Here is a 57,671-nt window from a genome sequence, read left to right on the forward strand (position 1 = left end):
TGAATGCTATGATCGGCATAACTCAGTCCGGTTGGTGATTTGTTTTGATTTGGCGATTGATCAGATCGCTCAAACCGGATTGAGTTCCCTTCAGTGATCTACTATTAGGCGCAGTTATTTAGGCCGCCAACGTATGTTGCGCCATGTTGTTCAATAGCGATCCGATAAATTCAATACGCTGCGGACGGGCGCTGAGGTCTTTAATAAACTTCAGGCGCGTTGGGCCATCCAACCGATAGGTTCCTGGATCGCGTTGCAACAAGCTGATCAGATGGGTCGGGTCCACGCGATTCTTTTCGCTGAACTCGATAAAACCGCCTTTTTCGTTGCCTTCAATGCGTTTGATGCCCAGTGATTGGGCCTGCTGACGCAGCGCCGCAACCAGCAATAGTTGGCGTGCGGCATCCGGCAGCATGCCGAAACGATCGATAAGCTCGACTTTGAGTTCGTCCAGTTCCGCCGCCGTTTTTGCACTGGCAATGCGCTTGTAAAAGGACAACCGGGTGTTGACGTCGGGAATGAAATCCTCAGGCAACAGGGCCGGTAAACGCAGTTCAACATCGGTCTGGCTGCTGATCAGATCTTCCAGCGAGGGTTCGCGTCCGGCTTTCAGTGCATCAACGGCGCTTTCCAGCAACTCCATATATAACGAGAAGCCGACACTGGTCATTTGTCCACTCTGATCTTCACCCAGCAACTCCCCGGCGCCGCGAATTTCCAGATCGTGCGTCGCGAGCGCAAAGCCGGCGCCCAGGTCTTCCAGCGAGGCGATCGCTTCCAGGCGTTTATGCGCATCGGTGCTCATGGCCTTGGGGTTGGGCGTCAACAGGTATGCGTAAGCCTGATGATGTGAACGTCCGACGCGGCCACGCAACTGATGCAACTGCGCCAGCCCGAAGTGATCGGCGCGTTCGATGATAATGGTATTGGCGCTGGGAATATCAATCCCGGTTTCGATGATGGTGGTACACACCAGCACGTTGAAACGCTGGTGGTGGAAGTCATTCATTACCCGTTCCAGATCGCGTTCGCGCATCTGACCGTGGCCGATTGCGATGCGTGCTTCCGGCACCAGTTCCGCCAGCTGCTGGGCGGCCTTGTCGATATTTTCTACATCGTTATAGAGATAATAGACCTGACCGCCGCGCAGCACTTCACGCAGGATGGCTTCACGAACCACCAGATTATCGTATTCGCGCACAAAGGTTTTCACCGCCAGACGGCGCGCCGGCGGCGTGGCGATAATAGACAGATCGCGCATACCGCTCATGGCCATGTTCAGCGTCCGCGGGATCGGGGTGGCGGTGAGCGTCAGAATATCCACGTTGGCCCGCATCGCTTTGATGCGTTCTTTATGGCGCACGCCGAAACGGTGCTCCTCATCCACAATCAGCAGGCCGAGATCGCGCCAGTTGACGTCGCTCTGCAATAACTTATGCGTGCCTATCAGGATATCAACTTTACCCTGCCGCGTTTCTTCCAGAATCTGCGTTTGCTCGCGTGCGCTGCGGAAGCGGGAAATCATTTCGATCTTTACCGGCCAGTTGGCAAAGCGATCGCGGAAGTTATCGTAATGTTGTTGCGCCAACAGGGTGGTGGGCACCAGAACAGCCACCTGTTTATGATTTTCCACCGCCAGAAAAGCGGCGCGCATCGCCACTTCGGTTTTGCCAAAGCCTACATCGCCGCACACCAGACGATCCATCGCCAGCGGTTGACACATATCGCTTAACACGGCGTTGATGGCCTGCGCCTGATCCGGCGTGGTTTCGAAGGGGAAGCTTTCGCAGAAAAGCTGATATTGCGTTTTATCATGTCTGAAGGCAAAACCGCTTTTGGCGGCGCGTTGCGCATAAATATTCAGCAGTTCGGCGGCGACATCCCGCACTTTTTCCGCCGCTTTCTGCCGTGCGCGCGACCAGGCGTCGCCGCCGAGTTTATGCAGCGGGGCGCTCTCGTCAGCCCCGCCTGCGTAGCGACTGATGAGGTGTAACGAGGATACCGGAACATACAGCTTATCTTCCCCGGCGTAGGTCAGAATCAGGTATTCGGCTTTAATGCCGCCAGCTTCCAGCGTCGTCATTCCGGCATAGCGACCAACCCCGTGTTCAAGGTGCACGACCGGTTGACCGGGGCGAAGCTCCGCCAGGTTGCGAATTAAGGTATCGGTATTGATGGTTCGCCGGTTATCCTGACGCCGGCGGCTTACCCGTTCGCCCAGCAGATCGCTTTCGCAGATCAATGCTCGCTGGCGCGGGGTATCGATAAAGCCATGTTCACTGGCGCCAATGATCAGACTGGTGGCGTGGCGCGGCGCCTGACTGAGGCTGGCAATCGGCGTGGGGCTGAGCTTGATGCGCGCCAGCAAATCCTGCAGGGTTTCCCGTCGGCCTTCACTCTCAACGGAAAAAATCACTTGTCCGTCATGTTGCTCATGAAAAAATTGTTCGATAAAACGACGCAACGTATCCAGCGGGGCTTTTTGCTGGTGCTGAATCGCCAGATCCGGCAACGGCAGGTAGCCAAGGTTTACGTGGGCCGCTTTTTCCGGCAGGGTATCGGTTCGCAGTTGGATGCGCGGCCAGTTTTTTAACTCGGAAAACAGTTTATCAACCTGCAACCACAGCGTCTCAGGCGCAAGCAGCGGCCGCATCGGATCAACTTGTCGGCTTTCAAAGCGCTGGCCGATATCCTGCCAGAAGCGTTCCGCGCTCTGCTGAATATCTCCGTTGTTGACGAGCAGCGCATTTTCCGGGAAGTAACTGAACAATGCCGGTAATGGTTGACTGAAAAACAAGGGTTGCCAGTATTCAATACCGGCAGGCCAGATGTTTTTGCTGACCTGTTGGTAAATATGTTCGGCGTCACGGCGTACTTCAAACTGTTCGCGCCACTGACTGCGGAAGCATTCAATCGCGGCTTTATCGGTGGGAAACTCGTGAGCAGGCAATAGCTTGATTTGCGGCACTTCATTTAACGTGCGCTGCGTATCCACATCGAACAGACGCAGACTGTCGATTTCATCGTCAAAAAAATCAATGCGATAGGGTTCTTCACTTCCCATCGGAAAGAGATCCAGCAGTGCGCCACGGGTGGCGTATTCGCCGTGCTCCATCACCTGATCGACGCTGCGGTAACCCGCCTGTTCCAACTGGGTACGCAGTTTATCGCGTGATAAACGCTGGCCTTTGTTCAGCATCAGCGCATGCCCGTGCAGAAACGCATGAGGACACACGCGCTGCATCAGCGTATTGACCGGCAGAACCAGGATGCCGCGCGTCATGTGCGGAAGCTGGTACAAGGTCGAGAGTCGGTTGGAAATGATTTCCTGATGGGGGGAGAAACTATCGTAAGGCAGCGTTTCCCAATCGGCTAAGGTTGTTACGCTTTGCTGAGTGAATTGTTGTATTTCATCGCGTAAGCGCAGCGCATTTTGCATATCCGGGGTGATAAGAACCACCAGTCCGTTATGGCGGTCAATGATCTCGGCGCATTCGACGGCACAAGCCGCGCCAGTTAGCTGACCGAGCAGGCGTTGCTCACCCGCTTTGATCGGCAACGTATAACGATATTTTTCAGGCATAATCTGATTATCAGGTCTCGACCCCGACATCCGCTAAGAAAAAGCCGGAGAGTGGGGGTGTTAGGGTTCCATAAAGCGGTACTACCCTTTATTATCCTTGAACACTTTGCTTTGGCAACCTTATCCAGACGGATTTCATGTATCAACCTGTCGCATTATTTATTGGCCTGCGCTACATGCGTGGGCGAGCATCAGACCGCTTCGGGCGGTTTGTCTCCTGGTTATCGGCAATTGGCATCACCCTTGGCGTGATGGCGCTGGTTACCGTTCTTTCCGTCATGAATGGGTTTGAGCGCGAATTGGAGAACAATATTCTGGGGCTGATGCCGCAGGCGTTGATCACTACCCCACCGGGATCGCTCAATCCTCAATCCATACCTTCTTCAGCATTAAGCTCGCTTGAGGGCGTGCGCAGAATTGCGCCGTTAACCACCGGCGAGGTGGTGCTGCAAAGCGCCCGCAGCGTATCCGTCGGCGTCATGCTGGGCATAAATCCAGGGGAGCGGGAGCCATTGGTCCGCTATCTGGTCAACGTGAAGCAGCAAGTGCTGCAACCAGGGGAATATCAGGCGATTCTCGGTGAACAACTGGCTGCGCAACTGGGCGTCAAGCGCGGCGATCAACTGCGTCTGATGGTGCCGAGCGCCAGCCAGTTGACGCCGATGGGCCGCATTCCAAGCCAGCGGATTTTCACGGTGGCGGGGACATTTGCCGCCAACAGCGAAGTGGACGGCTACCAGTTGCTGGTTAATCAGCAGGATGCTTCACGCCTGATGCGTTATCCGGCGGGCAACATTACGGGTTGGCGTCTGTGGCTGGATAAGCCGCTGGCGGTGGATGTGTTGAGTACGCAGACGCTGCCGACAGGCGCCGTCTGGAAAGACTGGCGGGAACGGAAAGGCGAACTTTTTCAGGCCGTCCGTATGGAAAAGAATATGATGGGCTTGTTGTTGAGTCTGATAATTGCGGTGGCGGCGTTCAATATTATTACCTCACTGGGTTTGCTGGTGATGGAAAAGCAAGGAGAGGTCGCCATTCTGCAAACGCAAGGGCTGACCCAACGTCAGATAATGACGGTGTTTATGGTGCAGGGCGGGAGCGCCGGCATTGTCGGGGCATTGCTGGGCGCGATATTGGGCGCATTATTGGCCAGTCAACTTAACACGCCGATGCCCATGTTGGGATTATTGCTTGACGGCGCGGCGTTGCCCGTGGCGCTAGATCCGATGCAGGTCGTCACGATTGCGTTGAGCGCCATGCTGATCGCCCTGTTGTCTACGCTGTACCCGTCCTGGCGCGCCGCCGCCGTTCACCCCGCTGAGGCATTACGTTATGAGTGATTTACTGTTATTGCAGTGCAATAACCTGTGCAAACGCTATCAGGAAGGCAAATTATCAACGGATGTGCTGCGCAATGTCTCTTTTGAGATGCGCGGCGGCGAAATGATGGCGATTGTCGGCAGTTCCGGTTCCGGTAAAAGTACGCTATTGCACCTGTTGGGCGGGTTGGACTCGCCAACGTCCGGCGAGGTGATTTTCAAAGGCCAATCGCTGAGCAAAATGTCGGCAGCCGCCAAATCCGAATTGCGTAACCGCGAACTGGGTTTCATTTATCAGTTTCATCACCTGTTGCCGGATTTTACCGCGCTGGAAAATGTGGCGATGCCATTGCTGATTGGTCATGTTCCGACGGCGCAGGCGCAGGACAAAGCGCGGGAAATGCTGGCGGCGGTGGGGTTGGACGCGCGCAGCCATCATCGTTCTTCCGAATTGTCCGGCGGGGAACGTCAGCGCGTCGCCATCGCCAGAGCGTTGGTTAACAGCCCGTCGCTGGTGCTGGCGGATGAGCCGACCGGAAACCTTGACCAACGTACCGCCGATACTATCTTTGAACTGCTGGGCGAGTTGAATGTTCGTCAGGGGACGGCGTTTCTGGTGGTGACGCATGATTTGCAACTGGCGGGACGTCTGAGCCGTCAGCTTGAAATGCGGGATGGTCAGTTGCAACAGGCGTTGACGCTGATGGGAGCCAGGCAATGACATTACCTCCGCTTTCCCTGCTGATTGGTCTGCGTTTTAGTCGTGGTCGTCGGCGCGGGGGCATGGTTTCATTGATTTCGGTGATTTCGACCGTGGGGATCGCGCTGGGCGTGGCGGTGTTGATCGTCGGGCTGAGCGCCATGAACGGTTTTGAACGCGAGTTGAATAACCGCATTCTGGCGGTGGTGCCGCATGGTGAAATCGAACCGGTCAATCAGCCCTTCGACGGCTGGCAGGCATTGTTGCCCAAAATTGAACACGTGCCGGGGGTCGCGGCGGCGGCGCCTTATATCCATTTTACCGGCTTGCTGGAAAACGGCGCCAATCTGCGTGCGATTCAGGTGAAAGGGGTTGATCCGCAGCAAGAGAACCGCCTGAGCGCATTGCCGTCGTTTGTGCTGAATGGCGCCTGGCAACGTTTTCAGGCCGGCGAGCAGCAGGTGATCATCGGTCAAGGGGTGGCGCAAGCGTTGAATGTGCGGGAAGGCGATTGGGTTACGGTGATGATCCCCAATAGCGATCCGGCGATGAAGCTGATGCAGCCCAGGCGCATCCGTCTGCATGTCAGCGGTATTTTGCAATTGAGCGGTCAGCTTGATCACAGTCTGGCGTTGATTCCGCTGGCGGATGCGCAGCATTATCTGGATATGGGTGACAGCGTCACGGGGATCGCCATCAAGTCCAAAGATGCGTTCTCCGCCAACAAACTGGTGCGCGAGGTGGGCGAAGTGACGAATGCCTATGTCTCCATTCGTAGTTGGATCGGCACTTACGGCTATATGTATCGTGATATCCAGATGATCCGAACCATCATGTATCTGGCGATGGTGCTGGTGATTGGCGTGGCCTGTTTTAACATTGTTTCTACGCTGGTGATGGCGGTGAAGGATAAAAGCGGCGATATCGCGGTGCTGCGCACGCTGGGCGCTACGGATGGGCTGATCCGCGCTATATTTGTCTGGTATGGCTTGCTGGCCGGTTTGCTGGGAAGTGTCAGCGGCGTAGCGGTGGGCGTGGTGGCGACATTGCAGCTTACCAATATCATCAGCGCGATTGAGTCGCTGATCGGTCATCGATTCTTGTCTGGCGATATCTATTTCATTGATTTTTTGCCATCGGAATTGCATACGATGGACGTGGTAAGCGTACTGGTGACGGCGCTGTTGCTGAGTCTGGTTGCCAGTTGGTATCCGGCGCGGCGCGCCAGCCGGATCGATCCGGCCAGGGTGTTGAGCGGGCAGTAACGATTTATGACGGGCTAAGCCGTCCGTCACGCTTGTCGCCGCCTGAAAATGGCGCCCGGAAATTCTTAGGCAGACCGAATTGCTGAGCAGGTATTCCATCATCCATTTAAGGGGCAGTCATGTATTACGGTCTTGACATGGGCGGCACAAAAACCGAATTGGGTGTGTTTGATGCCGAGCTCAACAAAGTATGGCAAAAGCGCGTGACTACGCCGCGCAACAATTATGATGATTTGCTGAATACGCTGGAGTCGCTGGTCAGAGAAGCCGATGCGCAAACCGGGATGGCGGGTCATGTCGGGATCGGCGTGCCGGGCATGCAAACGGGCGGCAACGGCGAGTTGTTTACCGCCAATTTGCCGGCCACGATGGGGCGTCCGCTGGGTGCGGACCTGAGCGCGCGCTTGCAGCGCGACATTCGCATCAACAACGATGCCAATTGTTTTGTGTTGTCGGAAGCCTGGAATGCCGAATTCCGTTCCTACCCGGTGGTGTTGGGGATGATCCTCGGCACCGGCGTAGGTGGTGGACTGGTGGTCGACGGGCGTCCGATTGACGGGCGCAACGGCATCACCGGCGAGTTCGGGCATTTACGGCTGCCGGTGGATGCGCTGGATGTCATTGGCGTCAATATTCCACGTGTGAAGTGCGGCTGCGGTCAGTCCGGTTGTATGGAAAACTATATTTCCGGTCGTGGCTTTGAATGGCTGTATACGCATTTCTATCAGGCGTCGTTGCCGGCCGTCACCATCATCAGGCACTATCGCGCGGGCGACGAGAACGCTCTGGCGTTTGTCGATCGCTTCATGGATTTACTGGCGGTCTGTTTGGGCAATTTATTGACTATCTTCGATCCGAACCTGCTGGTGCTGGGGGGCGGGTTATCAAATTTCGACGAAATTTATCAGATATTACCCGCCCGCCTGCCAGCCCGACTGTTGCCGATCGCCAAACTGCCACGAATAGAAAAAGCGCGACATGGCGATGCCGGCGGCGTTCGCGGCGCGGCGTTGTTACACTTAATGGACAATTAGCAGGAGCTTTTATGCACACGCATCAACGATTAGGACGTTTTCACAAAGGGAAGCGGATGCGTCAGCAGCGCCTGCGCGCACGTATTTTTCACCGGGATTATCTGGCGGCGAGCGAAGTGAAAAAACCACGCGTTGTGGTGTTGACCGGGGCGGGTATTTCCGCCGAATCAGGCATCCATACTTTTCGTGCGCCCGATGGCCTATGGGAAGAACATCGGGTCGAAGACGTCGCCACACCCGAAGGATTCAAGCGCGATCCGCAACGGGTGCAGGCATTTTACAATGCGCGTCGGCGCCAGCTACAACAACCGGAAATTGTGCCGAATGCGGCGCATCTGGCGTTGGCTAATCTGGAAGCTCTGTTGGGCGATAACTTTCTGCTGATCACGCAAAATATCGATAACCTGCATGAACGCGCCGGGAGTCAGCGCGTGATCCATATGCACGGTGAATTACTGAAAGTGCGCTGTTGCCAGAGCGGGCAGGTGGTTGACTGGAGCGGCGATCTTACGGCGGAGGAGCGCTGCCACTGCTGTCAGTTTCCCGCGCCTTTGCGTCCGCATATCGTTTGGTTTGGCGAAATGCCGCTGGACATGGACAAAATTTATCAGGCGCTGTCGCAGGCGGATTACTTTATCGCCATCGGCACATCCGGCCATGTTTATCCCGCTGCGGGCTTTGTGCATGAGGCCCATGCGCACGGCGCCTATACGCTGGAACTGAACCTTGAACCGAGCCAGGTGGAAAGTCAGTTTGACGAAAAAATCTACGGCCCGGCCAGTACGGTGGTGCCGGAGTTCGTCGGGGCCTGGCTGACACGGCGCAACAGCATCAAGTTTTAGTCGTCCGGGTAGTCTGGCCGAGCGATTTTTCGTCGTGTCGTAAATGGTCGTCATGGCACTCATTAACCTGATTGAAGGGCAGGGTGGCGGAGTGATTAAAGAAACAGAATTCACTCTCGCGGCAGTAGCCATGCCTTTCTGCCTGCGTCGGGGGTTGCGATGGTGAATGCGCGGCCCATGTCATGAATTGTCGAAAAATGGTCAGCATAGCGTTACCCTCGCGCAACGTGGAAAACAGGTATTATTCGCACTTTTTAAGCATAGCCGATATCTGATGGTTCGCCGAAAGATCAATAGCAGACCATGATTCATAACAGATTATGTTTCTTAACAGATCATTTACTGATAATCCTTGCCATACCGAGCTCTGTCTCGTTATTCGGCGCGGTTGTTTTATTGCTGGTGGATGATGCGGCCATTAAATCCGGGGTATAGCCAATTAACGCGACAACAGCGCCTTCAGGATCGCCGGCGGCTGGTTATACTGTTGTTTATGACCATCGGGATCATGATAGTCAGTCTGTGTGCCGGGGATCGCTGGATCTGGCCGATTTCCTGGCTGGATGATGAGCAGCGGATTTTTATCTGGCAATTGCGTTTGCCCAGAACGCTGGCGGTGATGCTGGTTGGCGCGAGCCTGGCGATGGCGGGCGCGGTGATGCAGGCGATATTCGATAATCCGCTGGCGGAGCCTGGCTTATTGGGCGTCGCCAATGGCGCGGGGGTTGCGCTGGTGCTGACGGTATTGTTTGGGCAGGGACAGTTGCCGGTCTGGGTGCTAAGCCTGAGCGCCATTGTCGGTGCATTACTGATCACCTTTCTGTTGCTGCGCTTTGCGCGTCTGCATATTTCTAATGCCCGTTTGTTATTGATTGGCATAGCGCTGGGCATTATCTGTAGCGCCATCATGACCTGGGCGGTTTATTTCAGCACCAGCCTGGATTTACGCCAACTGATGTACTGGATGATGGGCGGCTTCAGCGGCATCGACTGGCGTCATGGCTGGCTGATTGCGGCGCTTTTCCCTTTTCTGGCGTGGCTGAGCCGACAAGGGGCGGTGCTCAACTGGCTGGCATTAGGCGAAATTCAGGCGCGCCAGTTAGGGGTTTCCGTCTATCGTTTGCGCAATATTCTGGTGTTGATGATTGGCGCGTTGGTGGGGTTGAGCGTCGCGCTGGCGGGCGTTATCGGCTTTGTCGGCCTGATTATTCCGCATATGCTGCGTCTGCGTGGTCTGACTGATCATCGTTACCTGCTGACCGGCTGCGCGCTGGCGGGCGGGGCGATATTGATGCTGGCGGATACGCTGGCGCGTATCGCGCTGGTTTCCGCCGAGTTGCCGATTGGGGTGGTTACCGCTACGTTGGGGTCGCCGTGGTTTATTTGGTTGCTGTTACGCAACAGACTTTAGCCCATTGTACCGAACAGCCTGACGGCTGGGCGGCGTTGATGTATCACAGGATAAAAGGGTCAAGATGATGAGTAACGAAATCTATGCTATTGCGCTTAAAACGATCACCGGGGAAGAAACCACGCTTGAAGTCTATCAGGGCAAGGTCGCGTTAATCGTCAATGTTGCTTCTCAATGTGGTTTGACCAAGCAATATGACGCACTGGAAAAAATTTACGAAACCTACCGCGACCAGGGGTTTGTGGTGCTGGGGTTCCCCTCGAATGAATTTGCCGGGCAAGAGCCGGGCAGCGACGAAGAGATTCAGGCGTTTTGCCGCGGTACGTTTGGCGTACAATTCCCTATGTTCAGTAAAATCGAAGTCAACGGCGCCAACCGCCATTCGTTGTATCAGCTATTAATCCGTGAACAGCCCAAAGCAACCGGTTCGATGCTGAGAGGCTTTTATGCCCGTCTGGTTAATAAAGGCCGCAAACCTGCTCATCCAGAAGATATTTTATGGAATTTTGAAAAATTCCTGATTAATCGTCAGGGGCAGGTTATTCAGCGTTTCTCACCTGACCTGACGCCTGATGATGCAACCATCATCAAAGCCATAGAAGAAGCGTTGGCAAAGTAATTGGCACGGGAAGACGCGCCATTATTACGCTTGAGACAGGTTGGCGCGCAGCCGCGCCTGTCTGCGGTTGATGCCGAATGCGCCGCGGGCGAATTGCTGCATATTATCGGGCCGAATGGCGCCGGCAAAAGTACGCTACTGGCGCGAGTGGCCGGATTGCTGGCGGGCGAAGGGGAGATTGACCTGTCCGGTTTGCCGCTTTCGCGGTTGTCCGCTCAGGATTTGGCGCTTCAGCGCGCTTATCTGGCGCAACAACAACCGCCAATGGCCCTGATGCCGGTATTTCAGTATTTGCGCCTGCACCAACCGCCAACCGCCAGCGCAGCGCGTGTCGAGGAAGCGGTGCATTTTCTTGTGGAACGGCTGGCGCTGATTGATAAACTCGCCCGCCCGTTAACCCGGCTTTCCGGCGGCGAATGGCAGCGGGTTCGGCTGACCGCGGCGCTGTTGCAGATTTGGCCGACGCTGAATCCGCATGCCCGCTTGCTATTGCTGGATGAACCGGCCAATAGTCTGGACGTTGCCCAGCAGGTGGCGCTGGACGAACTGTTGCAACAACTTTGCCAGGCCGGTATCACGGTTATTCTTTGCGCCCACGATCTGAATCATAGTCTTCACCATGCCGATCGCGTCTGGTTGCTCGCCGCCGGACGGCTTATTGCGCAGGGAACGGCTGAGGAAGTGATGGCGCCCGCATTGTTATCGCCGGTATTTGGCGTGGGTTTTCAGCGCTACATTGTCGATGGTCGTCACTGGATTATCCCGCACGGCGCATGATCTGCCGCATGCTCAAAATCGGAACAATCGTCTTTACTTGCCAGTTATCCCCGTTCAACGCTAAATTAAGCATGTATATCATTCTGATAGCTAACACGTGCCGGATATGATCGGCAGCGGCGTTTTTTTCAGGTAACGAGCATGATACGGTTAAGACATCTGTTGATATTGGCAAGCCTGATCGTGGTGGGGTGCAGCAGTCATAAAGGCCCACCGCCAAACGCACGTCTGAGTGATCCGATTATGGTGATCGCGCAGTTAAACGATCAACTCAGTGAGTGGTATCGAACGCCGTATCGTTATGGCGGTTTGGATCGCAATGGTGTGGATTGTTCTGGTTTTGTTTACCGGACGTTCCGCGATCGGTTTGGCCTGCAATTACCACGCACCACAGAAGCGCAGACCGAACTGGGTGAGCGGGTCGATCGTGACAGCCTGTTGCCAGGCGATCTGGTTTTTTTCAAAACCGGTAGCCGCGGCAGCGGATTGCATGTGGGTATTTACGATAAAGACGATCAATTTATCCATGCATCCACCAGTCAGGGCGTTATTCGTTCATCGCTGGATAATGTTTATTGGAAACGGGCGTACTGGCAGGCTCGCCGTATCTGATTTTATGCTTGCCTGATTTTGCTCAGGTTATTTTTTCCGGGGCTGATAATAAAGTTAATCATTAATCAGAAAGTGGAGAAGACGCTTTTTTTACTCTATAACGTAATAGCGATATGTTTAATCGTTGAGCTATTCATTGGTTCTTCTTTTTTAAATCACGGGAACGTGATTATCGCCATTCACTGTTTCTATTGTTGGCTGATTTTGATAAGTCATGATAGATATCAATAAATTACCGGCACATCACGATCATCTTACGTGACAATATTCTATGATTATTCATCTGGAAGTCGATTATGTCAGTGACTATGTTTTCTGGCCGGTATATAGCCTGGACGGTCGGCTTATTGCTGTTGAAATGGTAAGTAGATTTAATGATTCTTCAGGTGATTTGAGTATGCCATCAGATATTCTTTTTACTTTGATAAATAAAGAACAAGGATATGATTTAATTCATGAATATATTTTATTTATTGAAGATAAAGCCGGTTGGTTTAGTGATAATCGTATTCTTTTAGTGCTGCGAACTGATTATGAAATAGTAGATTTATTTATGCAATCCGCAGGATTTTGTGATTTACTGAGACGCTTTGACTTCGTCCGCTTGGCGATCAACGAGGATTTCCCCGGTTTATCACAAGGAAAAGAGAACGCGGTGTTAGTCAGGATGAGTCAGACATATAATCTCTGGTTGGATAACTTCGGCGGCGGAAAAAGTAATCTGAAGTCGTTGCATGATGGATTGCTGAGCGGTGTAAAAATGGATCCACATTTTGTGGAGCATTTATTATCACGTTCCCCTAATACGCTTATCATGGAAGCCTTATTGCGCAATATTAAGTCCTATTATCAAGGCGTAATGATTATTGTCAAAGGCATCAACACCGCCTGCTATTTTCATAATATTAAACGTTTAAATATTGATGCCGTACAAGGTGAGTTATGGCCCGCGGTTCACTTTGATGAATTGAAAAAACAGATCAAACTGCCCTGATTCGTCTCCGCTGGCTATACGTAAGACGCGAATGGCGAATACCCTTAATTTTTCTCCGTGTTAATTCTCCTGCCTGCACTCTACACTTTCAATGACAGGAGAAAAAATATGTCGCAAATGCCACAGTTCGCTAATCATTACTTTCAGCAGTTGCCAGGATTTTACACCGCGCTAAAACCCACACCGCTTCAGGGGGCCCGTTTGCTTTATCACAGCACCGGGCTGGCCAATGAACTGGGGCTCTCTCCGGCCTGGTTTACGCCGCAGAAGCAGGCTATCTGGAGCGGAGAAACGCTGCTGTCGGGGATGGCGCCGCTGGCTCAGGTTTATAGCGGACATCAGTTCGGCATGTGGGCCGGACAGTTAGGCGATGGGCGCGGCATTCTGCTTGGTGAGCAACAACTGGCGGATGGCCGCACGCTGGACTGGCATCTCAAGGGCGCCGGAGTGACGCCTTATTCGCGTATGGGCGATGGCCGCGCGGTATTACGCTCCGTTATCCGCGAATTTCTGGCGTCTGAAGCCATGCACCATTTGGGCATCCCGACGACGCGCGCGCTGACCGTTGTCACCAGTGAACAACTCGTGCGGCGTGAGCGGGAAGAACCGGGCGCGATGTTGTTGCGCGTGGCGGAAAGTCATGTGCGTTTTGGCCATTTCGAACATTTTTACTACCGCCGGGAACCGGAAAAGGTGCGCCAGTTGGCGGATTACGTCATCGCCCGTCATTGGCCTGCGTGGAAGGATGATGAGCAGCGTTACGCCCTGTGGTTCGGCGATGTCGTCGAACGAACCGCTCGCCTGATAGCGCATTGGCAAACGATCGGTTTTGCGCACGGCGTCATGAATACGGACAACATGTCGATCCTGGGTTTGACGATAGACTACGGCCCCTATGGTTTTCTGGATGACTATCAGCCGGATTATATCTGCAACCATTCTGATCATCAGGGACGTTATGCTTTCGACAATCAGCCCGCCGTCGGGCTGTGGAACCTTCAGCGTCTGGCTCAGGCGCTGTCTGGGTTGATGAGCGTCGATACGCTGGAGAAGGCATTGGCGCGCTATGAACCCGCGCTGATGCGACAGTATGGTTCGCTGATGCGCGCTAAGCTGGGATTGTTTACCGCCGACAGTCAGGATAACGACATTCTGGTCGGGTTGTTGCGTTTGATGCAACAGGAGCGGCGCGACTATACCCGCACCTTCCGCTTATTGGCGGAAAGTGAGAAGCATGCGGCGCTTTCGCCTTTGCGTGATGAGTTTATCGATCGTCAGACGTTCGACCACTGGTTCAGCCGCTATCGCACACGGTTGATGCGGGAAGAACAGGATGACGCCGAGCGACGACAGCGCATGAAGGCGGCCAATCCGCAATATATTCTGCGCAACTATCTGGCGCAGAACGCCATCGACCGGGCGGAAAAGGACGATATCAGCGCACTGGCGCGTTTGCATCAGGCGTTGTGCCAACCGTATGACGATCTGCCTGAGATGGACGATCTGGCGGCGTTGCCGCCAGCGTGGGGTAAGCATCTGATCGTCTCTTGCTCCAGTTGAAACTGACCGCTTACCGACGCAGGTAAACCTGCGGAATGGGATATTCCGGGTGCGGGCTGACGTTAAGATCGGCCTGATACCAGTGGGTGAGCACGTCGGCTTGCAGTACCTGTTCCGGCGTTCCTTGCGCAACCAGCTTACCTTCATGCAACAGCAGAATTCTGTCGGCGTACAGCGCAGCCAGATTAAGATCGTGCAGGACACAGCACACGGCCAGCGGTTGCTGACGCGTCAGTTGTTTCAACAGACGCAACAGATGCTGCTGATGATACAAATCCAGCGCCGACGTAGGTTCATCCAGAAATAACCAGCCGGGCGTCGGCTGCGGGTGCCAGAGTTGCGCCAGCACGCGGGCCAACTGAACGCGTTGTTGTTCGCCGCCGGACAGATGCCGGTAATCCCTGTCGGCCAACGCCAGACAGCCGGTTTGTTCCATCACCTGCAGGGCCACGGCCTCGTGGCGCTGAGTGCGACCATGCGGCGAGCGTCCCATTAACACGACGTCCTGTACGCTGAAGGCAAATTCCATCCCGCTGTGCTGCCGCATCACCGCACGGGTTTTCGCCAGCGTATTAGGTTGCCATTGAGCAAAGGATTTGCCCGCCAACAGGCACTCGCCCTGTTGCGGCGTCAAATAACCGGTCAACAGCCGCAACAGTGTCGATTTTCCCGCCCCGTTGGGGCCGATAATCGCCACGATCTCACCGCAGTCAACCTCAAGCGAGACATCCCTGATCAGATAACGAACACCTGCTTGAAAACTGAGACGGCGAGCAATCAGCGACGTTTCGAGAGCGGGGGAGTCAGGCATTTCCACGTCCTTTATGCTGAACAATCAACCATAAGAAGTAGGGGCCGCCGATCAGACTGCTCAACAAGCCAACGGGCAATTCCGCCGGTGACAGTATCGTGCGGGCCAACGTATCGGCCACCAGCAACAGACAGGATCCGCCTAAGGCGGAACCCGGTATCAGCCAGCGGTGATCGGCGCCCAAATGCATGCGGATCAGATGCGGGATAATTAATCCGATAAAACTGATGACGCCGCTGACGGCAACGGCGACGCCGACCAGCAGAGAGCTTAGCAGCAGCAAACTGTGTTTGGTGCGCTTCACGTTGACGCCGAGATAATGTGCTTCCTCATCGCCCAACTGTAACAGATTCAACAGTCGCGCCTGATACAGCGTAATGATAATGGCCGGGATCACCAGCGTGCCGGCGATGAGTAGCATCGGCCATTGCGCCTGCCCCAGACTGCCCATGCCCCACAGCGAGAACTGACGCAACTGTTGATCGGTGCTGATGTAAGTCAGGATACCGATGGAGGCGATGCATAACGCGTTCAGCGCGATACCCGCCAGTAATAGCCGCGTGACGCCGCCCTGTTCGGAACGATTAAGCATGAAAATGATCGCAGTGATCACCAGACTGCCGGCAAAAGCGGCCAGCATCGGGCTGTAAAGCGCCAGTAGCGGAGGCAAACTCAGCGGCAGCACGATGGTCAGCGCCACACATAACGCCGCGCCGCTGCTGATCCCCAGCAGGCCCGGATCGGCCAGCGGGTTGCGAAACAATCCCTGCATAATGGCCCCGGAACAGGCTAGCGCCGCGCCGACCAGTACGGCCAGCAAGACGCGGGGAAGGCGGATATTCAGCCAGATATGCCAGAGCGGATCGTCATATGGCGTTTGCCACAGCGTTTTAAAAGACAGCGTCAGCGCGCCCAGATTCGACGCCCCGACCATCAGTATCAACAGCAATAGCAGTAACGCGGCCAGCCAATAGCGGGGATGAAACCGGCGAATCATTTAATTTTTTCTGCGGTCTGACGCAATGTCGCCATTAATGTCGGCGTGTCCAGCGTAAAGCCCAGCATCGCCATATCATCGACCACCAGCAGACGATGGTTTTTACCCGCAGGCGTCAGCGCCAGTCCGGGTAGTTTCCAGACTTGCGCTTCGCCGCCCAGACTTTTCAGCCCCTGGCTGGAGATCAAAATCAGGTCCGGCGCGCTGGCGATCACCCCTTCCTGCGATAGCGGTTGATAACGTTCGACATTTTGCATGGCGTTTTTCAGGCCGACGCTGCGAATAATGGTATCCGCGGGCGTGTTCTTTCCGGCGGCCATCGCCGTCATACCGCCGTGGCTGAGAACAAACAGGACATTAACCGGCAACGGCGTCTTTGCGACGGCGTCCAGTTGTTGCTGGTAGGTTTCCGTCAGCTTTTTGCCCTCGGCATCCTTATGCAACGCCTGTGAAATGATGCTGATTTTTTGCGGCACGGTTTCCAGCGCGGGGGTGGCCGGCACCTGGATAACTTGCGTGCCGCTATCTGCAACCTGCTGTAAAACCAGTGACGGTTGAGACAGTTCGCTGGCAAGCACCAGCGACGGCTTCATGGCCAAAATCCCTTCAGTATTGAGTTGGCGCAGGTAACCGACATCCGGCAAGGCGGTGGCGGCTGCGGGGTGCAGACTGGTGCTGTCGCGCGCCACCAGATTTTTCTCCGCGCCTAGCGCATAAATAATCTCGATGACATCCCCGCCGATGGACACCAGCCGTTCGGCGGCGGACGTACTCAGCGGCAGCGCGATTAATAACGGGAATAACCAGTTTTTCATGCTGCAAGCTCCTTGAGTGGTTTCAGCGCATTAATCTGCTCACGCCATTGTTGCTGTTCCGCGCTGCCTTCGGTGCGTTGTCCGAATAGTTGCGCAATCTGCGTGCCGTCAGCGGCGTACAGTTCCAGGCTGGTGACGATCCCGTCCGCAGTCGGTTTGCGGGTCACCCAGCTTTCGGCAATGGCGTCTTCAATCAGATGCAGGGTGAAATCCTGATTAAAGACGTTAATCCACTCCGCGTGTTGCGCCATGCGTTCTACACGTTCGATCTCGCCGGTGAAAATCTGCACGCAACCGCGGTTGCCGACAAAGACCATGATTTCATTCTTCGCTTCCTGGGCGGCAAGCAGGATCTGTGATAGGGCATCGTTACTCACACGGTAGGCCAACTCATCGCTGACGGCGCGGAAAGCCTGCTGACGGGTGAGATTGTAGCGTTTCAGCAGCATGAAGAATTGATGCACATCGGTCATGGCGCGCCAGTCTGCCTCCAATTGCGGATGGGCTGTTGCGGCGGCGATCGCCGTCGGCTGGCCCGCCGCCGGGCGGATTGTCAGCGGCGGGTTGTCTGTACCGACAAACGTTTCGATAAACTGCCGCCAGGCTGACATCTGGGTGGTTTCGGTAGCGTAGACTTTCAGGATGGCATCGCCCTGATGATCAAAGAACTGAATGCTTTGGCGTTCACCGCGTGGCGTCGTCTCACGTAAGGCGAAAGCGGAGGCCCATTGGTGCAGGAACAAACGCAAACCCAATCCGCGCGGATTCAGGATCAGCCCCGCATGACCATCCAACGACTGATTCTGGTAATAACCAACGTGTTCGTGCACCGCATAATCATTACGCGTAATCGACTTGGTGTTACCAACCTGTTCCAGTGCGTTCAGCCAGCTTTTGGCATCGCCTTGAAAGCGTTGGGCATCCTGTCCGACGCGCGCTTGCGTCAGTTCCGCTTCGCTGATGCCGAGCAGCGTCGCCAGATCGCGGGCATACTTGCGAGGGTGGGCAATTTTAGCCTGGAGATATAGTTGGTAAATTGAAGTCTGCATTCTCGCTTTCCTATCTTTGGTCTTGGTATCTTCGGAAATGAATGAGAATCATTTTCATGTAACAAAAAAGTCAATCAAGTGAATTTTTCTTAATACGTTCTTAATGCGTCTGTGTGGCGGGACGTGCTGCTGCGGCTCACCTAACCAAATCGCGCACATTTCAGCCACACCGCGAAAACCCACTATGACTAGTACATTCTCCGGCTCATGCCCAGGATATCGATGATTTTAGCGGAAATTTCCTCAACGGAGTAATTGGTGGTATTGAGGTATTTTATCTGGTGTTTGCGAAACAGCGCCTCAACCTCACTGAGCTCCATCCGGCATTGACGCAGAGACGCATAGCGACTGTTGCCCCGGCGCTCTTCACGGATCGCCGCCAGCCGTTCGGCATCGATAGTCAGACCGAAAAGTTTATGTTGATGGGGTTTCAGGGCGTCGGGTAAACGCAGGTTGTCCATATCATCGGCGATAAAGGGATAATTGGCGGCACGAATACCGAATTGCATCGCCAGATACAAGCTGGTGGGGGTTTTGCCGCAGCGCGATACGCCCAGCAGGATAACCTGCGCCTGATCGAGATTGCGCAGCGAAATACCGTCATCATGGGCCAGCGTATAGTCGATGGCGGCGATACGCGCATCATACTTGCTCAGATTATTGGCCGTCAGCCCGTGGGTGCGATTGGCGATGGGGGTAGGGGGAACATTCAGTTCTTCCTGCAACGGAGCAACCAGCGCCTGCACGATGTCCTGACAAAATCCTTCGCTGCTGGTGATAATGTCACGTACCGTGGGGGTCACAATCGAGTAGAAAACCAGGGGCCGTAAACCGCTCTGTTGGTAGGACACATTGATCTGTTCACAAACCGCTTTGGCGCGTGTTTCACTTTCCACAAAGGGTAAAGTGTAACTCACCGTATTCACCGGAAACTGTGAAAGGACCGCATGACCCAATACCTCGGCTGTAATGGCGGTACCGTCGGAGACATAAAATACGCTTCTTTCCACATAAACCTCTTGGGGGCTGGTCTTTGAGTAACACAGGCATTCAGTGACAATAGGAAAAGTCGGGAAAAATAGTGTTTTTCACAACATTTCTTTTAAAACGCTATTTCATTATCTACATGATAAAAGTAGCAATCTTTTACGTTATTGGATTTTTGCCTCGTTAAGCAATAGCTGACGATGAAATCAGTTTTTTTTCCTAGGTTGATCGATTCACCTTTCCATACTTTGTAAAGCGCTATGCTACCCTCAGTAGGGTGAGACGTGTTCTCACCGAACTCTTTCATACCCTATATTGTATGCAGAAAGGATGATTTCCGATGTCCAATAACGGCCCTGATTTGCGTAATGTCCTCTGGTATAACCAGCTTGGTATGCACGACGTTGAACGGGTGGGAGGCAAAAACGCCTCTCTGGGTGAGATGATCACCAACCTTTCAGAACTTGGCGTTGCAGTCCCGAATGGCTTTGCGACAACAGCACAGGCGTTTAATGATTTTCTTAATCAAAGCGGTATCAATCAGCGTATTTATGAATTGCTGGATCAAACGGATATTGACGATGTGAATCAACTGGCGAAAGCCGGGACGCAAATTCGTCAGTGGATTATTGATACGCCATTCCAGCCCGCGCTTGAGGCGGCGATTAGCGAGGCGTATCAGCAACTGGCTGACGGCGAGAAGGAGGCCTCTTTTGCCGTGCGTTCTTCCGCGACCGCGGAGGATATGCCGGATGCGTCGTTTGCCGGACAACAAGAAACCTTCCTGAATGTTCAGGGTATTGATGCGGTGATGGTGGCGGTGAAGCATGTGTTTGCCTCGCTGTTCAATGATCGCGCGATTTCTTACCGCGTGCATCAGGGATATGACCATCGCGGCGTGGCGTTGTCGGCGGGCGTGCAGCGTATGGTGCGTTCCGATCTGGCGGCGGCGGGCGTCATGTTCACCATTGATACCGAGTCCGGCTTCGATCAGGTGGTATTCATTACCTCTGCGTATGGCCTGGGTGAAATGGTGGTGCAAGGCGCGGTCAACCCGGATGAGTTTTACGTGCACAAACCCACGCTGCTCAATGACAAGCCGGCAATCGTTCGTCGCAATATGGGGTCGAAAAAAATTCGCATGGTATACGCGGCCAGCCAGGAACACGGCAAGCAGGTGCGCATCGAAGATGTTCCCGAACAGCAGCGCGTACGCTTTAGTCTGACGGATGACGAAGTGCAGGCGCTGGCGCATCAGGCGCTATTGATCGAGAAACATTATGGCCGCCCGATGGATATCGAATGGGCGAAAGATGGACACACGGGCAAACTGTATATTGTGCAGGCGCGCCCGGAAACGGTGCGTTCCAACGGTCAGGTGATGGAACGTTATCATCTGCCGAACAGCGGCAAGGTGCTGGCGGAAGGACGCGCTATCGGCCACCGTATTGGCGCCGGTGAAGTCAAAGTGATTCAGGACATCAGCGAAATGCATCTTATCAATGCAGGCGATGTGCTGGTGACGGATATGACCGACCCGGATTGGGAGCCGATCATGAAGAAAGCCGCCGCGATTGTCACCAATCGCGGCGGACGAACCTGTCACGCGGCGATTATTGCGCGTGAACTGGGGATCCCGGCGGTGGTGGGTTGCGGCGATGCCACCGAGCGTCTGCGCAACGGTCAGAAAGTCACCGTCTCCTGTGCGGAGGGCGATACCGGCTATGTTTATCAGGATCTGCTGGATTTCTCCGTGAAGAGTTCGCAGATTGATGAAATGCCCAATCTGCCGCTGAAAATCATGATGAATGTCGGCAACCCCGATCGGGCGTTTGATTTCGCCTGTCTGCCAAACGATGGCGTCGGTCTGGCGCGTCTGGAATTCATCATCAACCGCATGATTGGCGTGCATCCGCGCGCATTGTTGGAATTCGATCAGCAAACGCCGGAACTGCAACGTGAGATCACCGCGCTGATGAATGGCTATGACGATCCGGTGGAGTTCTATGTTGGCCGGTTGACGGAAGGGATTGCAACGCTGGCCGCTGCGTTCTGGCCTAAACGGGTGATCGTGCGTTTATCCGATTTTAAATCGAATGAGTATGCCAACCTGTTGGGCGGCGAGCGTTATGAACCGGAAGAAGAAAACCCGATGCTAGGCTTCCGTGGCGCAGGTCGCTATGTTTCCCCGGACTTCAAAGCCTGCTTTGCGTTGGAATGCGCGGCGGTAAAACGCGTGCGTAATGATATGGGTTTGAAAAACGTGGAGATCATGATCCCGTTTGTTCGTACCGTCGCTCAGGCGCAAGCGGTTATCGAAGAACTGGCTCGTCAAGACTTACGCCGTGGTGAAGATGGCCTGAAAATCATCATGATGTGCGAGATCCCTTCCAATGCGTTGCTGGCGGAAGAGTTCCTGCAACATTTCGACGGCTTCTCCATTGGTTCGAACGATATGACGCAGTTGGCGTTGGGGTTGGATCGGGATTCCGGCGTGGTTTCCGAACTGTTTGATGAGCGCAATGATGCGGTCAAGGCTCTGCTGTCAATGGCGATCAAAGCCGCCAAAAAACAGGGTAAATATGTCGGTATCTGCGGTCAGGGGCCTTCGGATCATGAGGACTTCGCCATCTGGCTGATGGATCAGGGAATTGACAGTCTGTCCCTGAACCCGGATACCGTGGTGCAAACCTGGCTGAATCTGGCGGAACATCAGTAATCGTTTGATAAACTGAACCGGCGCCCGCGAGTGATAAACTCACTAGCGGGCGTTTTTTATCGTCGTTACCGTTATGGATAAAATCGTTTTTATTGGCTAATCAGGAATGATTTGAACTGTGGCGTCATCACAGCGCTGAAGCCGTCGCCTTTCCTGGTGATTAAATAAACCGCCAGTCCTTGTTGTTCCGCCAGTTTTAAGGCTTTCTCCGTACCCAGCACCATCAAACCGGTATCCCAGCCATCGGCCTCCAGCGCCGTCGGCGCGATAACCGTGGCGGAAACCAGTTGATGCGTAATCGGTCGCCCAGTGGCGGGGTCGATAACATGGGAGTAACGTTTTCCCTCCAGTTCAAAATAATTACGGTAACTGCCGGAGGTGCTGATGGCGTAGCCCTGTAAATTCACGGCGGCCTGCATCGCGTTTTCCTGAACGGTCGGTTTCTGGATGGCCACCCTCCACGGTTTGCCTTCCGCATTGATCCCGCGGCTGGAGATCGCGCCGCCCACTGAAACCAGATAGTTGGTTATCCCTTTACGCGCCATCAGTTGCGCCAGCACATCGGCCCCGTAGCCTTCACCCAGCGTGGAGAGATCCACATATAAATCAGGCAGGTCTTTTTGCAGCCATTCGCCGCGTGAGTCACTGAGTAACGTCAGGTGGTTCAATCCCACCTTTTGCTTCGCCAGATCAATCTGTTGCTGGGAAGGGATGGTGATTGGCTGTTTCTGCGGCCCGAATCCCCACAGATTGACCAGCGGGCCAACGGTAATATCCATCGCTTCATCCGTTGCTCTGCCGATACGTTGCGCCGCCAGAATAATATCCGCCATACCGTTGCTGATAGGCTGAGGGTCGGTGCCTTGATATTGATTGAATCGTGATAACGTTGAGTGTTGACGGTAGGTGGAGATTTCATCATTGGCCTGTTCCAGCAAGCGTTCAATTTCCTGCTGTAATTGCGCTTTACTCTCAGTCAGTTCTCCGCTGATTTTTACACTGTAAAACGTCCCCATCGTCTTACCCTCAATCGTCAGCAAGGGACGCGGCGACGCATTATCACAGGCGGTAAGCAGGCTCAACAGGCAGCCCAGTATTAATCCCTTAACGGCGAGATTGGTCATGAAAACTCCCGGAAATAAAGCAGCATACGGTAACCAATAAAGTAAAGCGGATGAAATGCCAATAACAGATTAACAAAAATAGGATTAACCGCAATTTCCGGTGCGAAATGTCCGATCGCATTGGGTATCGAAAGTCGGTTTTGCGCCGGACAGAAAACGAAACAGAACAGATGAGATTGATAAGCGGGATAAAAAAAAGCCCATCTCAGGGGATGGGCAAAGACTACACACAGCAATTCGTTACTAACTCTGACGAGGAGGAAACCTTATTGACAAACAGTAGGTTGAAAACCAATGCATGTATTCAGGTTAGGGATTCTGCTGTGCTTAGTCATTAAGAATCATCCTAATGGTTAATTGTTTTTTAACAGTGCGGGTATGGAAGGCTAGCTACAGTGAGAGAAATTAGCGTGGTAATCGAAAAAACGTCACCTCATTAGGAATAATCCCTGATTTATGAGGTGACACATTAAGGTTTCTTACTGTTAAGGATTGATAATTACGTGGGTGGTTCGACCACCCACATCGACGATGAGCATCAATCCTTGTCGGGATTGTCTGATGGGACAACGACAATGATATTTTCCGGTTCGGGGACTTCTCTCATCCAGGCGAACAGTAGTCGGTAAGAAACCGCCAGTACGACCGGACCAATAAATAAACCGATCATGCCAAAGGCCAGTAAACCGCCGATGACGCCGGAAAGGATCAACAGCATGGGCAGGTCTGCCCCCATACGGATTAATATCGGACGCAGCACGTTGTCAATCGTGCCGACGATACAACTCCAGACCAGCAGAACCGTACCCCAGGTGGTGTCGCCGCTCCAGTAAAGCCAGATAATGGCCGGGATCAGCACCGGCAGCGGCCCCAACTGGGCAAGGCAGAACAGAAACATCAGGACGGTCAGTAAGATGGTATAGGGAATGCCGGATATCCCCAGCCCAATGCCCCCCAACACTGATTGTACAATGGCGGTGACGACCACGCCCAGCGCCACGGCGCGGATTGACTGAGCCGCCAGGATCACCGCGGTATCGCCGCGCTCTTGCCCCAGGCGGATGGCAAAATGGCGCACGGATTTGGCGACGGCTTCGCCTTTGTAATACAGCAGAGCGCTGAATATCAGCATCAGCCCACAGTGCATCAGGAAGCGGCCCACATGCGCGGCTTGCGCCACCAGCCAGGTAGCGGTTTTGCCAAAGTAAGGCTGAACCTTGGTGAAGATACCGCTGCCGCCGCTCTGCAACAGCAACTGCCAGCTATTAAAAAGCTTATCGCCAACCAGTGGAATAGCCGTCAGCCAGTCCATCGACGGCGGCCCGATTTTCTCCTGATTGGCCCCCCAGTTCATCAAGGCGGAACTGTTGTCCACTACGCTGTTGACCAGGATAGCTATCGGCATGACGAACAGCAGGATCAGCAATAAGGTCATTACCAGAACCGCCAGTGAACGGCGGCCCCACAGGAGAGCCTGAAGTTTAATTAACAGTGGCCAGGTGGCGATCACGACCATACATGCCCAGGAAAACCCCAAAATAAAAGGCTGCACCACCCAAAAACAGGCAATAATCATGAAGGTGACAAATAGCAGGCTGAATAATATTCTGGCTAAGTCGAAACGCTGTGCTTGAGAGTTCTTTATCAATTAATGTACCTCATTAAACAGACTCGAAAACCATGTCTCTGAAAACCATGTCTCGGAAAACTGTGCCTTCAAAAACTATGCTTTCAAAAACCACGCCGCTTTTCCAGGGCGACGTAAGCGGCGACAATTTATCATGGGATATTTCCGGGCTTTTTGACAGCCTGTTGAACGTTTTGTTGGTGAAACAGATGAAACCCGGCATGCTGTAGGTTTTTGCCGATCAAGCTGCGCATCCTTTGCTGAAATGTGATATATCCTTCATCCTTCACGTTGCCGGGAGGCGTATTGGCTGGCTTGAACACCATTAGGCGTTGCGTTGTCTCCGTTTTCCCGCACCTTGAAATCAATAATGACATCATTGGCAAACATTACTTTGTACAGACAGGGTCAAACGATAATGATCCCACAGATCTCTCAGTCACCCGGCCTCGTTCAGCCGGTGCTTAATTTTTTGGAAGCCTTGAAGCAAAATGGATTTACTGGCGATACGGCGACAGACTACGCCGATCGGCTGACAATGGCGACAGATAACAGTATCTATCAACTCTTGCCGGATGCGGTGGTTTTTCCCCGCTCCACCGCGGATGTGGCTATTCTGGCGCGTCTGGCAGGCGAAGCGCGTTTTCTTGGTCTTACATTCACCCCGCGCGGCGGGGGAACCGGAACCAATGGTCAGGCGTTGAATCGCGGCATTGTGGTGGATATGTCCCGCTACATGAACCGTATTCTGGAAATTAATCCTGAGCAAGGTTGGGTGCGGGTGGAAGCGGGCGTGATTAAAGACCAGCTTAACCAATATCTCAAACCCTTTGGCTATTTCTTTGCGCCGGAACTGTCCACCAGCAACCGCGCCACGCTGGGCGGAATGATCAATACCGATGCATCGGGGCAGGGTTCGCTGGTTTACGGCAAAACCTCCGATCACGTGCTGGGACTGCGTGCGTTGTTGCTGGGAGGCGAGATGCTGGATACACAGGCAATGCCGGTGGAACTGGCCGAGCAGTTGGCGCAGGAAGCGTCCGCCGTCGGACGTATTTACCACACGGTGTTGCATCGTTGCCGTGAACAACGGCAACTGATCCTCGATAAATTCCCGCAATTAAATCGCTTCCTCACCGGCTACGATTTACGCCATGTTTTCAGTGATGATTCAAAAACGTTTGACCTGACCCGCATTCTGACCGGTTCGGAGGGGACGCTGGCGTTTATTACCGAAGCGAAACTCGATATCACGCCGTTGCCGAAAGTACGGCGTTTGGTGAATATCAAATATGACTCCTTCAACTCGGCGTTGCGCAATGCGCCGTTCATGGTGCAAGCGCAGGCGCTGTCAGTGGAAACCGTCGATTCAAAAGTGCTGAATCTGGCGCGTGAAGATATTGTCTGGCACTCCGTCAGCAAACTGATTACCGATGTTCCGAATCAGGAGATGCTGGGGCTGAATATCGTTGAGTTTGCCGGGGATGATGAAACCCTGATCGACGGCCAAGTCAAAACCCTGTGCGCACGCCTTGATGAATTACTGGCCGCGGGTGAAGCCGGGGTGATCGGTTATCAGACCTGTAACGATCTGGCGGGCATTGAGCGTATTTACGGCATGCGCAAGAAAGCGGTCGGTTTGCTGGGGAACAGTAAAGGGCAGGCGAAGCCGATCCCGTTTGCTGAAGATACTTGCGTGCCGCCGCAGCATCTGGCGGATTATATCGAAGAGTTTCGCGAGCTTCTGGACAATCATAATCTGACCTACGGTATGTTTGGTCATGTGGATGCCGGGGTTTTGCATGTTCGTCCGGCGCTGGATATGTGCGATCCGCAGCAGGAAATGCTGATGAAGCAGATCTCCGATCAAGTCGTCGCGCTGACGGCGAAATACGGCGGTCTGCTGTGGGGCGAACACGGCAAGGGCTTCCGCGCCGAATACAGCCCGGCGTTCTTTGGCACCGAACTGTATGCGGAATTGCGCCGCATCAAGGCGGCATTCGATCCTGATAATCGGCTCAACCCTGGGAAAATCTGCGCGCCGTTGGACGTCGATGCGCCGATGATGAAAGTTGATGCGGTCAAGCGCGGAACTTACGATCGCACCATCCCGCTGACGGTGCGCACCGCCTTCCGCGGCGCGATGGATTGTAATGGCAACGGGCTGTGCTTCAATTTTGATGCCCGCAGCCCGATGTGTCCTTCCATGAAGATCACCGGTAACCGCATCCATTCGCCGAAAGGCCGGGCGACGCTGGTGCGTGAATGGCTACGGCTGCTGGCGGAGCAAGGCGTCGATCCGCTGGCGCTGGAGAAAACGCTGCCGCGGCAGAAGTTCAGCCTGCGCCTGTTGATTCAGAAAACCCGCAACACTTTGCAGGCGCGTCAAGGCGAGTATGATTTTTCCCATGAGGTGAAAGAGGCGATGTCCGGCTGTCTGGCGTGCAAAGCCTGTTCGACGCAATGTCCGATAAAAATCGACGTTCCGAGCTTCCGTTCCCGTTTTCTCCAGTTGTATCACACCCGTTACTTGCGCCCGATGCGCGATTATCTGGTCGCCGGGGTCGAAAGCTATGCGCCGCTGATGGCGCGCAGTCCCGGGGTATTCAATTTCTTTCTCAATATGCCCTCGGTCAATGCCTTGAGCCGCCGACAGATCGGCATGGTGGATTTGCCGTTGCTTTCCTCGCCGTCACTGCGTCAGCAGTTTGCCGGCCATCGTGCGATACAAACTACGTTGGAGCAACTGGAGCAATTGTCCGATGCGGAACGGCAACACTATGTGTTGATCGTACAGGATCCGTTCACCAGCTATTATGACGCGCAGGTGGTGGCCGATTTTATCCATCTGGCGGAGAAACTGAAATTGAAGCCGGTGCTGCTGCCGTTCTCGCCGAATGGCAAAGCGCAGCACATTAAAGGTTTCCTGCAACGCTTTGCGAAGACGGCGGCCAGAACTTCGGATTTCCTTAATCGGGTGGCGAAACTCGGTATACCGATGGTAGGCGTCGATCCAGCGTTGGTGCTCTGCTATCGTGATGAATACCGCGAGATTCTGGGTGACAAGCGCGGCGATTTCCAGGTGAAACTGGTGCATGAATGGTTGATGACCGTGCTGGAAGAACATGCGCCCCAGGCGATGGCGGGCGAATCCTGGTATCTGTTCGGGCATTGTACCGAAACCACCGCGTTGCCCGCCAGTACGCGTCAGTGGGCCGATATCTTCGCGCGTTTTGGCGCCAGACTGGAAAACGTCAGCGTAGGTTGCTGCGGCATGGCTGGCACCTATGGTCATGAAAGCAAAAATCTGGCGAACTCGCAGGGTATTTATGCGCTCTCCTGGCAGCAGGCGTTACAAAAATTGCCGCTGCAACGTTGCCTGACTACCGGTTATTCCTGCCGTAGCCAGGTCAAGCGCATGGAAGGCCGTGGGTTACGTCATCCGTTACAGGCCTTGTTGGAGATTATCTGATGCTGTGGAAACGACAGGTTACGCTCGACCAACTTAATCAGCAAAGTCAGGGCTGCATGATTGGTTTTCTTGGCATCCGCTACATCCGCATAACGGATGATCAGCTTGAAGCGGTAATGCCGGTGGATCCCCGTACCCGCCAGCCGTTTGGCTTGTTGCACGGCGGCGCGTCGGTGGTGCTGGCGGAGTCGCTTGGTTCGGTGGCCGGTTATCTGTGTACCGAAGGGGAGCAACAGGTGGTGGGGATGGAGGTCAATGCCAATCATCTGCGGGCGGTGGTTGACGGCGAGGTGCGCGGCGTGTGTCGCGCATTGCACGCCGGGAAACGTAATCAGGTCTGGCAGATCGATATTTTCGACAGTCAGGATCGTCTGTGCTGTACCTCACGGCTGACCACCGCCGTGATTACGCCGTAGCGTGTTATCACCCAACCGGGACATTTGACGGCGTCCCGGTTGGTTTTCACATCAAGGTAGGAAAGGCACGCGTTTGACGAAGTCGGTCTGGAACGCGGTGGCTTTATCCCATGAGCCGAGCATGCTTAACTGATGGCAAATCGATTTGAGCGTATTACGGGCGAAGTAGTAACTCTGAACGCGAAAGAGGTGGCAGCGCTTCTCATTATTGATTTCTTTAATCAGCCGGTTATGCAGTTTTACCAGCGCATGCAAATAGCTGTCGTCATCGCCATTACGCAGACACAGGTCGGCCATATCCATACAGGCGTTGTGATAACGCCGTAAATGATCAATATTGCTTCCTGGACGATTCAGACGCGCTTCCGCCATATAAAAGTCGACAGTGACGTCACGGATCTGAAATTTATACTCGTCGATCTGATGCTGTAGCCAGGCATTCATCGAAAGCATGGTTATCAACCCTGAATATTAAATGATAATCATTATCATATTTATAAAAATAGTCGGGATCAATGGGGAAACTGCACTTTTCCCTGCAAAATTTACCTAAGGTGCGACAAAATCTTTATTTACTTTTCCTGTTTTACAAATAGGCATTCGCTATGAATGTTATACTAATGATAATTAATTGATAATATTTGAGTGCGAACGAAAACGGCGTTAGGGTGATTTACTACTTGTTTATCATGGCGTTAGTTGGCTATAAACCACGCTTTTTCGCATGGCGAATAGGATGCGCTGGCATGCTTGCCGTCATCAAAAAACAGCGGTTGCCAATAGCCCTGCGAAACAAGAGGTTGAAGCAAGTTTTATTATCACTAACATTAGAGGAAACCAGCCTGAAACTGGTGGGCACGTAATGAGGTATTCGTGATGCAAACGGAAAATGTAGGGACGTTTTCACTGGAGGAAAACGTCTGGAAAGGATTGACGCTGACCGATAGCGCGGTGAAACAAATCAAGAATTTGATGCAGCAGGATGCTGCGATGCAAGGTTTGCGGCTGGGCGTAAAACAATCCGGCTGCGCTGGATTTGGTTATGTGTTGGATCTGGTTCGTGAATCCGATACGGATGACTTACTGTTCGAACGCGACGGCGCAAAGCTGTATGTGCCGCTAAAAGCGATGCCTTTTATTGATGGCACCGAACTCGATTTTGTCCGTGAGGGGCTTAATCAGGTATTTAAGTTTAATAATCCCAACGCTCAGCATGCCTGTGGATGTGGCGAGAGCTTCGGCATTTAAGTGATGACAAATTATGGCACGTAGCACAGTAGATGTACCTGATGATGTCCAAATCTGGATGGGTGATGGACGATATAAAGAAGGCTTCTTCACCGAACTGGCAACTGATCAGTTGGCGCACGGCATCAACGAGGAGGTCGTGCGGGCGATTTCCGCAAAACGCAATGAGCCTGAATGGATGCTGGTGTTCCGCCTGAATGCTTACCGGGCGTGGCTGGAAATGGAAGAACCCCACTGGCTGAAAGCGCATTACGATAAGCTTGACTATCAGGATTATAGCTATTATTCCGCGCCGTCTTGCGGCAGTTGTGATGACACCTGCGGTTCGCAACCGGGCGCGACTCAGCAATCCAGCATCGCGGAAGTGAATAACTACCTGACCAGCGAAGTGGAAAATGCCTTCAATCAGCTTGGCGTCCCGGTGCGTGAAGGGAAATCCGTGGCGGTCGACGCTATTTTTGACTCCGTTTCCGTCGCCACCACTTACCGCCACGAACTGGCTGAGCAGGGGATTATTTTCTGTTCCTTCAGCGAAGCTATTCAGGAGCACCCTGATTTGGTGCGTCAGTATCTCGGTACGGTCGTGCCGGCGAATGACAACTTTTTTGCCGCGCTGAATGCGGCGGTCGCGTCTGACGGCACGTTTGTCTATGTACCCAAAGGCGTGCGCTGTCCGATGGAGCTATCCACTTATTTCCGTATCAACGCGGCGAAAACCGGCCAGTTCGAGCGCACTATCCTGATTGCCGATGATGACAGCTACGTCAGTTATATTGAAGGGTGTTCGGCGCCGGTACGCGACTCTTATCAACTGCATGCGGCGGTGGTGGAAGTTATCGTCAATAAAAACGCCGAAGTAAAATATTCCACGGTGCAGAACTGGTTTTCCGGTAAAGACGCCGAAGGCGGCATTCTGAACTTCGTCACCAAACGCGCGCTGTGTGCGGGCGACTATGCCAAAATGTCCTGGACGCAATCGGAAACCGGTTCGGCCATTACCTGGAAATACCCAAGCGTAGTGTTGCGCGGCGACCATTCGGTTGGCGAGTTCTTCTCTGTCGCGCTGACTAATGGGCGTCAGCAAGCCGATACCGGCACCAAGATGATTCATATCGGCAAGAACACCCGCTCAACCATTATCTCCAAAGGAATTTCCGCCGGGCACAGCGAGAACACCTATCGCGGTCTGGTGAAGATTATGCCGAGCGCCACCAATGCGCGTAACTTCACCCAGTGCGACTCGATGCTGATTGGCAGCGACAGCGGCGCGCATACCTTCCCTTATGTGGAAGTGCGCAATAACACGGCGCAACTGGAACATGAGGCCACCACCTCGAAGATTGGCGACGATCAACTGTTTTACTGCCTGCAACGCGGTATCAGCGAAGATGACGCGATCTCCATGATCGTTAACGGGTTCTGTAAAGACGTTTTTTCTGAATTGCCATTGGAATTTGCTGTGGAAGCCCAGAAGTTACTGGCGATTAGCCTGGAACACAGCGTGGGTTGATGAGCCGTTACCGGGGACCCCTCAACGGGGAACAGCATCGGTTACAAAAATGATGAGCGTCGCCAAACAGCCGACGCCGGAAGGATAGAGCATGTTAAGTATTGAAAATTTAAAAGTCAGCGTAGAAGGCAAAGAGATTATTAAAGGGCTGAATCTCGTCGTTAAGCCGGGCGAAGTGCACGCGATTATGGGGCCGAACGGCTCAGGGAAAAGCACGCTCTCCGCTACGTTGGCTGGTCGTGAAGAATATGAAGTGACTGACGGTACAGTCAGTTTTAACGGGAAAGATTTATTGGCGCTGGCGCCTGAAGATCGCGCCGGTGAAGGCATCTTCATGGCATTTCAGTATCCGGTGGAGATCCCCGGCGTCAGCAACCAGTTCTTTTTGCAAACCGCGGTGAACGCGGTGCGTAAGTACCGTGAGCAAGAGCCGCTGGATCGCTTTGATTTCGCTGATTTTATCGAAGATAAAATTAAGCTGCTGAAAATGCCGGAAGATTTGTTGACCCGCTCCGTCAATGTCGGGTTCTCCGGCGGCGAGAAGAAGCGTAATGATATTCTGCAAATGGCGGCCCTTGAACCGGATTTGTGCATTCTGGATGAAACCGACTCCGGTCTGGACATTGATGCGCTGAAAATTGTCGCCAACGGCGTGAACGCCCTGCGTAACGAACAGCGCGCCTTTATTATCGTCACGCACTATCAGCGTATTTTGGATTACATCAAACCTGATCATGTACATGTTCTCTATCAGGGACAAATTGTGAAATCCGGTGATTTCTCTCTGGTGAAACAGTTGGAGGAGCAAGGCTATGGCTGGCTTACCGACCAACAATAAAACCAGCGCCAAAGCAGGCATTGAACAGAAGCAGCAACAGGCCCTGCAACAGTGGCACGGTCTGTTTGACAGCGTAACGTCGCGTTCATCGGATGCGTACCAGCACTGGCAGGAAGTGCTGCGTCTGGGCCTGCCGCACCGCAAGCATGAGCATTGGAAATATACGCCGCTGGATGGACTGCTGGCGCATGAGTTCGTTGCGTCGCGGCTATCGTCCGTCGCGCAGGACACGCTGGATGCGCTGACGCTGCCTATTGATGCCTGGCGTCTGGTGTTTATCGATGGCGTGTTCAGCGAGGCGCTCAGCGACACGCAGTGGGGGCCTTATCAGGTTGAGATCAAATCCGCCCGGACGCCTGGCGAATTTCCCGCCGCCGTCCAGCCGGAAGTTTTCCTGCACCTGACGGAAAGTCTGGCCACGCAGAGCACGTTGATTCGTCTGGCGGCCAATCAGCAGGCGGAAAAATCCTTGTATCTGCTGCATATCAGCAGCAGCCAGGGCGCGGCGCTGAATACGGTTCATCACCGTCATCACTTGCAGGTTGAACGCGGCGCCAGCGCACGGATCATTGAACATTATGTCAGTTTGGAGCCGCATGCGCACTTTACCGGCGCACGCCTGACGATCAGCGCGGATGAAAACAGCCGCGTCAGCCACTACAAACTGGCTTTCGAAGCCGCGGCCAGCTACCACTTTTCACACAACGATTTGGTGTTGTCCCCTGATGCGCAGGTTCGCAGCCACAGTTTCCTACTGGGGGCGGGGCTGACCCGTCATAACACCAGCGCGCAACTGAATGGCGAAGGCACGAATCTGGTGATCAACAGCCTTATCCTGCCTGTCGGCAGTGAGGTGTGCGACACGCGCACTTATCTGGAACATAACCAGGGGCATGGCGAAAGTCGTCAGTTGCATAAGACCATCGTCAGTGACCGCGCCAAAGCGGTCTTCAATGGTATGATCAAAGTCGCGCCCCATGCCCTGAAAACTGACGGACAGATGACCAACAACAACCTGTTGCTGGGACGGTTGGCTGAAGTCGATACTAAACCGCAACTGGAAATTTATGCCGATGATGTGAAGTGCAGCCACGGTGCGACGATAGGGCGTATGGATGAAGAACAACTGTTTTATCTGCGTTCACGCGGCATCACGCAACAGGATGCGCAACAAATGATCATTTTTGCCTTCGCCGCCGAATTGACGGAAGCGATTGAGGATGAGTCGCTGCGCAGTGTGATATTGGAACGTATCGCCCAGCGTTTGCCCGCCACATCTTTTGCGTCAGAAAAGGCGGCATTATGAGTTATCCCATCGAACAGGTTCGCGCCGACTTTCCACTCCTGGCCCGCGAGGTCAACGGGCAACCATTGGCCTATCTGGACAGCGCCGCCAGCGCGCAAAAACCGCAGGCGGTGATTGAGCGCGAAACGGCTTTCTATCAGCATGAATATGCCGCCGTGCACCGCGGCATCCACACACTGAGCGCGCAGGCGACATCGGCGATGGAAGCGGTGCGCGAGCAGGTGGCGGCCTTTATCAATGCGGCCTCGGCAGAAGAGATCGTTTTTGTGCGGGGGACGACGGAAGCCATCAATCTGGTCGCCAACAGTTACGGCCATACCTTTCTGCAAGCGGGCGACAATCTCATCATTACGGAAATGGAACATCACGCCAATATCGTGCCCTGGCAAATGCTGGCCGAGGCACGTGGGGTGGAGCTCCGCGTGATCCCGCTGGCATCGGACGGTACGCTGGATCTTGCGTGCTTGCCCGCATTGCTTGATGAGCGGACCCGCTTGCTGGCGGTAACGCACATTTCCAACGTGCTTGGCACGTTAAACCCGGTCAAAGACATTATCGCGCAGGCCAGAGCCGCTGGCGCGGTGGTGCTGGTTGATGGCGCCCAGTCGATTATGCATCAGACCATCGATGTTCAGGATCTGGATTGCGACTTCTTTGTCTTTTCGGGACACAAGATCTACGGGCCTTCCGGTATCGGCGTACTGTACGGCAAACGCGAACGGTTAGCGGCAATGCCGCCCTGGGAAGGCGGCGGCGCGATGATCCGTCAGGTGAGCCTGCGTAGCGGAACCACTTATGCGGATGCGCCGTGGCGCTTTGAGGCCGGTTCGCCGAATACCGCGGGGATCATGGGATTGGGCGCGGCATTGAATTATGTCGCCGCGTTGGGGCGTGATGCGATTCAGCGCTATGAGTCCGCTCTGATGCACTATGCGTTGGAAGCGTTGGTTCAGGTGCCCGATTTAACCCTGTATGGCCCGGCAGAGCGGCATGGCGTGATTGCGTTCAATCTGGGACAACATCACGCCTACGATGTCGGCAGTTTCCTTGATCAGTATGGCATTGCGATCCGCACCGGCCACCACTGCGCGATGCCCTTGATGGAACACTATGCGGTTCCCAGTATGTGCCGCGCTTCGCTGGCGGTTTATACTACGCGCGAAGAAATCGACCGGCTGGTCGCCGGGCTGCAACGTATCCATCGATTGCTGGGCAACTGAGCCTTGCGCCAGGTTGTCCGGGGAGGAAAAAATGGCAAGTCTGCCGGATGCGCAGAAATTAATCCGTAATTTTTCGCGCTGTCATAACTGGGAAGAAAAGTATCTTTATATTATTGAATTGGGCGCCCGGCTTGAACCGTTGCCGGACGTGTGGCGTCAGACTGAAAACCTGATTGCCGGCTGCCAGAGCCAGGTGTGGATTGTGATGCGTCATGACGAGCAAGGGGTGATCACTCTGCATGGCGATAGCGATGCCGCTATCGTGAAGGGATTGATCGCCGTGGTGTTCAGTCTTTATCAAGGTCTGACCGCACAGGAGATCGTTGCGCTGGATGTTCGCCCTTTCTTTGAGGAACTGGCGCTGAATCAACATTTAACGCCATCGCGTTCGCAAGGGTTGGAAGCGATGCTGCGGGCGATCCGCGCCCAGGCCGCGTTGCATATTCCGTAAATTCACTCTGCGGTGAGTATAGATGTCAGCCCTTTGAAAAAAGGAAAATGGCTGACATAAATAATTTTTACTGAGAATGAGTTTATTTATAAAAAGCGCCAGCACGTTCCGTCTGGTGCTTTTTGTTTTTGGCTAACTCGTTACGCTCTGATATTTCAGAATGTATCCATAGACTTATCTCGACATGAAATTTACTCTACAATTGTTTTTGTAAAGATTTGCATATCAATGCGTTGATTTATAAATAAAATATGATTTTATTTTTGCAATGCTAATATAGCGGGATACTGGTTGCGGCAAAAAGAACCAGAAATCGTTTATTAACTGGCAATTGAGCCTTGATGTAGGGACTTTGTATGAAATGCGCGTTAACTTTACTCGGTATGGTCTTTGCGACATATTTGGCGGGCACCAGCATTGCCAGTGCGACGGAGTATCCATTACCACCACCCAATAGCCGTCTTATCGGTGAAAATATCGCTTATACCGTTCCTAATGACGGTCATGCGCTGGAAGATATTGCGGCGAAATTCAAGATCGGCATGCTGGGGATGCTGGAAGCGAACCCCGGTACTGATCCCTATCTGCCGACGCCAGGTTCCACTCTGACCATTCCCACCCAAATGCTGCTGCCTGATACGCCGCGTGAGGGGGTCGTCGTCAATCTGGCGGAACTTCGATTGTATTACTATCCCAAAGGCAAGAACACCGTCATTGTTTACCCTATCGGAATTGGTCAACAGGGACGCAACACCCCATTGATGACCACCTCGATCAGTGATAAACGCGCCAACCCGACTTGGACGCCAACGGCCAATATTCGTAAACGTTATCTTGAAGAGGAAGGGATCACACTGCCTGCCGTCGTCCCCGCCGGACCGGATAATCCAATGGGGCTGCACGCTTTGCGGCTTGCCGCGCACGGTGGGGTTTATCTGCTGCATGGCACCAATGCCAATTTCGGTATTGGGATGCGCGTCAGTTCGGGTTGCATCCGTTTAAGAGCGGAAGATATTAAGGCGTTGTTTGATACGGTGCCAGTCGGCACGCGCGTCCAAATTATCAATGACGCCATCAAGACCTCGGTTGAACCGGACGGTAAACGTTATGTCGAGGTGCATCAACCATTGTCAAAATCGGATAAAGACGATCCGCAAACCATGCCGATCACCATTACCGCAAAAACCCAGAAATTCATTGAAGCAGGTGATACCGACGCCAAAGCCGTCGCGGATGCTATCGTTCGGCGTTCAGGGATGCCGATTCTGGTGAACGTGGGGCAGGATATCAATACCTATGAGCAGCCGGTGCAATCCGTGACGGATGACGACGCGACAATGCCTCAGGCGGCGCCGATTACCGTGATCAACGCTTCCGCGCAGTAATACGGAAAAAACCTGCTGGCGGGCGTTCAGCGCATCAGCAGGTGATGTAGAAGAGGCGGTCGATGACAGGATGCGACAGATGCTGCATCCTGTCGATAAAAAGGGGAAGACGGAACAGCGTAGTTCTTTTGCAAAAAAAGCAAAAAAAATGGCGCACAATGTGCGCCATTTTCACGACTTAAACCAGTTCGATTACTTCTTGTAAGTACGAACTTGGTTGTCCAGACGCTGGTTAGCACGAGCTGCGTCGTCTTTAGCAGCCTGTACGTCAGAGCGGATTGCGTTCACGTCGTTGCTCAGTTGATCAACTTTAGCGTTCAGAGTCTGAACGTCAGAAGACAGTTGGTCAATTTTAGCATTGCTGGAGCAACCTGCCAGCAGAGTAGAACCCAGAATTACCGCGCCCAGTACCAGTTTAGTACGATTCATTATTAATACCCTCTAGATTGAGTTAATCTCCATGTAGCGTTACAAGTATTACACAAACTTTTTTCTAATGAGAATAAATTTTTGATGAGAACATGCTTAATTTTGATCGTTCGCTCAAAGAAGCAGCGGGTTTTACAAAATCATTAAAAAAGTAAGGAAAACAGCGTTATTTTTATCAGACAAGTCTGAGGTGTCCGGCAATTAAAATTAGGTTTAGCTTGCGTCATTAATTTGACGAACAGGTGGGTTTGATAACCACACATATAAAAAAGCGCCAACCAAGGCGCTTTTTTATATGTGTGGCCGGTTTACGGCTTACAGACGGTGTACGGACGCCGTGTTGGTGGTGCCGCTTGGCACCAGCGCGCCGGAAACCATCACCACGACATCGCCAGTCTGAGCGTAGCCGCTGTTTAACGCCGCTTCTTTGCCGATGCGGTAGAAATCATCGGTAGAGGCGATTTCTTTCACCAGCAACGTATCCACGCCTTTGCTCAGCAATAACTGACGAGCGGTCACTTCGTTGGTGGTGAGCGCCAGGATCCGCGCACTCGGGAAGTACTTACGGATGGACTTCGCTGATTTGCCGCCGCTGGTGGCTACGACGATCAACGGTGAATCAAGTTTCTCCGCAGTTTCCACCGCGCCACGGCACACCGCCTCGGTGATCCGCAGTCTACCCAACGTTTTGATGGTATCTAGACGAGTCTTCATCACCGTATCGGTACGCTGGCAGATGGTCGCCATAATTTTTACCGACTCAAGCGGGTATTTCCCTTTGGCGCTTTCCCCCGACAGCATGACGGCGTCGGTGCCATCAATGATGGCGTTCGCCACGTCGCCGGCTTCAGCGCGGGTGGGGCGCGGGTTTTTGATCATCGAATCCAGCATTTGCGTGGCGGTGATAACCACTTTCCGGGCCTGATTGCATTTCTCGATCATCATTTTCTGCGCGAAAATAACTTCTTCCACCGGGATTTCAACGCCCAGGTCGCCGCGGGCAACCATAATGCCGTCAGACGCTTCGAGGATTTCGTCGAAGTTGTTCAAACCTTCCTGGTTTTCGATTTTGGAAATGATTTGAATGTGCTCGCCGCCGTGTTGTTTCAGGTGCGCACGAATTTCTTCAACGTCAGAGCGCTTACGGATAAAGGACGCCGCAACAAAATCGACGCCTTGTTCGCAACCGAAAATCAGATCGCGTTTGTCTTTTTCAGCCAATGCCGGTAACTGGATGGAAACGCCAGGCAGGTTAACGCCTTTATTTTCACCCAGATCGCCGTTGTTCAACACGATGCAAACCACTTCATTGCCATTGATGGCGGTAACTTGCATACCGATCAGACCATCGTCCACCAGCACGGTGTTGCCGACGCTCAGGTCTTGCGTGAAACCGGCATACGTCACGGCAACGCGATCTTTGTTGCCGACGACACCCTGATCGGTGGTGAAAGTGAATGTCTGACCGGCGGTCAGGGACACATCCGCGCCGTTTTCCAGCTTCATGGTACGGATTTCAGGGCCTTTGGTATCCAATAGGATCGCCGCCTGTTTACCGGTTTTCGCTATAACGGCACGCAGGTTTTTGATGCGTTGACCATGCTCTTCATAATCCCCGTGAGAAAAATTCAGGCGCATAACATTCATGCCGGCAGCCAGCATGTTGCTCAGCATCTCTTCTGACTCTGTTTTTGGCCCGATGGTACAAACAATTTTTGTCTTTTTCATACAATAGCTTCTACAAGTTGTGATGGATAAAAAAATCAAGACTCCGATGACAGTAGCAGAGGCGTCTGCGGAGTGAATGCATTGGGAAACAATTTGGATGAGACAGGTTCTTAAAGAGGTAAGTATAGATGGTTGCAGCGAACTGATGAAAGCGTAACCGATCGTCGCGTATAATTAGCGGGAGAACGATAGGCGATGCCATTGAAAGTAGAGTTATTGATAGTGACACGTGGGTTAGCTGAAACCATTCAGTGAAACAACGTTTCGTATTATAATTATTACGCGCGGATAAACAAGCCGGTTAAAGGTAGTAAAGTGAATATTTTGCCGTGTTGACGCAAAAAAACCGACGATTTGTTATTTTTACCTACCTTTGTTGCGCAACCGCCCAGGAAAATACAATGAAAACGTACAATATCGGCGGCGGCGGCTTATTTCTGAATTAAAAAAGTAGATGTAAATAAAATGTTTTTTCTCTCGATCTGCATCACGTTTTTAAGCCATTGGTATTGAGAAGATGGCCGCAAGTGATAGTTTATCCCACATTATGGATTGTTACTGCGTAAGCAGGCAAAACCAGACGTTCGTTTCCTTAAACGAGTGTCTGGTTTTTTTGTTTCCAGGGCTTGAATGATGAAGATTGCCAAGATACTCAACAACAACGTTGTGACCGTGATTGACGAAAACAATAATGAGTCGGTTGTCATGGGCTGCGGGCTGGGTTTCAAAAAGCATACTGGCGATCAGTTGGATGAGTCGCTGATTGAACGTGTGTTTGTGATGAAAAGCGGTGAATTGACATCTCGGTTGCGCGAACTGCTCTCGGAAATTCCGCTGGAGGTGATAACAACGGCGGACAAAATCATTTTGCTGGCGAAAGCGCGTTTGCCGGGCAAATTGCAAAACAGCGTCTATATTTCGCTGACGGATCACTGTCACTTTGCCATTGAACGCCATAAGCAGGGAGTGAATATTCGTAATGTGTTGCTTTGGGAGATCAAGCGGCTCTATCCAAAAGAGTTCGGCGTAGGTCTGGAGGCGCTGGATATCATCGAGCAGCGCTTGGCGGTGCGTTTACCGGAAGACGAGGCCGGTTTTATTGCTTTGCATCTGGTTAATGCGCAGCTTGACAGTGAAATGCCCGAAGTATTGCAGATTACCAAAATAATGCAGGAAATCCTGAATATTGTTAAATATCAGTTAAAGCTGGATTATGATGAACAGGTATTAAGTTACCATCGGTTTGTCACGCATTTGAAGTTTTTTGCACAACGGCTAATTGGTCACAATACGGTTTTCAGTGATGATGAATCCTTACACGATGTGGTCAAGGAAAAATATCTGTTGTCCTATCGTTGTGCGGAAAAAATACAGACGCATATAGATCAACAATATCATTATACTTTGACCAAAGAAGAGTTGATGTTTCTGACTATTCATATTGAGCGAGTCCGAACGGAGTTGCTGGAAAAAAGGGGTGAGGGTGATGAGAAATAAATCTGCTGTTCATCACATAATTTTATCTTGCGTGGATAAAATGCTTGCTTGTTTTTCGATTTAGGTAATAAGCTTCATATAAGATTTTTTAGACAATCAGGATTGTTACTGTTAACAAGTCATCCTTGTTTGCAGGCAAAACCTAAATCATTTTGTTCTCCGTTATGTGGCGGCGAGAAAAATGGTTTGGGTTTTTTTTATCTAAAAATAACGTTACTTTCTGGTAATGTGATGATTTTAATATGTATTTGTCAGTTTTAAGGATGGGCGATGAAATACAAGACATTAGCCAATGAAATACTTGAAGGTGTGGGGGGGCGCAGCAATGTGAATAGTGTATTGCATTGCGCGACACGACTGCGTTTTAAATTAAAGGACAGCAAGAAGGCAAATATTTCTCAGCTTAAAGATAACCCAGGCATTATTATGGTGCTTGAAAGCGGCGGCCAGTTTCAGGTTGTGGTGGGTAATCATGTGAGTGAGGTTTATCAGGATTTGCTTGATGTTTCGGGTATAAGCGAATCTTCTAATTCCGATTCAGGTGATCAGGATAGCGGTCGCAAGGAAAATATATTTTCCCGCTTTATTGATATTATCGCCGGCATCTTTACCCCATTAATGGGCGTGATGGCGGCTTCCGGGATATTAAAAGGTTTTCTGGCATTAAGTCTGGCCTGTGGCTGGTTAGTGGAAAGCAGCGGAACGTATAAAATATTATTTGCCGCCAGCGATGCATTATTTTATTTTTTCCCGATTATTCTTGGTTATACCGCCGGTAAGAAATTTGGCGGTAATACCTTTGTGACCATGGCGATAGGCGGCGCACTGGTGCATCCGACCATGATCGCCGAATTTAACGCTATGGCGACGACGGATTATCAGCCATTACATTTCTTCGGTATTCCCATTACGTTTATCAACTACAGTTCATCGGTTATTCCGATTATTTTCGCCGCATGGGTTTCCTGCAAGCTGGAAAAACCATTGAACGCCTTCCTGCACGTCAATATCCGTAACTTCCTCACGCCGGCCCTGTGCCTGCTGATCACCGTGCCGCTGACGTTTTTAGCCATCGGTCCGGTGACCACCTGGCTAAGCTATCAATTGGCGCATGGCTATCAGTTGATCTATGGCGCCAATCAAACCATCGCCGGCGGTTTTATGGGCGGTCTGTGGCAGATATTCGTCATGTTCGGTCTGCACTGGGGATTCGTACCGCTGATGATCAATAACTTCAGCGCCTTAGGCTATGACACTCTGATCGCGGTGTTGACGCCCGCGGTGCTGGCGCAGGCTGGCTCGGCGCTGGGCGTGTCTCTGCGCACCAAAGATGCGAAGCTGAAAGGCATCGCCGGGTCTGCGTTTCCGGCGGGGATCTTCGGTATCACCGAACCGGCTATTTATGGCGTCAACCTGCCTTTGCGTCGTCCGTTTATCTTTGGTTGCGTCGGTGGGGCGCTTGGCGGTGCGATCGCCGGTTATTTCGGCACGACACAATATTCTTTCGGCTTACCCAGCATCTTCGCTTTTACGCAAATCATTCCGTCTTCTGGAATGGATATCACTGTCTGGGGCGGCATCATCGGTACGGCTATCGCCTTTGCGTTCGCTACGCTGGCCAGCTATCTGTTTGGGATAAAAACAGAAGAAAGCGCGCCGCACGCCCCGGCGGTTGAAGCCAGCCCGGAAGAACGCGCCGCGCCGATACGTCAGCAATCCATCAGCAGCCCGATCAGCGGGGAAACGCTTCCCTTAGCAGAGGTGAGCGATCAAACGTTTGCCAGTGGCTTGATGGGCAAAGGGATTGCCATCAAGCCGCAGTCCGGTCGAGTGGTTTCGCCGGTCAACGGTACGGTCGCATCGTTATTCAAAACCAACCATGCGATTGGCCTGGAGTCTGATGATGACGCTGAAATATTGATTCACGTCGGCATTGATACCGTAAAATTGAATGGACAGTACTTTACCGCCCACATCAAGACCGGCGATGTGGTGAAACAGGGCGATCTGCTGGTGGAGTTTGATTATCAGGCTATTGAGGCGGCGGGCTATGAAACCACCACCCCGGTTATTATTACCAACAGCGACGATTATATTGATGTGCTGCCGGTAGCGGCAAATCCGGTATCGGAACAGGCGCCGTTGTTAACGTTAGTTCGCTGATTCAAAACCTTTAACACCCGAATTGGGAAGGAGATTAGAAATGAGTCATCGTTTTCCTGACAGTTTTTTATGGGGCGGCGCGGTTGCGGCCAATCAGGTGGAAGGCGCTTACCTGACGGACGGTAAAGGGTTATCCACCTCCGATTTACAACCACAGGGCGTCTTTGGCGAAATCGTGGAAAGAACCGCGGGCGACAGCGGAATAAAGGATATCGCGATCGATTTTTATCATCGTTATCCAGAAGATATCGTGCTGTTTGCGGAAATGGGCTTCAAGTGTCTGCGCACTTCAATCGCCTGGACGCGCATTTTCCCGCAAGGCGATGAGGAGACGCCGAATGAAGCAGGGCTGGTATTTTATGATCGTCTGTTCGACGAGATGGCCAAACACCACATCCAACCGTTAGTGACGTTGTCACATTATGAAATGCCATATGGTCTGGTGAAAAACTATGGCGGCTGGGGCAACCGTCAGGTTATTGCATTCTTTGAACGCTATGCACGCACGGTATTTCAGCGTTTTCAACACAAGGTGAAATACTGGCTGACATTCAATGAGATCAACATGTCGCTGCATGCGCCTTTTACCGGCGTCGGTTTACCGGAGGACAGCAGTAAACAGGCGATATATCAGGCGATTCACCACCAGTTGGTCGCCAGCGCGAAAGCGGTTAAAGCCTGCCATGAAATTATTCCCGATGCGAAAATCGGCAACATGTTGCTCGGAGGCTTGCTGTATCCGTTGACCTGTAAACCGGCGGATGTGCTGGAAACCTTGCAGCAGAACCGGGAATGGATGTTCTTTGGCGATGTACAGGCGCGCGGCGCTTACCCAGCTTACATGAAGCGTTTCTTTAAACAGCAGGCTATCGAGTTGCAGGTAACAGATGACGATCGGGACGAGCTCAAAGAAACCGTTGATTTCATTTCCTTTAGCTATTACATGACCGGCTGCGTGACCACGGATGAAGAGCTGAATCAGAAAGCGCGCGCCAATATTCTCAATATGGTGCCGAATCCACACCTGCAAAGTTCGGAATGGGGCTGGCAAATTGATCCCAAAGGTCTGCGCATCCTGTTGAATATGTTGTACGACCGTTATCAGAAACCGCTATTTATTGTCGAAAACGGTTTGGGCGCCAAAGACGTGGTTGAAAGTGACGGCAGTATCAATGATGACTATCGCATTCAATACCTGAACGATCATCTGATTCAGGTTGCTGAGGCGCTGGAGGATGGCGTCGAGGTGCTGGGGTATACCACCTGGGGACCGATCGATTTGGTCAGTGCTTCCACGGCGCAACTGTCTAAACGTTACGGCTTTATTTATGTCGATCGCGACGACCAGGGAAATGGCACGTTGGAGCGTAAGCGAAAAAAAAGTTTTTACTGGTATCGCGAGGTGATTAACAGCAACGGCGCAGCGCTGAAGCAGGGTTAACGCTGGTGCACTACCGGTCGGATTGTTGCCGTGCCGACCGCCAGTTTTACGTTTTATCACTGTTGAACGTTATAAACATGAATAGAGGGGAATTACTGTAAAGCCGTCGTGATTATCTCGTGTATCAAAGCATGGCCCGTGAGCAGCCTACAGGTTGGCACGGGTTCATCGAGGAAGCGGCACGCAGGGGATGGACAAGCAGGCTGCCATGCAGGGGGCTGATTTATCGCTGTCAGCGCGTAGTTGAATTAGGAAAGCGCAATAACCCGGCAGAAAATGGACGGGTCAATTGAAAAAAAATAAGTCAAATGACGGTTGCGGACAGAAGGGTAGTTTACGATATCTCGCTACAGTTATTTAGTAGCGGGGAGGATCGTCAAATATCGTGAGCATCACAAATATGGATGGTACTTATATCATCATATGGTCGGTGTGCTGGTACAGATTAAATTAATAACAGTAGCAAAAGAATTGATCGAATATTATTGGGGGGATGATAAAAGCGGTGCGAATACCTTTGGGGAAGCGTTTGATTCTGAACATTATCAGGCTTTTCCTTATGGTAGTAAAAATTAATAGCTATTGTCATATGTGGCGTTGTACGCCAAGCTATTTCATTCGCAACCGATTAAAAAAATAGAAAAATACTGATGTTAAACAAGTGTGATTAACGCACGAAAACGCTGTATTGATTAACCAGTGCCAAAAAATAGTGGCAGAAATCCCTTTGTCTTTATTTATGTACTCTACCTGGAAAATATTATGCGTAATAAACACTACCCTTTAAAGCTTATTGTATTGTTAATATCATCAGCTATTTTATCTAATAGTGCGATGGCGGCGGCATTAACGATAGAAGAAAGATTGGCGTTATTGGAAAAGGAGTTGGCAGAAAATAAACAGGAGCTGCAATCGACGAAAAACGAGTTACGTGAATATAAAGCCATTGCCGAGCGCCAGTCAGCACCAGTGACGATAAATAGTCGTAAGCCCATGGGTGAAGAACGAATAGTGGTGCAATCCACCTCGACCACCCAGCCAAAAACAACGGATAAAACATTGACGGCGGCAACTACCACGCCTTCTTCGGGCACAACAGAAAACCGATCGCTGACGCTGGCTGAAATCAGTAAATATGTGAAAGAAGATATCGGTTTTTCTTATACCGGCTATTTCAGGTCAGGCTGGGCGACGGGAACCAACGGTTCACCCAAATCTTACGCGATTGGTTCGCTCGGACGCTTCGGTAATGAACATACCGGCTGGTACGATCTTATTTTCAGTCAGCGAGTCTACAACAACGATGGCAAAACCGCGCATGCCGTTGTCAGGCTTGATGGTAATGTGGGGCAGCAATACAGTAGCGCCTGGTTTGGCGATACCAATGGAGAAAATGTCCTCCAGTTTTCTGATATGTACCTGACAACAAAAGGATTCCTTCTTTTTGCGCCTGAGGCGGATTTCTGGGTAGGGAAACATGTCCTGCCGGTGTATGAAATTCAAATGCTGGATTGGAAAAGCGACCGTATATTTGCCAGTGCCGGTGTAGGGATAGAAAACCTGAATGCCGGCCCCGGCAAGCTCGATTTTTCATTGACGCGGGAAGATATTGATGTTTATGCAAGGGATTATGAAGATCCCAATATCGGCAGCAATGCGGACAAAACTCAGATGAATACCAATACTTTGGAATTCAGGTATAAAGATATTCCTTTATGGGATAATGGCGCATTAACATTCATCGGTAAATATGTCATGGCCAATAAAACCGATGGTCAAAAAGTCAACGAAAATAATGATACCTTCTTTAAAATGAGAGATACGTATCTGGCAACCGCCATATTAAAGCAGAATCTTGATCGCGGCGGATTTAATGAGTTCACGCTCCAGTCGGCGAATAATTCCATCGCCAGCGGCTTTGCCCGTTATGATGATTCCAACCCGTCAATCGGACAGGGCGGCAATTATTACGGCGACCATACCGGAGGAAAAGCGTACCGCCTGATTTCTCAGGGAGAGGTGTATTTACATGATAAGGTGATTATGGCCAACGCCTTGGTGTATTCATGGGGCAACGATATTTATAGCTATGAAACCGGCGCCAACAGTGATTTTGACAGCATTCGCACGGTTATTCGTCCTGCCTACATTTGGGATACTTATAATCAGACTTGCGTGGAGTTAGGCTGGTTTACGCAGAAAAACAAGGATAAGAGCGGTGTCAGTTACCGGGAATCCGGTTACAAAACCACCTTGTATCATGCACTGAAAGTCGATAACAGTCTGCTGAATTCCCGACCTGAAATACGGTTTTACGGCACCTATTTAAAAGTGCTGGATAACGGACTTTCGTCATTCGCATTTCCAGATAGCAAAAAAGATCAGTTTACCGCTGGCGTTCAGGCGGAGGTCTGGTGGTAAGTCCCTTTTTAATCCCGGTATCGTACTGACGATACCGGTTTTTATCCGTCACCCGGCAAGCGTAACGCTTGCCGCTACGTTCTCCTTGCCTTGTCATCATGTCAGTTAATGGTGCGACAAAATATCGACTTACTATTAAGGAAACGAACATGAATATGGTTATTCACCGTCGCTGTTCTTTTTGGCTCCACGGTCTGGCGATAGGAATGTTTGCATGCAGCGCTTTTTCTGTCTCGGCGGCGCCACAGGATCTGCCTTTTGATGTGGCACCGTATAAACAGGTACGCGTCATTATCAGTGCCGATGCCAAAAATGAGGCCGACGACGATTTTGCCGTGGCGCATGCGGTGCTGACACCGACCATGAAAGTGAAAGGGCTGATTGCCGCTCACTATGCGCGAACCGCGCCGATGATGCAGCGAGATGGGCAAAACAGCATGCTCGAAAGCTACAACGAGTTGCAACATTTGATGAAGGTGATGGGAAAAACCTCAATTCCGGTCTATCGCGGCGCGGCCCAGGCAATGCAAAAAGGCGAAGCTTCCGCCGCGTTAAGCGAAGGCGCGAAAATGTTGATTGCGGAAGCGCTCAAGACCGACAGTGCTCCGCTGTTTGTGCTGGTCATGGGACCGATCACCGACATTGCCGCCGCGTTGCGCGCGGAACCGCGCATTGCATCCAAAATGACGGTAGTCTGGATCGGCGGCATGCCTTACCCGCAAGGCGGATGGGAATACAATATGTTCAATGATCCCATTGCCGCCAATGAGGTGTTCAAATCATCGGTTCCACTATGGCAAGTGCCGCACAATGTTTATATGTCGATGCGCGTCTCACTGGCGGAATTGGCCGCCCGCGTTAAACCGCAAGGTGAAGTCGGGGCGTACTTATGGCAGCAAATGATTGATTTCAATAAGATGATTTCCGCCATTGTTAAAGATGTCCCCTGGCCGAAAAGCGAGGTGTGGGTTTTGGGCGATAATCCATCGGTGGCTTTGTTGCTCGATGATCATGAATACCATTATACGCTGCGGGACGCGCCATTACTGAATGAAGATCTGACCTATGCCCCCCAACCCGGTGCGCGTCAAATACGCGTTTATCATGCCGTTGACGCCCGTTTCACGCTGGAGGATTTTTACGCTAAGTTGATGCTGAGCTATGGGGGTAAAAAATGAGAAACTCCCTGCGTCACGCTATGAAATACAGCGTTCTGGCCTGTGGGTTGTTTCCATTGCTGGCCAGTGGGCAGAATAAACCAGTCAATGATCAGTTGCTCTATGGGGTGGCTTACTACGACGAGTACATGCCTTATGATCGCCTTAATGAAGATATCAGGATGATGAAAGCGGCGGGCATCAATGTGGTGCGTATAAATTGTCCGGCACAGTACCAATCGACAGGGTAAGGCGGTACGTTTCCTGTTTAACTATTCAGCTAAGGCGACAGAAATGACCTATCAGTGGGAAGAGGGGAACGCGTTGTTGAGCGGCAATCGGGTGAGAAAAAACCAGTCGCTTGCTCTGCCTGCCTGGGGCGTCAGTATTGTTGAAGGGCGTGTTGTCCGACCATAAAGAGCGTGGAGAGAGACGGGCACTCGGCCTTGAGTGTCCGTTTGAAGAATGGCGCCGGCAATGGCGTGCCGAAAATCATCATCAGAGAAAAATACCATTAGCGAAGAACATCCTCAGAAATGTTCTCCGTACAGGCCAATCAAGCGGCGCACAACGCCATTTGTCCAGCCGAAACCATCTTGCAGCGGGTATTCGCCCCCACCGCCTTCACGCGGCGTATCGCCGGAGATGTGGTATTTTTCAATCAGCTTATGGTGCTGCCGGTAAAAGAGATTCACTGTGGTTAGCCAACTGCGTGCAATTTCATCGCCAAGCGCATCATTGCCGTACAGTTTAAAGCCCTGAATGGCCATCCATTGCAGCGGCGCCCAACCGTTGGGTTTATCCCATTGTTCACCGGTTTCATACTCGGTCGCCATCAGGCCCTCCGGCGTGAGCAGGCGCGCCCGTATCGCTTCCGCCAACCTGTCGGCTTGTTCGTGGGTGGCCAGCCCCACATAAAGCGGCACGATGCTGGCGGCGGAAAAGAGCGCCATCTGCTGGCGGCGCCAGTCGTAGTCGCGATAACAACCGTCTTGCGCATCCCATAGATAGCGGGTGACCGCCGCACGGCGATCTTCCGCCTTCTGACGAAATAGCGCCTCTGTTTCTCTGTCTCCTTTTAACACAGAGATATTGGCGATGGCGCTCTCCAGCTTGTAAAGAAACGCATTGAGATCCACCGGAATGAACTGTGTGGTGCGAATGCTGGCGAGACGATTGGCATCACGCAGCCAGCGCGACGAGTAGTCCCACCCTGACGCCGCTCCCGCTCGCAGATCCCGATAAACCTCATTTGCCGGTCGGCTGGAGTGTTTCGCGGTTTCCACGTCTTCCAGCCAGGATTCGTCGCGCGGGGTGTCTCTGTCATCCCAATAGCGATTTAACAACGCACCATCCTGCATACGCACGACGTGGCGATAAGCCTGATTTGGCGCCAGCGATTCAGCGCCGTCCATCCAGAAAGCATACTCTTTCATCAGATGATCCAGATAACGGCGGGCGCCGCGCACGCCATCTTCTTCAAATAACTCCACCATCAACGCGAATACCGGCGGCTGCGAGCGGCTAAGGTAATAGGTGCGATTCCCATTCGGAATGTGACCGTAAGTTTCAATCATCCAGGCGAAATTATCCGCCATACAGCGCAGCAGATCGTTGCGCCCGCTTTCCGCCAACCCCAGCATGGTAAAATAGGAGTCCCAATAATAGGTTTCGCTGAAACGGCCACCCGGCACGATATAAGCTTGCGGCAGCGGCAGCAGCGACGACCACGGAATATGATCCTGAGGCTCGCGCGTCAATACGACCCACAGATTATCGATATGCTCTTTGAGGGAATGATCGGGATTGGAGACATACTCACTGTCATGGCTTTCCGGTAGCCAGAAGTGCTGTTCGACAAATTGCCTCAAATCAAAATCGGGTTGCCTTTTCATCCGGCGGTAGCGCAAGAGAATATCCAACGGATCGATTTTGGGCGCGCAGTCGGGGAACGTCTTACTGTCGGCGAAAATACGCGATGACTGCACCTGTGCGAACAGTTCAAGATAGCGATCGGCGGGCGTCAGCGCATCGGATGGCGGCAGCCCTTCGATCATTTCCGGTTCGGGTTCCGCTTCGAACATGTTATCCAGTGTTAACTCGACGGGTTCCGGTTGGTATTGGCGATTTTTGTCGCCCTCGGATCCCTCTGATTCGACAACGTATAATTTCTGGTTAAACATCTGCTAAGAACCTCAGTGTTGCGTTGTAAAAATAGGGATGTCTCGCTATTAAGATGTCTCTTGATTAAGTGTAGACAGTGGTTCCATCATCTATGACGAAAAGCGTGATACCCATCACGTTTTCCTATTGTCACCAAAAACTAGAAAAATAGATAACGCATTATTTATAATTAGGAAAACAAGCGCCTTCGCCCAATGCGTCACAATAAAATTCGGTTGCAACAATTTATTAATAGCCCCGGTTTACGGGGCAGGGATGAGAGGGGCTAATCGATGATAACGGCTGAAACGAGCATGTCGTTACAAGCTTGTCACGCCGGTGGCTGGGCCATATTCGGCACTGCGTGGCGGGATAGTCCGCAGGTCTTGCAGATAACTTTCACGCCAATGGGTGATATCATTTTTACGCAGTACCGCCATCATGTCGTTATAGCGCGTGAGGCGCTCGGCCAGCGGCATGGTTAGCGCTTTATCCAGCGCCGCCGCCACATCATCCCGATCGTAAGGGTTGACGATAAGCGCGGCGGTCAGTTCATTGGCCGCGCCAGCAAAGCGCGATAACACCAGTACGCCGGGATCTTCAGGATCCTGTGCCGCCACATACTCTTTCGCCACCAGATTCATGCCATCGCGCAGTGGCGTGACCAGCCCGACATCGGTCAGACGAAATATCTTCATCAGCAACCGGCGGTCGAAATGCTGGTTGAGATAGTAGAGCGGCGTGCGATTCAGGGTGCCGTATTTGCCGTTAATCCGCCCGACTTCCATCTCCAGTTGATGGCGGATATCTTGATAAGCCTGCACATCCCCGCGCGAAGTGGGGGCGATTTGCGAATAGCGAACCTTGCCGCGATGTTGCGGGTAGCGCTCCAGCAACGCTTCATAGGCCAGGAAGCGTTCCGGCAGCCCTTTGGTATAATCCAGCCGCTCGCAGGAAATAATATTCTGCGCATCGCCAAGCTCGCGTTTCATCTCCGCCATTTTGGGCGGCAGCGGCCCTTCCGTCATCTCTTTGATGCTATCCGGTTCTATGCCTATCGGATAAACTTCCGTCATAAACGGATTCCCGAACGCACAATGGGTATTGTCCCCGGCCTGCTGCAACGTGGTCAGTTGCCTGAGGTTGTCGAGAAACGCGCTCCGGTCGCTTTCCGTCTGGAAGCCGAGCAAATCATATTCGCACATCATTTTCAGCAGTTCTTCGTGCGTGGGCAACGCATTGAATATTTCCGGCGTGGGGAAAGGAATATGCAGGAAGAACCCGATACGGTTATTCATGCCAATTTTGCGCAACGCGGCGGCAAACGGCAGCAAATGATAATCATGGATCCACAGAATATCATCCGGCTTGATCAACGGCTGTAACCGCTTCGCCAGCAATTCATTAACCCGGCAGTAACCGTCCCAGGCTTCGCGCTGAAACTGCACCAGATCGATACGGTAATGGAATGCCGGCCAGATCACGGCATTGGAGAACTGGCAGTAATAAAGATCGTAATCATTTTGGTTGAGCGGAACCGAGGCATAAGTGATGCCGTCGTTTTCGATCAGACTCAAATCATCCTCGTCTTCCCCGGATATTTCACTTATTTCTCCGTTCCAGCCAAACCATACACCCCCGGTGGTTTTCAATGCATCCAGAATACCTACGGCCAGTCCGCCAGCGCTGGACTTCGACCTGTCAGGAATAGCGATACGGTTAGATACGACAACCAGACGACTCATAACCTTGACTCCTTACCGACGTTATCTTGCTTGAGTTGTAATAGTAATTGTTCAAGCCAGCGATGAACGTCCGCTACCTGTTTGAGGCGGTAGCGGGCATGGCCTGAACCGTCTCCGACCTTAACGGAAACGCCCTGCATGGCGTTTACGGCCAGAAATCCTTTCTCATCCGTCAGATCATCGCCAACAAAAACCGGAATGCGCCCGGCGAAAGGGGCTTCTTGCATAAAGGACTCAATCGCCGCGCCTTTATCTATTCCTCGCGGTTTTATCTCCACCACGCACTTACCCGGCTGTAGCGTGAGTTGAGGAAATCGGGCTACGGCGGATTGCGCCAGATCCAGCACCTGCTGCTGATACTCTCTCGCCTGACGATAGTGCAGCGCGAAGGCCATGCCTTTGGCTTCCAGCATGGTGTCCGTCATGCTGGACACGCCATGCTCCAGCATCCGCCGCAGGGGTTCCGTAACTTCCACCGGCAACATGACGCGATGCAGATTCCCGTCTGCGTCACGCCGTTCGGCGCCGTGTACCCCCGCCAGCGGCAACCTGAGCGGGGCGGTCAGCTTATCAAGCTGGTCGATGGGACGGCCCGATACCAGCGCCAGCGCGCCGTGGCACGCAACCGACAACGCTTGCAAATTATTGCGAACCGCGCCAGGGATGACAACCGCATCCGGCTCTGGTTGAATCTCCGCCAGCGTACCGTCCACATCGAAAAAGAACGCGTATCGTCCGCCGCCCGATAGCGGGAGGGAAGAGGGTTCTGAGGTGTTTTCCGTGGCAATGGTGGTCAAACCGATTCTCCTGTCTGTAGGCTGTTAGGCGATTTATGGCTGCGATACCGTGGCGTGCGTCAAGTGATGTTTCTGAACCGTCATCGCTTGAAGAGTGTCTGATGCCAACGATGAAGAAGGAAAGCGCCGCAACCGGAATAACATGAAGTGAGTTGGCAGGATAAAAAGCTTATTTTTTGATAAATCCGTTGATATACGCGCTACGATTGAATAAATACAAGCCAAAACAGCGACCTGATTGTGAATATCATTATTGTTCAGTATAGACGCCGTCGGATATTTTTCCAGAACATCGGGTCGACGTCAGACCGAAAGGTAGCAGCCTAATGGCCATTTTTCAGGTCGGCATGACGTCAGCCCTGGATTAAAAGGGCGGCGATTTGAATCATATTGTTATTTTTTATCAACAGGTTATTCAGGGATGTGACCAATACTGCCATTGCGCATTCATAATGGCGAACAACGCTATAGTGAAAGGTAGGGATGATTTCTATGACTTTGGGTTTCGGCTAAATTAGCCGGAGATGGCAACGTGATATGAATTGGTACGACCGAGTGGACTCGAACCACCGACCCCCACCATGTCAAGGTGGTGCTCTAACCAACTGAGCTACGGTCGTACAGGGTATGTTGGTTCTTATGACAGGTAGCCAATGAACTAACATTTTGATTTAAAACGCTTCTTTCTTTCCAGTAACTGGAATGGGCATCATTATGGCGTCGTCCGGGATGGATGGCAAGCCTTTTATCGACCCTGATCGATCGATTGCCGAATGTTTCATCAGATGAGGGCGGGACAGGACATTACGTGAACGAAACCGGCTGAGATCTAACCATCTTTACGGAGCCGTTCGATATGAATGGCAAGAAACATCACTTCTTCTGTTGTTAATTCATACTGATAGTGATTCAGCAGATGGGCTTTAATTGTTTCCGCACAATTCCACGCCTGACCATAATTGATTTTAATCGCAGCGTGTAAATCGGTGTCGTCATCTTGAACCGTTGTACGATTCAGCATCCGCTGTGCAAAAAATTTTAGATGAGTAACAAAGCGATGGTAACTTAAGTTATCCTCATTATATTCCAACTTGAGTTGAAATTTAGTGATATCCAGAACTTCATTAACTATTTGAGTAATGTGGATTACCTCAGGCATCTCATTACCGAGTTGCGCCGTGACCAGATGTAATGCGATGAAGCCGGCTTCATCTTCAGTCATTCTGACGCCCAGACGGTTGTCAATGATATCAAGTGCTTCAAGACCCAGTTGATACTCTTTAGAATAAAGGCGTTTTATCTCCCATAACAAAACGTTGCGGATATTTATGCCTTTCTTATGACGTTCAAGTGCAAAGTAGCAGTGATCGGTCAGTGAGATATAAATATTTTCCTGCAATTCTCCCAGTTTTTGCTTAGATAAATTGATAATACGATCACAGGTCGTCATGACGTCAATAGGGATCTGGCTGAGTAATTCGCTTAATCTGAACGTGATTTCATCATTTTTTAAAGCGAATACTTTTTCAATTTTGCTAACATCAAGAATATCGCTGGCTTTTTTCTGAAAACCGATGCCAAGCCCCATAACGACTTGCTCTCGATGGTTTTCGTCCAAAACTACAACAATATTGTTGTTAATGATTTTGGCAATTTTCATCATAACCTCGAAAAACCCGAAAAAAACCAGATTTTACCTGCCAATGAAGTAACAAATATGTTTGATAAATTAGCATTTTATTTATTTAAATTCAACATGAAGCAATATTCTGTGCTTTGGGTTAAGTGAGAGGAATAATTAGCGTAAACGCAGGATGGAAAAAAAGCGGCAAGAGCGGGAATGAAGTACAAAAAATCACTTCATTCCCACAATCACGATTATTTCAGATGAGCCGTTCCTTCCTCCAGGAAGGAAATTTGCAATATCGTCTGCTCATCAGAAACAAATTTCTCTTTACCATTAACGATGGATTCATAAAGCGCATCATGAAAACGTCCATAATCGCCTACTTCGGAAATGACTTTCTCTTCATGATAGGTCCCTTCAGCATCATAATAAATAATGGTTCCGTAATCACTGGGATTATCAATGCCAAAATCAGCGTGATCAGGTAAGTAAAAGAGTTTTAAATGTTCTTCCTGTCGATCTTTTTTCTCTTTGATGAACATCCCGCGTTTACCATAGACGACAAAGCTGGGGCGGTCTTTTACTCTGAAGAAACTGGATTTCACCGATACTTTAACGATGCCATAATATAAATCCAGATCAAAGTAATCATTCATTCTGCCTTCGCCAAGCAACTGGCGGACATCATAACGAATATGATCAGGATTACCAAAATAAGACAATACCTGATCTAAGGTATGACAACCATGACCATATAAGTAGGTATCAACCTGCACATAATTTTTACATTGTTCCGGGACGTAAGGCCGATAATAGTCATAATGCATTTCTACTTCTAACAGATCGCCTAATTTTCCAGATTCAATAACTTTCTGAACCGTGAGGAAATCACTGTCAAATCTTCTGTTTTGATAGCATTGGACCACCAGATTTTTACTTTTCGCCAATTCAAATAATTCTTTTGCCTGACGGGTGGTGTGAGTGAAGGGTTTCTCTACCAGACAATGCTTATTGGCATTAAGAACTTGCTTTGCCAGTTCATAATGGGTGACGGCGGGCGTACAGACTACGATCAGATCAATATCGGGATCGTTTAACAGAACATTGATGTCGTTTGTATATATAACATCGGGGATCTCATCCCAGTCTTTTTTCCCTTTACTTGGGGAATAAATGGTTTTTACGTGAAATTTTTCTTTATTCTGTAATACAAAAGGTAAATGGTATCTATTGGTGCTTTTACCATTTCCGATATAACCAACGGTAAGTATTTTATCACTTTTCATTTTTAACAACCTCCGTTATTGACTCTCGCGGAATCAATAACATCCAAAGCCTTAAGACTGATGTCCAACATAGCATGAGCGCGCTCATAATCCAAATTATCTATAATGTGAGAAAACGCGTTGAACTCGTAATATAGACGGTGTTTATTGTTGTTCCCATCAATTAATTCCGATTCGCCCGTGTTTTTATTGAAAGTGAACGTTTTCAGAATATTCATAGAGCTTTCTATGACAATGTTTCCTTCAGTCCCTTGAATCGATATCATAATCGGCGCTTTGCAATCCTTTGCGCCGATACTGGATACTTTGAATTGACCATAATCTAAATAGAGAATACCACTGGTATCGACTCCTTTTTCAACATTCGCAAAGTATTGTGATGATTTTGGTGAACCAAACAATCCGATAATGGAATGTATGTTATAAATATTCAAATCCATCAATGCGCCGCCGTATTTTTTCGGATCGAATGCAGGATGAATGATACCGTTCTTAAAATCCGCATATCTTGATGAATACTGACTGTAATTAAATTGGGCGATTTTTATTTCACCTAATGCCTTGATTTTTTCTTTCAGTAAAACAAAAGCAGGCAGGTAATGAATATTCATTGCCTCAAGAATGATCAGGTTTTTAGCCTGAGCGATCTGTTGCAATTCAACTAGCTCGGATTTATAAGGAACAATCGGTTTTTCTATAATGACGTGCTTGCCTCTTTCAAGCGCTTGTTTTGCAAAAGAAAAATGTAAATGATTTGGCAGAGCGATATAGATGGTATCGACATCGCTTTGCAGCAGGCTATCATAGTCAACAAAAACGTGGCGGATCCCATAGGTAGCACTTAATTTATGACCTTCATCAACGGTGGCCTCTGTTGCCAAAATAGCGACTAATTTGATATCCAGATCGTTGATCGTGGTAAGCAAATCATGAACGATCATTCCGGTGCCGATAATTCCAATTTTCATAGATTATCTCTACTTATTTAAGTGTATAATTGATTTTCATTAATCTTCAGGATCATCCCATCCTAAAATTAACGTCATGATAAAGCATAGTATGAAAGACATTATCACTGCGATAACTGCATAAATTAAATTAGTGTACTCACTGCTTTTCATAAACATTAATATCGCCACCAGAGAAGGCACGCTAAACGAATAGGCTTTAAGCGAAACCACACCGATAAAGACGCCCGTTATACCTGATCCAATCATCGTCGCAATAAAGGGCTTGCGAAGTTTTAATGCCACGCCATAAATGACCGGTTCGGTTATGCCGGATATCGCCGCGGTGATGAAACCGGATATGGAAATGGCTTTCAGATTGGTATTTTTGGTTTTCCACGCAACGGCTGCACTGGCGGCGGAAAATCCGATATTCACCGCCAACATACAAGGCAATACAATGGATTCATGTCCGGTTGTTCCCATTGAACTAATCATATAGGGCACCATCGCCCAATGCATACCGGTAACGATCAAGAATGGCAATATTGCTGAAAAAATACCTAGCGTTAACCAGCTAAAGCTTCCCTGAGTGGCCGAAATAATTATCGACGCGATCCCTGAACCAATAATATTTCCCAACGGCGCCAGCAGAACCAATGAAACAGGAACACAAATTAGTAGTATCAACATGGGTTTGAAAATGGTTTTAGCCCATCCTGAAATATACTTATCGGTAATCGGTTGTATTAAGGATAAAAAATAGACAATAAGAAAGGCGGGAATGACAGATGAGGCATAATGTGAAGCCACAACGGGAACGGTTAAGAATGACGAATTTCCTCGTGTAAACATCGCAATAAGATCGGGATGAATAAGAATACTTACGATGACGACCGATAACATCGGGCTACATTTCATCTTCACTGCTGCGGAATAAGCCACCATGATAGGCATAAAGTAAAAGGCGGCATCACTGATAATACCGAGAAGTTTGATGGTGGGATATTCCGTCGATACATTGAATAGCTCTAAAACCTGGAGAAGTATCTTAATCATCCCGCCGCCAATAAGCACCGGCAGTAGGGAACTCATGGTTCCGGTAATAACATCAAGGATTGAGTTGCCGATTTTTTTTATGGAAAAAGATTTGCTGGATGATGATTGTTCCTCTTTTAGCTCGACTGACGGGCTGATATTATCGTTTACTGCTATCAGTTTCATCAGATAGGTATAAAAACGGGATACATCCGTCCCAACGATTACTTGATATTGTCCACCTCGACGGGAGATTCCCATCACGCCGGAAATATTTTTGATGCGCTCATCATCAATGGTATCGTCTTTTTTCAATACAAACCTTAAACGCGTCATGCAGTGGGATAATGAAACAATATTTTCCACTCCACCTATTTCACGCAGTATGGCTGATGTTGAGTCTACCGTTGTCATAATACAAATCCACCTTGATTTTAGGGGAAAAAAAAACCTGATTTGGCGAAATTTCTATTGAAACAGAAATTTCGCCAAATCAGGTTTTGCCTGCTGTGCAGTTACAATCCACGCACATAGTTTAATA

At 51.3% G+C, this 57,671-nt stretch carries 48 protein-coding genes, 1 tRNA gene and 1 other RNA gene; 30 read left to right on the plus strand and 20 right to left on the minus strand.

Going from position 1 to position 57,671, the window contains the following annotated elements; genetic code table 11:
* Window positions 1-118: 118 nt before the first annotated feature.
* Window positions 119-3,583 (minus strand): transcription-repair coupling factor, encoded by a 3,465-nt coding sequence (mfd, locus tag DES54_RS08105; protein WP_113866276.1) that lies wholly within the window; start codon window positions 3,581-3,583, stop codon window positions 119-121.
* A 137-nt stretch (window positions 3,584-3,720) separates the two neighbouring features.
* Here mfd and lolC point away from each other — a divergent pair, with 137 nt between their 5' ends.
* The 11 genes from lolC to DES54_RS08160 all read left to right on the plus strand — a co-directional run bounded on the left by lolC (window position 3,721) and on the right by DES54_RS08160 (window position 14,716).
* Window positions 3,721-4,923 (plus strand): lipoprotein-releasing ABC transporter permease subunit LolC, encoded by a 1,203-nt coding sequence (gene lolC, locus DES54_RS08110; protein WP_113866278.1) that lies wholly within the window; start codon window positions 3,721-3,723, stop codon window positions 4,921-4,923.
* A complete protein-coding gene (gene lolD, locus DES54_RS08115; RefSeq protein ID WP_113866280.1) occupies window positions 4,916-5,623 on the plus strand; it encodes a lipoprotein-releasing ABC transporter ATP-binding protein LolD in 708 nt (235 codons plus the stop codon). The genes lolC and lolD overlap by 8 nt, the downstream gene beginning before the upstream one ends.
* Window positions 5,620-6,867 (plus strand): lipoprotein-releasing ABC transporter permease subunit LolE, encoded by a 1,248-nt coding sequence (gene lolE, locus DES54_RS08120; RefSeq protein ID WP_113866282.1) that lies wholly within the window; start codon window positions 5,620-5,622, stop codon window positions 6,865-6,867. The genes lolD and lolE overlap by 4 nt, the downstream gene beginning before the upstream one ends.
* Window positions 6,868-6,986: 119 nt before the next feature.
* Entirely contained in the window at window positions 6,987-7,901 is a 915-nt protein-coding gene (gene nagK / locus DES54_RS08125; RefSeq protein ID WP_113866284.1) for an N-acetylglucosamine kinase, read from the plus strand.
* A gap of 11 nt (window positions 7,902-7,912) precedes the next feature.
* A complete protein-coding gene (gene cobB, locus DES54_RS08130; RefSeq protein WP_113866286.1) occupies window positions 7,913-8,743 on the plus strand; it encodes a Sir2 family NAD+-dependent deacetylase in 831 nt (276 codons plus the stop codon).
* 409 nt (window positions 8,744-9,152) lie between these two features.
* Complete coding sequence (btuC, locus tag DES54_RS08135; protein ID WP_113866288.1) at window positions 9,153-10,154, plus strand: vitamin B12 ABC transporter permease BtuC; 1,002 nt, start codon at window positions 9,153-9,155, stop codon at window positions 10,152-10,154.
* Between the two features lie 67 nt (window positions 10,155-10,221).
* A complete protein-coding gene (locus DES54_RS08140) occupies window positions 10,222-10,773 on the plus strand; it encodes a glutathione peroxidase (protein ID WP_113866290.1) in 552 nt (183 codons plus the stop codon).
* Window positions 10,774-11,550, plus strand: a complete 777-nt coding sequence (gene btuD, locus DES54_RS08145; RefSeq protein ID WP_113866292.1) for a vitamin B12 ABC transporter ATP-binding protein BtuD — start codon at window positions 10,774-10,776, stop codon at window positions 11,548-11,550. It abuts the gene before it with no gap.
* Between the two features lie 141 nt (window positions 11,551-11,691).
* The gene (locus DES54_RS08150) at window positions 11,692-12,162 is read left to right on the plus strand and encodes an NlpC/P60 family protein (protein WP_113866294.1); all 471 of its coding nucleotides are present in this window, start codon (window positions 11,692-11,694) and stop codon (window positions 12,160-12,162) included.
* 271 nt (window positions 12,163-12,433) lie between these two features.
* Window positions 12,434-13,156, plus strand: coding sequence for an EAL domain-containing protein (locus DES54_RS08155; RefSeq protein WP_113866296.1), 723 nt, complete (start codon window positions 12,434-12,436; stop codon window positions 13,154-13,156).
* A 117-nt stretch (window positions 13,157-13,273) separates the two neighbouring features.
* Entirely contained in the window at window positions 13,274-14,716 is a 1,443-nt protein-coding gene (locus DES54_RS08160) for a protein adenylyltransferase SelO (protein ID WP_113866406.1), read from the plus strand.
* A 10-nt stretch (window positions 14,717-14,726) separates the two neighbouring features.
* Here the strand turns inward: DES54_RS08160 and DES54_RS08165 are convergent, their stop codons facing one another.
* The 5 genes from DES54_RS08165 to ppsR form a co-directional block, all read right to left on the minus strand.
* Window positions 14,727-15,527: a heme ABC transporter ATP-binding protein gene (locus tag DES54_RS08165; protein ID WP_113866298.1), complete on the minus strand. Its 801-nt coding sequence runs from the start codon at window positions 15,525-15,527 to the stop codon at window positions 14,727-14,729.
* Window positions 15,520-16,524 carry a FecCD family ABC transporter permease gene (locus DES54_RS08170; RefSeq protein WP_113866300.1) on the minus strand — a complete coding sequence of 335 codons (1,005 nt, stop codon included), beginning with the start codon at window positions 16,522-16,524 and terminating at the stop codon, window positions 15,520-15,522. The genes DES54_RS08165 and DES54_RS08170 overlap by 8 nt, the downstream gene beginning before the upstream one ends.
* Window positions 16,521-17,339 (minus strand): heme/hemin ABC transporter substrate-binding protein, encoded by an 819-nt coding sequence (locus DES54_RS08175; protein WP_113866302.1) that lies wholly within the window; start codon window positions 17,337-17,339, stop codon window positions 16,521-16,523. Before DES54_RS08175 ends, DES54_RS08170 begins: the two co-directional genes overlap by 4 nt.
* Window positions 17,336-18,388, minus strand: coding sequence for a hemin-degrading factor (locus tag DES54_RS08180; protein WP_113866304.1), 1,053 nt, complete (start codon window positions 18,386-18,388; stop codon window positions 17,336-17,338). The genes DES54_RS08175 and DES54_RS08180 overlap by 4 nt, the downstream gene beginning before the upstream one ends.
* Before the next feature lie 188 nt (window positions 18,389-18,576).
* Window positions 18,577-19,398 carry a posphoenolpyruvate synthetase regulatory kinase/phosphorylase PpsR gene (gene ppsR / locus DES54_RS08185; protein ID WP_113866306.1) on the minus strand — a complete coding sequence of 274 codons (822 nt, stop codon included), beginning with the start codon at window positions 19,396-19,398 and terminating at the stop codon, window positions 18,577-18,579.
* Window positions 19,399-19,715: 317 nt separating this feature from the next.
* Between ppsR and ppsA the strand changes: the two genes are divergently transcribed.
* The gene (ppsA, locus tag DES54_RS08190; RefSeq protein ID WP_113866308.1) at window positions 19,716-22,094 is read left to right on the plus strand and encodes a phosphoenolpyruvate synthase; all 2,379 of its coding nucleotides are present in this window, start codon (window positions 19,716-19,718) and stop codon (window positions 22,092-22,094) included.
* Between the two features lie 89 nt (window positions 22,095-22,183).
* On the opposite strand, the gene apbE is transcribed toward ppsA, so the two are convergent.
* The 3 genes from apbE to ydiK all read right to left on the minus strand — a co-directional run bounded on the left by apbE (window position 22,184) and on the right by ydiK (window position 24,866).
* Entirely contained in the window at window positions 22,184-23,218 is a 1,035-nt protein-coding gene (apbE, locus tag DES54_RS08195; RefSeq protein ID WP_113866310.1) for an FAD:protein FMN transferase ApbE, read from the minus strand.
* A 188-nt stretch (window positions 23,219-23,406) separates the two neighbouring features.
* Window positions 23,407-23,513, minus strand: an RNA gene (rprA, locus tag DES54_RS08200) — antisense sRNA RprA.
* A 243-nt stretch (window positions 23,514-23,756) separates the two neighbouring features.
* Window positions 23,757-24,866 carry an AI-2E family transporter YdiK gene (gene ydiK, locus DES54_RS08205; RefSeq protein WP_113866312.1) on the minus strand — a complete coding sequence of 370 codons (1,110 nt, stop codon included), beginning with the start codon at window positions 24,864-24,866 and terminating at the stop codon, window positions 23,757-23,759.
* A gap of 32 nt (window positions 24,867-24,898) precedes the next feature.
* On the opposite strand from ydiK, the gene DES54_RS18670 reads away from it, so the two are divergent.
* The 3 genes from DES54_RS18670 (at window position 24,899) to menI (ending at window position 28,733) form a co-directional block, all read left to right on the plus strand.
* Entirely contained in the window at window positions 24,899-25,075 is a 177-nt protein-coding gene (locus DES54_RS18670; RefSeq protein WP_205680194.1) for a hypothetical protein, read from the plus strand.
* Between the two features lie 188 nt (window positions 25,076-25,263).
* Window positions 25,264-28,317, plus strand: a complete 3,054-nt coding sequence (gene ydiJ / locus DES54_RS08210; RefSeq protein WP_113866314.1) for a D-2-hydroxyglutarate dehydrogenase YdiJ — start codon at window positions 25,264-25,266, stop codon at window positions 28,315-28,317.
* Window positions 28,317-28,733, plus strand: a complete 417-nt coding sequence (menI, locus tag DES54_RS08215; protein ID WP_113866316.1) for a 1,4-dihydroxy-2-naphthoyl-CoA hydrolase — start codon at window positions 28,317-28,319, stop codon at window positions 28,731-28,733. The genes ydiJ and menI overlap by 1 nt, the downstream gene beginning before the upstream one ends.
* Before the next feature lie 51 nt (window positions 28,734-28,784).
* Here the strand turns inward: menI and DES54_RS08220 are convergent, their stop codons facing one another.
* Window positions 28,785-29,186: a hypothetical protein gene (locus DES54_RS08220; protein ID WP_113866318.1), complete on the minus strand. Its 402-nt coding sequence runs from the start codon at window positions 29,184-29,186 to the stop codon at window positions 28,785-28,787.
* A 423-nt stretch (window positions 29,187-29,609) separates the two neighbouring features.
* Between DES54_RS08220 and sufA the strand changes: the two genes are divergently transcribed.
* From sufA to DES54_RS08255, 7 genes are all read left to right on the plus strand, one after another.
* Window positions 29,610-29,981 (plus strand): Fe-S cluster assembly scaffold SufA, encoded by a 372-nt coding sequence (gene sufA, locus DES54_RS08225; RefSeq protein WP_113866320.1) that lies wholly within the window; start codon window positions 29,610-29,612, stop codon window positions 29,979-29,981.
* A gap of 13 nt (window positions 29,982-29,994) precedes the next feature.
* Window positions 29,995-31,491, plus strand: coding sequence for a Fe-S cluster assembly protein SufB (gene sufB, locus DES54_RS08230; RefSeq protein WP_113866322.1), 1,497 nt, complete (start codon window positions 29,995-29,997; stop codon window positions 31,489-31,491).
* Between the two features lie 91 nt (window positions 31,492-31,582).
* Window positions 31,583-32,329, plus strand: coding sequence for a Fe-S cluster assembly ATPase SufC (gene sufC, locus DES54_RS08235; protein WP_113866324.1), 747 nt, complete (start codon window positions 31,583-31,585; stop codon window positions 32,327-32,329).
* On the plus strand, window positions 32,304-33,635 hold the full coding sequence (gene sufD / locus DES54_RS08240; protein ID WP_113866326.1) for a Fe-S cluster assembly protein SufD: 1,332 nt from the start codon (window positions 32,304-32,306) through the stop codon (window positions 33,633-33,635). The genes sufC and sufD overlap by 26 nt, the downstream gene beginning before the upstream one ends.
* Window positions 33,632-34,855, plus strand: a complete 1,224-nt coding sequence (sufS, locus tag DES54_RS08245; protein WP_113866328.1) for a cysteine desulfurase SufS — start codon at window positions 33,632-33,634, stop codon at window positions 34,853-34,855. The genes sufD and sufS overlap by 4 nt, the downstream gene beginning before the upstream one ends.
* A gap of 31 nt (window positions 34,856-34,886) precedes the next feature.
* Complete coding sequence (gene sufE / locus DES54_RS08250; RefSeq protein WP_113866330.1) at window positions 34,887-35,306, plus strand: cysteine desulfuration protein SufE; 420 nt, start codon at window positions 34,887-34,889, stop codon at window positions 35,304-35,306.
* A gap of 356 nt (window positions 35,307-35,662) precedes the next feature.
* Window positions 35,663-36,691 carry a L,D-transpeptidase family protein gene (locus DES54_RS08255; RefSeq protein WP_113866332.1) on the plus strand — a complete coding sequence of 343 codons (1,029 nt, stop codon included), beginning with the start codon at window positions 35,663-35,665 and terminating at the stop codon, window positions 36,689-36,691.
* 192 nt (window positions 36,692-36,883) lie between these two features.
* Here DES54_RS08255 and DES54_RS08265 read toward each other — a convergent pair whose 3' ends face one another.
* Together DES54_RS08265 and pykF are read right to left on the minus strand one after the other, a co-directional pair.
* Window positions 36,884-37,120, minus strand: a complete 237-nt coding sequence (locus tag DES54_RS08265) for a major outer membrane lipoprotein (protein ID WP_005970385.1) — start codon at window positions 37,118-37,120, stop codon at window positions 36,884-36,886.
* Between the two features lie 315 nt (window positions 37,121-37,435).
* Window positions 37,436-38,848: a pyruvate kinase PykF gene (gene pykF / locus DES54_RS08270; RefSeq protein ID WP_113866336.1), complete on the minus strand. Its 1,413-nt coding sequence runs from the start codon at window positions 38,846-38,848 to the stop codon at window positions 37,436-37,438.
* A 633-nt stretch (window positions 38,849-39,481) separates the two neighbouring features.
* Here pykF and licT (DES54_RS08280) point away from each other — a divergent pair.
* From licT (DES54_RS08280) to DES54_RS18875, 8 genes are all read left to right on the plus strand, one after another.
* Window positions 39,482-40,345 carry a BglG family transcription antiterminator LicT gene (gene licT, locus DES54_RS08280; RefSeq protein WP_113866338.1) on the plus strand — a complete coding sequence of 288 codons (864 nt, stop codon included), beginning with the start codon at window positions 39,482-39,484 and terminating at the stop codon, window positions 40,343-40,345.
* Between the two features lie 270 nt (window positions 40,346-40,615).
* A complete protein-coding gene (gene bglF / locus DES54_RS08285) occupies window positions 40,616-42,508 on the plus strand; it encodes a PTS beta-glucoside transporter subunit IIABC (protein ID WP_113866340.1) in 1,893 nt (630 codons plus the stop codon).
* Between the two features lie 40 nt (window positions 42,509-42,548).
* A complete protein-coding gene (locus DES54_RS08290; RefSeq protein WP_113866342.1) occupies window positions 42,549-43,949 on the plus strand; it encodes a glycoside hydrolase family 1 protein in 1,401 nt (466 codons plus the stop codon).
* 423 nt (window positions 43,950-44,372) lie between these two features.
* A complete protein-coding gene (locus DES54_RS18570) occupies window positions 44,373-44,525 on the plus strand; it encodes a hypothetical protein (protein WP_169050459.1) in 153 nt (50 codons plus the stop codon).
* A gap of 186 nt (window positions 44,526-44,711) precedes the next feature.
* Window positions 44,712-46,370 (plus strand): carbohydrate porin, encoded by a 1,659-nt coding sequence (locus tag DES54_RS08295; RefSeq protein WP_113866344.1) that lies wholly within the window; start codon window positions 44,712-44,714, stop codon window positions 46,368-46,370.
* Between the two features lie 155 nt (window positions 46,371-46,525).
* Window positions 46,526-47,548: a nucleoside hydrolase gene (locus tag DES54_RS08300; RefSeq protein ID WP_113866408.1), complete on the plus strand. Its 1,023-nt coding sequence runs from the start codon at window positions 46,526-46,528 to the stop codon at window positions 47,546-47,548.
* Window positions 47,545-47,778 (plus strand): hypothetical protein, encoded by a 234-nt coding sequence (locus DES54_RS08305; RefSeq protein ID WP_113866346.1) that lies wholly within the window; start codon window positions 47,545-47,547, stop codon window positions 47,776-47,778. The genes DES54_RS08300 and DES54_RS08305 overlap by 4 nt, the downstream gene beginning before the upstream one ends.
* 43 nt (window positions 47,779-47,821) lie before the next feature.
* The gene (locus tag DES54_RS18875) at window positions 47,822-47,944 is read left to right on the plus strand and encodes a hypothetical protein (RefSeq protein WP_240634975.1); all 123 of its coding nucleotides are present in this window, start codon (window positions 47,822-47,824) and stop codon (window positions 47,942-47,944) included.
* A gap of 113 nt (window positions 47,945-48,057) precedes the next feature.
* On the opposite strand, the gene DES54_RS08315 is transcribed toward DES54_RS18875, so the two are convergent.
* The 8 genes from DES54_RS08315 to DES54_RS08350 form a co-directional block, all read right to left on the minus strand.
* Window positions 48,058-49,710, minus strand: coding sequence for an alpha,alpha-trehalase (locus DES54_RS08315; RefSeq protein ID WP_113866350.1), 1,653 nt, complete (start codon window positions 49,708-49,710; stop codon window positions 48,058-48,060).
* Between the two features lie 300 nt (window positions 49,711-50,010).
* Entirely contained in the window at window positions 50,011-51,435 is a 1,425-nt protein-coding gene (gene otsA, locus DES54_RS08320) for an alpha,alpha-trehalose-phosphate synthase (RefSeq protein WP_113866352.1), read from the minus strand.
* A complete protein-coding gene (gene otsB / locus DES54_RS08325; protein WP_113866354.1) occupies window positions 51,432-52,232 on the minus strand; it encodes a trehalose-phosphatase in 801 nt (266 codons plus the stop codon). The genes otsA and otsB overlap by 4 nt, the downstream gene beginning before the upstream one ends.
* A gap of 543 nt (window positions 52,233-52,775) precedes the next feature.
* Window positions 52,776-52,852 (minus strand) — tRNA-Val (locus DES54_RS08330).
* Between the two features lie 209 nt (window positions 52,853-53,061).
* Entirely contained in the window at window positions 53,062-53,892 is an 831-nt protein-coding gene (gene licT, locus DES54_RS08335; protein ID WP_113866410.1) for a BglG family transcription antiterminator LicT, read from the minus strand.
* Between the two features lie 218 nt (window positions 53,893-54,110).
* Window positions 54,111-55,145: a Gfo/Idh/MocA family oxidoreductase gene (locus DES54_RS08340; protein ID WP_211185896.1), complete on the minus strand. Its 1,035-nt coding sequence runs from the start codon at window positions 55,143-55,145 to the stop codon at window positions 54,111-54,113.
* A gap of 2 nt (window positions 55,146-55,147) precedes the next feature.
* The gene (locus tag DES54_RS08345) at window positions 55,148-56,113 is read right to left on the minus strand and encodes a Gfo/Idh/MocA family protein (protein ID WP_113866356.1); all 966 of its coding nucleotides are present in this window, start codon (window positions 56,111-56,113) and stop codon (window positions 55,148-55,150) included.
* Between the two features lie 39 nt (window positions 56,114-56,152).
* Window positions 56,153-57,544 carry a PTS transporter subunit EIIC gene (locus tag DES54_RS08350; protein ID WP_113866358.1) on the minus strand — a complete coding sequence of 464 codons (1,392 nt, stop codon included), beginning with the start codon at window positions 57,542-57,544 and terminating at the stop codon, window positions 56,153-56,155.
* Window positions 57,545-57,671: the final 127 nt, after the last annotated feature.

It is taken from the genome of Brenneria salicis ATCC 15712 = DSM 30166 (assembly GCF_003315515.1).
Lineage (GTDB): Bacteria > Pseudomonadota > Gammaproteobacteria > Enterobacterales > Enterobacteriaceae > Brenneria > Brenneria salicis.

Excerpts from the sequence above, each read along its gene's own strand:
- mfd (WP_113866276.1), bottom strand. The coding sequence starts at position 3,583 with ATGCCTGAAAAATATCGTTATACGTTGCCGATCAAAGCGGGTGAGCAA.
- lolC (WP_113866278.1), top strand. The coding sequence starts at position 3,721 with ATGTATCAACCTGTCGCATTATTTATTGGCCTGCGCTACATGCGTGGG.
- lolD (WP_113866280.1), top strand. The coding sequence starts at position 4,916 with ATGAGTGATTTACTGTTATTGCAGTGCAATAACCTGTGCAAACGCTAT.
- lolE (WP_113866282.1), top strand. The coding sequence starts at position 5,620 with ATGACATTACCTCCGCTTTCCCTGCTGATTGGTCTGCGTTTTAGTCGT.
- nagK (WP_113866284.1), top strand. The coding sequence starts at position 6,987 with ATGTATTACGGTCTTGACATGGGCGGCACAAAAACCGAATTGGGTGTG.
- cobB (WP_113866286.1), top strand. The coding sequence starts at position 7,913 with ATGCACACGCATCAACGATTAGGACGTTTTCACAAAGGGAAGCGGATG.
- btuC (WP_113866288.1), top strand. The coding sequence starts at position 9,153 with ATGCGGCCATTAAATCCGGGGTATAGCCAATTAACGCGACAACAGCGC.
- DES54_RS08140 (WP_113866290.1), top strand. The coding sequence starts at position 10,222 with ATGAGTAACGAAATCTATGCTATTGCGCTTAAAACGATCACCGGGGAA.
- DES54_RS08150 (WP_113866294.1), top strand. The coding sequence starts at position 11,692 with ATGATACGGTTAAGACATCTGTTGATATTGGCAAGCCTGATCGTGGTG.
- DES54_RS08155 (WP_113866296.1), top strand. The coding sequence starts at position 12,434 with ATGATTATTCATCTGGAAGTCGATTATGTCAGTGACTATGTTTTCTGG.
- DES54_RS08160 (WP_113866406.1), top strand. The coding sequence starts at position 13,274 with ATGCCACAGTTCGCTAATCATTACTTTCAGCAGTTGCCAGGATTTTAC.
- DES54_RS08165 (WP_113866298.1), bottom strand. The coding sequence starts at position 15,527 with ATGCCTGACTCCCCCGCTCTCGAAACGTCGCTGATTGCTCGCCGTCTC.
- DES54_RS08170 (WP_113866300.1), bottom strand. The coding sequence starts at position 16,524 with ATGATTCGCCGGTTTCATCCCCGCTATTGGCTGGCCGCGTTACTGCTA.
- DES54_RS08175 (WP_113866302.1), bottom strand. The coding sequence starts at position 17,339 with ATGAAAAACTGGTTATTCCCGTTATTAATCGCGCTGCCGCTGAGTACG.
- DES54_RS08180 (WP_113866304.1), bottom strand. The coding sequence starts at position 18,388 with ATGCAGACTTCAATTTACCAACTATATCTCCAGGCTAAAATTGCCCAC.
- ppsA (WP_113866308.1), top strand. The coding sequence starts at position 19,716 with ATGTCCAATAACGGCCCTGATTTGCGTAATGTCCTCTGGTATAACCAG.
- apbE (WP_113866310.1), bottom strand. The coding sequence starts at position 23,218 with ATGACCAATCTCGCCGTTAAGGGATTAATACTGGGCTGCCTGTTGAGC.
- DES54_RS18670 (WP_205680194.1), top strand. The coding sequence starts at position 24,899 with ATGTCTCTGAAAACCATGTCTCGGAAAACTGTGCCTTCAAAAACTATG.
- ydiJ (WP_113866314.1), top strand. The coding sequence starts at position 25,264 with ATGATCCCACAGATCTCTCAGTCACCCGGCCTCGTTCAGCCGGTGCTT.
- menI (WP_113866316.1), top strand. The coding sequence starts at position 28,317 with ATGCTGTGGAAACGACAGGTTACGCTCGACCAACTTAATCAGCAAAGT.
- DES54_RS08220 (WP_113866318.1), bottom strand. The coding sequence starts at position 29,186 with ATGCTTTCGATGAATGCCTGGCTACAGCATCAGATCGACGAGTATAAA.
- sufA (WP_113866320.1), top strand. The coding sequence starts at position 29,610 with ATGCAAACGGAAAATGTAGGGACGTTTTCACTGGAGGAAAACGTCTGG.
- sufB (WP_113866322.1), top strand. The coding sequence starts at position 29,995 with ATGGCACGTAGCACAGTAGATGTACCTGATGATGTCCAAATCTGGATG.
- sufC (WP_113866324.1), top strand. The coding sequence starts at position 31,583 with ATGTTAAGTATTGAAAATTTAAAAGTCAGCGTAGAAGGCAAAGAGATT.
- sufD (WP_113866326.1), top strand. The coding sequence starts at position 32,304 with ATGGCTGGCTTACCGACCAACAATAAAACCAGCGCCAAAGCAGGCATT.
- sufS (WP_113866328.1), top strand. The coding sequence starts at position 33,632 with ATGAGTTATCCCATCGAACAGGTTCGCGCCGACTTTCCACTCCTGGCC.
- sufE (WP_113866330.1), top strand. The coding sequence starts at position 34,887 with ATGGCAAGTCTGCCGGATGCGCAGAAATTAATCCGTAATTTTTCGCGC.
- DES54_RS08255 (WP_113866332.1), top strand. The coding sequence starts at position 35,663 with ATGAAATGCGCGTTAACTTTACTCGGTATGGTCTTTGCGACATATTTG.
- DES54_RS08265 (WP_005970385.1), bottom strand. The coding sequence starts at position 37,120 with ATGAATCGTACTAAACTGGTACTGGGCGCGGTAATTCTGGGTTCTACT.
- pykF (WP_113866336.1), bottom strand. The coding sequence starts at position 38,848 with ATGAAAAAGACAAAAATTGTTTGTACCATCGGGCCAAAAACAGAGTCA.
- licT (WP_113866338.1), top strand. The coding sequence starts at position 39,482 with ATGAAGATTGCCAAGATACTCAACAACAACGTTGTGACCGTGATTGAC.
- bglF (WP_113866340.1), top strand. The coding sequence starts at position 40,616 with ATGAAATACAAGACATTAGCCAATGAAATACTTGAAGGTGTGGGGGGG.
- DES54_RS08290 (WP_113866342.1), top strand. The coding sequence starts at position 42,549 with ATGAGTCATCGTTTTCCTGACAGTTTTTTATGGGGCGGCGCGGTTGCG.
- DES54_RS18570 (WP_169050459.1), top strand. The coding sequence starts at position 44,373 with ATGGTCGGTGTGCTGGTACAGATTAAATTAATAACAGTAGCAAAAGAA.
- DES54_RS08295 (WP_113866344.1), top strand. The coding sequence starts at position 44,712 with ATGCGTAATAAACACTACCCTTTAAAGCTTATTGTATTGTTAATATCA.
- DES54_RS08300 (WP_113866408.1), top strand. The coding sequence starts at position 46,526 with ATGGTTATTCACCGTCGCTGTTCTTTTTGGCTCCACGGTCTGGCGATA.
- DES54_RS08305 (WP_113866346.1), top strand. The coding sequence starts at position 47,545 with ATGAGAAACTCCCTGCGTCACGCTATGAAATACAGCGTTCTGGCCTGT.
- DES54_RS18875 (WP_240634975.1), top strand. The coding sequence starts at position 47,822 with ATGACCTATCAGTGGGAAGAGGGGAACGCGTTGTTGAGCGGCAATCGG.
- DES54_RS08315 (WP_113866350.1), bottom strand. The coding sequence starts at position 49,710 with ATGTTTAACCAGAAATTATACGTTGTCGAATCAGAGGGATCCGAGGGC.
- otsA (WP_113866352.1), bottom strand. The coding sequence starts at position 51,435 with ATGAGTCGTCTGGTTGTCGTATCTAACCGTATCGCTATTCCTGACAGG.
- licT (WP_113866410.1), bottom strand. The coding sequence starts at position 53,892 with ATGAAAATTGCCAAAATCATTAACAACAATATTGTTGTAGTTTTGGAC.
- DES54_RS08340 (WP_211185896.1), bottom strand. The coding sequence starts at position 55,145 with ATGAAAAGTGATAAAATACTTACCGTTGGTTATATCGGAAATGGTAAA.
- DES54_RS08345 (WP_113866356.1), bottom strand. The coding sequence starts at position 56,113 with ATGAAAATTGGAATTATCGGCACCGGAATGATCGTTCATGATTTGCTT.
- DES54_RS08350 (WP_113866358.1), bottom strand. The coding sequence starts at position 57,544 with ATGACAACGGTAGACTCAACATCAGCCATACTGCGTGAAATAGGTGGA.